Raw genomic sequence first — 57,671 nt, 5'->3', positions numbered from 1 at the left:
CAAGCAGACCGGGTGTGACTTCAAGCGCTTGGAAGCTTTTACGGCTTTGACTTTTCCTTCGAGCAGCGATGCCATATAGTCGAACAGCTCTTTGTTGTTCTCGTTTTCTGCTTCGGCTGCTTTTTCTTCTTCGCCCGGCTCGATTCCCAAATCGCCGCTCGATACGGATTTGAATTCCTTTTCCTTGTAGTTCATCATCATTTTGATCGCGAACTCATCGACGTCATCTGTGAAGTACAGGATTTCGTAACCTTTCTCGGATACGAGCTCTGTTTGCGGCAGCTTTTCGATTCGCTCGATCGACTCGCCAGATGCGTAGTAGATGTACTTTTGATCTTCTGGCATTCTCTCAATGTACTCTTCTAGCGTCACCAGCTTTTTCTCTTTGGAAGAGTAGAACATCAACAGGTCTTGCAATGTTTCTTTATGCGTCCCGTAGTCGCTGTACATGCCGTATTTCAGCTGTCTGCCAAATGAATTGTAGAACAGCTCGTATTTCTCACGCTCTGTTTTCAGCAAGCTTTGCAGCTGGCTTTTGATTTTGCTCGTGATGTTTTTCGCAATCAGCTTCAATTGACGGTCATGCTGCAGCATCTCACGGGAAATGTTGAGCGACAGGCTCTCGGAGTCAACCATCCCTTTGACAAAGCTGAAGTAATCTGGAAGCAGGTCCGCGCATTTGTTCATGATCAGTACACCGTTTGCATACAGCTCCAGACCTTTTTCGTACTCCTTCGAGTAGTAATCAAATGGCATGCTCTCCGGGATGTACAAAATCGCCTGATAAACGACGGCTCCATCTGCACTGATGTGGATGTGCTTGAGTGGCTTGTCGAAGCCATAATGCTTGCTCGCATAAAACTGCTCGTAATCCTCAGTCACAAGCTCGCTTTTATTTTTTCGCCAAATCGGAACCATGCTGTTCACGATTTGCTCTTCCGTCACTTGTTCGTACTCGTTTTCGTTGCCCTCTTTTGGCTTTTGCTGCGTAACGTCCATTTTGATCGGGTAACGAATGAAGTCAGAGTACTTTTTGATAATCGCTTTTAAACGGTACTCTTCCAAAAACTCGTCGTAATTCTCTTCCTCTGTATTCTCCTTGATTTCGAGAATGATTTCGGTCCCGACGGAATCTTTGTGATAAGGCTCGATCGTGTAGCCATCCGCACCGCTAGACTCCCATTTGTACCCAGTATCGCTGCCCAGAGCTTTACTGATGACTGTAACCTTGTCGGCAACCATGAAAGCCGAGTAGAAACCTACGCCGAATTGACCGATGATGTTGTAGCCATCCTTCGCATCGTTTTCTTTTTTGAACGCCAAAGAGCCGCTCTTCGCAATGACACCCAGATTATTTTCCAGTTCATCCTGCGTCATGCCGATCCCGGTATCTGTCAGAGTCAAAGTTCTGGTGTCTTTGTTAACCGCTATTTTGATGAAATAGTTCTCTTTATCAAACACCAATTGATCATCGACGAGCGATTTGTAGTAAATTTTGTCAATCGCGTCACTCGAATTGGAAATCAACTCGCGCAAAAAGATTTCCTTTTGTGTGTAAATAGAATGGATCATCATTTCCAACAGACGTGTAGATTCTGCTTGAAACTGCTTTTTTTCCATGAAATACCCACCCTTTCGGACTTCTTATGTATTCCTTTTTCAATGTTAGCACTCTCACCTCACGAGTGCTATTCACTATTTTTATAACAGTCTTAGATTTTTCTGTCAATATGAACCAGCTGTTCAAGGATAATAAAGTATTAGACTAACGTACCTTTTTCACTCATTCAGCACCGGAATTGCGTAACGCATTAGAAAAAATGGACTTACTTATTTTGATTTTTTGCTCCCCACTCACATAACTCTTCCAAAACGGGTAATAGTGTTTTCGCTTTAACCGTGAGACTGTACTCGACTTTAGGAGGAACTTGAGGATACTCTTTCCGTTTAACCAATCCATCCGCTTCCAATTCTTTTAGTTGTGAACTTAATGTTTTATAAGTAATAGCTCCTATTTGTCTTTTCAGATCATTAAAGCGAACCGGTTGGTTTTCTGCTAGAAGATAAATAATAACCATTTTCCATTTACCACCGATAACTGACAATGTATAACCAAAAGGTGTATCTTGAATATTTTTAACTTTCCCTTTATATTCAACCATGCTCATAGTAACACTATCCTTTCCGGTAGTAGCTATCAATAAAGTGCGTACTGCTTTTTTATTTTTGGTCCGTTTATACTAGCCTTACTTTGAAGCAAAGGAGAGACAAACGTGACTAAAAAAACAATACGCCTGTTAATGCCGCAATGGCAAGGGGGAAATAACCCTAACTACTCTCTTGGAGCCGAGTTGCTTGCGTGGCTAGCTCCGGACAATGATCAACCCCTTATTCATATACCAGTTCGAGCTTATGATGGAACTCCGCTTGAAAACGAGAACGGTACTTACGGGAGAAAACAACTACTTGAACAAGTAGAGGCTGCTCATCATATCATTGATGCTCATAAGCCAGATCGGATTGTGATGTTTGGCGGTGACTGCTTGGTAGAGCAAGCTCCATTTGCGTATTTAAACAAACGATACGGTGGTGAATTAGGTTTAATATGGATCGATGCTCACAGTGATTTGGTCAGGATTGTTGGGTATGACTACGGACATACATTACCCCTTGGGAATCTTTTGGGAGAAGGAGATGAAGAGTTCGCAAAACATGTGGAAATCCCTCTAAAGCCTGAAAATATCTTTATGGCGGGATTAGAAGCTCCTACAGAGCAAGATTCAGAAATCATTCAAAGGCTAGGTATTAAAACAGCGGGAACGAAAGAGTTGATGAAAAGTACTGAATCTGTAAAAGAGTGGATAAAAGAAAGTGGCATTAAGCACCTAGCTATTCACCTTGATTTAGATGTCCTTGACCCAAAGGCATTCCGCTCTTTATTATTCGCCAACCCTGAAGCACCTTATAATCTTTCTGCTGCGGGAACAATGCAAATCCCTCAACTACTTCATCTGATTAAAGAACTATCTGAAGAAACAGATGTAGTTGGATTAGGTATTACTGAGCATATCCCGTGGGATTCTATTAACTTGAAGAAACTGCTTGGAGAAATACCTATTTTAAGTAAGTAAAGTTCAAGAGCTTGAGAATGAAGATGGATAGAAACAGAAACCCTCGGGTCAATTGCCCAAGGGTCTCCTTTGCTTGCTACTTATTATTTCACCGGGACATAGCCCGTTTTTTCTACTAATTCTTGTCCCTGTGGAGACAAAATCCATTCGATCAGTTTCTCTGCATTCGGGTTGTCTGTCCCAGCTGTCACTGCGTAAAACTCGGCCGCAAACGGATACGCTCTGTTTTTTATCGTTTCCTTATCAGGCAGTACCCCATCAATTGCGAGTAGACGAATGTTACCGTTTCGCACCATCTCCGTGGCATAAAACAAGAACGAGTAACCGATGGCATTCGAATAATTTTTGTAGTTGGCTGTTTGCTCGATGATTCCGCCCATCCCTGTTACCACATCTTCTTGTGGCGCGGTCATGAGCTCTTTATCTCCCATGATCTTCTGCAGCATCGTCTGACTCCCGCTATTTTCTGGCCGCTGAAAGGCACGAATAAGCTCATAGCCGCCCCCAACTTCATCCCAGGAAATGATATCTCCCGCATAGATGTCCCGAATCTGCTGGGTAGTGAGCCCTTGAACAGGATTTTCTGCATGGACAAAAAAGACAAAGGCTTCCCTTCCGATTGGTGTCAGTTTCAACTCCACACCTTTTTCTTTTGCGGCTAGGAGCTGTTCTTCAGAAGGACCTGCTGCAAAGATGACATCGACTTTGCCTTCCAGCAAGTTTTCGTACGCATTTGGCGTCTTGCTTACCATGACTTCGCTGGCGTAAAGGTCGTAATCTTTCTCGGGATAAACAGCCTGCACAAAGGAAGCGTAAAGAGGATACAAGGCGGTCGCCCCATCTATTTTGGGCAGATCAGACTGTAACGACAGTGTCGCTGGTTGATCAAGCTTTTGAATTTTGGAGTCTGCACCAAACGGTTTATACTGTTCCAGATTGACCTCCGCCTCACTGACCACAGGAATGCTGTTATGGTAATAGCTGCTGATCTCATATCCTGCAACTGGCAGCGTACAAAAGAGAAAATACACAAAGAGGGCTCGGTTCCATAACCGACTCTTTTGAGGGGCGAACATTTGGCCGATGATGTAGATGATAAAAACAACCGTTGTGACAGCCACAAGAAGAGAATAAACTCTTCCCTGTGCGTTCAGGGCAGTCATCACCACCGCCACGACTCCGATCACAGTGATGATCGCACCCAAAACGATACAGCCGAAGATTTTCCCTACCAATTCCTTGTTCATTCCTTCTCCTCCCAGTTCTCCTACCGTTATTATAAATGATTGGAAGAGATTAGGAAGGAGAAGCATACCAAACGAGCCAATTCACTCAACACCTAACCATTCCTTGTAATCTTTTGCCCATTTTTGCAAGTCATTGATGAACAGGCTAGCGTGATATCCATCACAAACCGCATGGTGGACTTGTAAAGAAACAGGCAAAAGCGTTTTGCCTTCTTGCTCGAAATACTTTCCACTCGTAATGATCGGCAGCAAATATCGCCCATCTCCCGAAATATTCAGATTAAACCCACTGAAGCTAACCCAGGGAATACACGAGACAGGGAAAGTATAAGGCGGTTCCAGTTCTTTCGCCACAAGACCTTTGTTGTCCCCGTACTGTTTCATATCCGCTACGTAATTTTGATAAAACACATGGAACTCGTCAGCGAATTCCGTCCACATCGTAGAAAAAGTTTGATCGTCCTGATGAAAAAAAGTATAGCTGGGTATCATACTCTCCCAATAGCCCAACTCGCCATCTGTATGAAAGGAAGTCCGAAATTCGCGATGCGCATTGACAACGTTCGTCACCATATATAGAAAAGCCGGGTACAGCTTCATCCCCTTTTGCCGTAGAGCGGGGAGCAATTCCGTTATATCAATGTTGGCAGTCATACTGAAGGTGCAATTTACTCGGTTCAGATAATGCTCGAAATAAGACTTTCTGCTCCAATTTTCTAGATCGATTCGCTGAAATTTCATTGGGTATCCCTCCTAAAATCGAAAACATCGTGATTTTAGGAGGTGATTTTGCGTGTCCTTTTCATAACACCATCCCCTTCTCCAATCCTGCCTTACCCCTCCAGCATACCATTTGCATCTCTTACTGGCATCAGTCTGTGTATAGCTGCAATGTTTAAGCAGAAATAGAGAAGGGAAAAGGAAAGGGATGGTAAAGGAGGAACATGATGAAAAATATCATTTTATGCTTAGCTCTTTTCGTTTCTATTCTTTTTTCGACTCCCGCGCCTGTACAAGCCAGTCAGTTCAGCGATATCCCGGACGGACATTGGGCTCGGGAATCAGTTGATTTCATGGTAAAAAAAGGTGTATTAAGCGGATATTCCAATGGAGCCTTCAGACCGAATGAGGCGATTGACAGAGCCGAGCTCACTGTTATGGTTCATAAGCTGTTTAATAAGCTTCGTCCGAATCTTAACCCAGAACTGAAAGTACTCAGGTTTAAAGATGTCCCAGAAAACCATTGGGCCTATCAACCATTGATGGAAATGTACGATGGAGACTCCTATGGGGTTGTACAAGAGAAAGAGGATATATTATTCATCTATCCCGAAAAAAAGGTAACACGTTGGGAAGCGATATACATCTTTTATACATTTTTCGAACAAGAAATGAATAAAATGTCTGACGATCAAATCTTTTTAACACTAACTAAAATTGACGACATTACCGTACAACCTTTTGAAGCAGATGATTATGATGATTACTCGATTTACTATGGTCACCAGGACACTGGTGAAATAACTTTTCCCGATGGCAACATCGACGGAATAAAAGCTCATTCGCTTGCATGGTTGGTGGGCAACGACATCATGAGTATGTGGGAAAACCAATTGGAAATACACGATCCACTCACACGTGCGGAGGCAGTGGTGATGCTGCACCGTACTTACAACGTCTTAGTAGCGAACGGTTCTCTCTCAACTTATACGAGTAAATAATCCGCGCCCACACTCTCATTTTGAAAAAGGAGCCCTCCTATTTGGAAGGCTCCTTTTTCAGCTATTTCTTCTTTACTCCAACTGCATTTTGCTCATATCCATATAGCACAGTCCAGCGATGACCATCCAAATCAGCGAACCCCGCCCCATACATTCCCGGACACTGCTCCCGAGGCTCACTAAAAACAAAGCACCCAACCTGTACCACCTAACGCACTAATAGATGATAAAAACGACCGTCGTGACAGCCAACCGCTCATTCAAGAGGCAAAGTTATTTTAAAAAGAGTCGTATACCGTTGATTTCTTTCCAAATGAATGGTCCCCTGATGTAACGTTATAATTTTTTTACAAATGGCTAGACCGAGTCCGGTGCTATCTTTCACAGGATTGCTCCCTTTTATGAACTCTTCAAAAATGTGTTCCCTAACATCCTTTTGAACACCTATACCGTTATCACCCAACCACAGAACAACGCCGGTCTCTATTTTCTCGCATGAAACGAATAGCTGCGTTCCCGGCGGATTATGTTTTAGCGAGTTACCGATCAAATTCGTAATAACGCGGTTCATATGCATTTTGTCGAACATGACAAACAGCGGCTCCTCTGGAATTTTCACTTCCAACTGAAATCCCCTATCTTCTATTTCCGGATAAAATTCCGCAACAAGCTGCATAAACCACTTACTAATATTGACCTTTTCTTGATCCAGTCTCACGTGCTGGTCTTCCAGCTTTGCCAGTTCGAACAAATTTTGAATCAAATGGGCCATATAAGACGATTTGTCGTTAATATATTGAACATACTGACGCCTTTGCTCTTCTTCTAGCTCCGGCCTATCCAGTAACAACTGAGAATACCCGAATACAGAGGTAATTGGCGTTTTCAGATCATGAGACAAATGCAACAGCATGTTTCTTTTGTTGTTCGCTACCGCTTCTTTCTCTGCAGAGGTCTGCTGTAGTCGTTCTGCCATTCCGTTAAATGCTTCTCGGATTTCTGCAAATTCCATTTCAGCCGAAAATGTAAGCCTCTTCTGATAGTTGAAGCCTTCCATCTCTTTAATGCCCTCTACAATTTGCCGGAGAGGCGTCTTCATCTTAAAGACGGAGTACCGGGTGTAGAAATAAAGGGCGATGAACAACAGAACGACAAACAACGCTATTAAGATTTCAAACGTCAATGATATAATTTCCGACCGCTCAGGAAATTTCCATAACAGAACATAGTTTTCACCCTCTGGCCCTTGCGCTTGATAGGCATGGTAGAAAATTGAATCATCATTTCGCAGTATGTCCACTTTAGCGTACAGCATTCCATCGCTATATGTCATGATATTGTCTTCCTTGTTGCCTTTTACATAGATGACTGTCCCCGATTCATCCACGATCTCGAACCAGCCGCCGTACTCGTCTAACAACCGACCATCAATCTTTTCAAAAGGGTACTGGTATATTTTACTGACATCCACTTGGGTCAAATCGGGCGTTTTATTAAAAAAGTTGTCCATCAACAGGTCTGTCCCCAAAAGAGCAACCATAATCACACATGAGAACAAACCGCTTATCACAACATAATGCCGAAAAAACAGTTGTTTTAACGGCCGCTTGTCGGGGATGCTCTCATTTTTTTTCAAAACGGTAGCCTAACCCCCTGATCGTAATAAGATAAACTGGCTTTCTTGGGTTATCCTCAATCTTCTCCCTGAGTTTGCTGATATAGACCATGATGAGGTTTTCATCCCCTATGTATTCCTGCCCCCAAACATGCTCGTAAATGGATGCTTTTGTAAAAACTCTCCCCGCATGCTTCATCAGTAAAGACAAAATCTTGAACTCGTACGATGTCACTTCTTTCTGCTGTCCATTTTTGTACAGCTTACAGCTCACCAAATCGAGCATGACATCGCCAATTTGTATGATTTCATGGTTTTGCTTTTCACCTTTAGAAAATACATCCATTCTTCTGAATAACGCTTGAACTCTGCTGACGACTTCTATGGGGTTAAAAGGCTTCCCCACATAGTCGTCAGCGCCAAGCTGCAGTCCAATAATTTTATCCATATCGTCCGATTTCGCGGACAGGAACAAAAACGGAACTTCGGAAATATGTCGCATCTTTTTTAATAACTCGTATCCATCCATCATCGGCATCATAATATCAGCAATAACCAGATCGATTTGCACGTTTGAGAATACAGCCAGCGCATCAACCCCATTACCTGCTTCATAAGTAGCAAACCCGTAATTTTTCAAATAAATACTGAGTAGTTCACGAATTTGTGCTTCATCGTCGATGATCAATATCGTTTTGATTGTACTTCCCTCCATCGCCTCATGTCGCAACGAAGCACAAACAAGAAGTCACGGCTTGTTGTACACTAAAATAATTGGTCTGCAAACCGAGATAGTAACGCAGCCGCTTCTTTCCTTACCATCGGCTGCTCTGATTTATAATCGAGACTGCCATCTCCGCCTTTCACCACTTCTGGTCCGTATAATCCTTTTGCCACTACGAAATGGACTCCCTCTAAAGCCCAAGCATCTGTCCTACCACTCAAATTGGCTTTTTTCGGCTCTGCATGAAAATAGCCAAATGCCATGCGCCATACGATGTTTGCTGCTTCTTGACGCGTCAATGGCTCGTTCGGATAAAATTTGCCACCAGTAGATGCTCTTAGTAAACCTAACTCGTAAGCTGCTTGAATTTCCCGCGCATACTTGTTACCTGAAATATCCGTGTAAATCGGTTTATGCTTTGATGGGGCAACGCCACTCCACTTGATGAACCAGCCAACAAACTCTCCTTTTGTTATCTGTTGTTCAGGCGAAAAGAGATTGTCTCCTTCCATATCAGCAAAGACACCGATCTGTCTCAGGTGATAAATATAGGACGCATATGGATGGTCATTCTCCACATCCTGATAACGTTGCGGCTCAGGCATTTTTTCTGCCCAACTATCTGTTTTTAACTCGTAATAGAAAGCCTGCACATCTCCGTGATCGTTCAGCTTAAAAGCAGCTTTACTACCTTGTTCATCCTGGAATAAGAGTGGCTCCACCTCATATAGGACATGTTCTCCCAGCGAGTCTTTTACAATGAGTTTGCCGCCTTCAGCACGTATACGAGTCGTCCACATCCGGTTTCGCAAATCGCTGTATGTCCCTTCAAACTTCGTGAGTTCTTGTTTCGCTAACTCAAACGCTTCCTTTTTCTTCTCATTTTTCGGGTAGTAATGATCCATAAACGCTTTAATCAAAGGTATACGAATTTCGTAGTCCTTATTGACTGTAACGAATACTCCCACTTTTTCTTCCGGGATCAACCACATCCCGGTATGGTATCCTTGTAAATCCCCTCCTTTTTCAATAACATATTGTCCATTGTAATTTTGCTGGTTGCCATATTCGAAACCAAGCGCCATGTTATTCAGCTTTGGATGCACGGAAAGATGAGGTCTGTGCATTTCTGCCGCCGTTTCTTCTTCCATAATCGTCGCATTCCCAAGCTTTCCTTTATTGAGATGAGCAATCATGAATTTAGCCATATCAGAACCAGTTGAGAGCATTCCACCATCAGGAAGCTCAGTTGGTACCATTGCATAAGTCGGGATCGGCTGTCCGATAATATTATAAGGCACAGCCAACCCTTTGACTATTGATGGCGTCAGTCGAAAATCACTATTTTTCATGCCAAGCGGCTTAAAGATGCGTTCCTTCACGTATTTACCAAATGGTTTTCCTGCTACTTGTTCCACAACATAACCTTGAATGATGAAGCCGAGATTGTCATATCTGTAAAACTCTCCTGGCTTGCGAATGACATTTGGGAGATTGTCCATAACGTATTACTTTAAAGAAACCTCCCGTTTCAAGTCGGTTGTTGAACCGTCAGAAGTGTCTCCAAAGTCAAATCCAGTGGAGTTCGTTAACAGATGTTTCATAGTAAGAGGAGCGCCTGTCTTATTCGGAATCCGGGCACCCCCCATATATGCGGATACATCTTTGTTCAAATCTATTTTTCCTTGCTCCGCCAATTGCATAACGGCTGTAGCTGTAATAACCTTGGATACTGACGCTACACGGAATACAGTTCGATCAGGATCGACCGGAATCTTCTTCTCTACATCCGCATATCCATACCCTTTTTTAAAAAGGACCTTGTCTCCTTTTACAACTACAAACGTAGCTCCTGCCATGTTGTTCTTAATTTCTGACTGGTTAAAAAATTCATCTGCAAATTGCTCTACCTCTCTCGGATCATCCGGCCCAGATACAGAAGATGCGAACACTTTGGTTGGAGAAACAACTCCGCTTACAAGGCTGACACTCATAGTAGTTACAATTACAGTCGCCATTAATGTCTGTAACTTCGAAAACATTTTCATAAGATTGCTCCTCTCCTTTACCCTTATTTCCTTCTCTAGAAGAATACACAATCAGTCTTAATCGTATTTCTATACAACCTTAATAGAACATGAATTTTTTGCTTGTTCATGCAAAAACCCCTGATTTCTCAGGGGCACGATTCTCTATTCTGTCGATATCAGTCTCATCTCCATATACAGCACATTCCACCGATGACCATCCAAATCAGCGAAGCTTGCCCCATACATCCCCGGACCATGCTCCCGAGGCTCACTGAAAACAGTGCCCCCAGCCTCTTTCACCTGATTCACCAATTCATCCCCTTCTCCATTCCTGCCTTACCCCTCCAACATACTATTTGCATCTCTTCCTGACTTCAGCCTGTGTATAGCTGCAATGTTTAAGCAGAAATAGGGAAGGGAAAAGGAAAGGGATGGTAAAGGAGGAACATGATGAAAAATATCATTTTATGCTTAGCTCTTTTCGTTTCTATTCTTTTTTCGACTCCCGCGCCTGTACAAGCCAGTCAGTTCAGCGATATCCCGGACGGACATTGGGCTCGGGAATCGGTTGATTTCATGGTGAAAAAAGGAGTATTAAGTGGCTATTCTAATGGAGCCTTCAGACCGAATGAGGCGATTGATAGAGCCGAGTTAACTGTTATGGTTCATAAGCTGTTTACTAAGCTTCGTCCGAATCTTAACAAAGAATTCTCCGAGCAGAAAATACAGAAGTTTGAAGATGTCCCCAAAAACCATTGGGCCTATCAGCCATTGATGGAAATGTACAACGCAAACTCATTTGGTGTTGTACATTGGGACTGGGACAAAGTTTACATCTATCCCGAAAAAAAAGTAACACGTTGGGAAGCTATATACTTTTTCCAAACATTTTTCTATCAAAAGATGTATGAAATACCCGACGATCAAGTTTTGCAAATCCTTGCTCGAATTGACGACATTACCGTACAGTCGGTCGATTCACCTAACTATCGATCACCTTATCCTGGTTCAGCTCCTTTTCCTGACGACGAATACACAATTAGCTACGGTCACCTCGACACTGGAGAAATAACTTTCGCCAACGGTGACATTGACGCATTAAAAGCTTATGCACTCGCATGGCTGGTGGGCAACGACATCATGAGTACGTGGAAAAACAAATTGGAAGTTCACGATCCACTCACACGAGCGGAGGCAGTGGTGATGCTGCACCGTACTTACAACGTCTTATTAGCGAACGGTTCTCTCTCAACTTATACGAGTAAATAACCCTTGCACAAACTCTCATTTGGAAAAAGGAGCCCTCCCATTTGGAAGGCTCCTTTTTCAACCATTTCATCTTTACTCCATCTACATTTTGCTCATCTCCATATACAGCACATTCCACCGATGACCATCCAAATCAGCGAAGCCTGCCCCGTACATCCCCGGACCATGTTCCCGAGGTTCACTATAAATCGTGCCCCCAGCCTCTTTCACCTGATTCACCAATTCATCCACTTCTTCCCTGCTCTCGGCATCGATCGAAAACAACACTTCCGTTCCGCGCTTCGTATCTGCCAGCTCATTTTGCGTAAACGATTGGAAGGTAGCTTCCGGGAAAAGCATCACCAGGAGGTTTTTCTCACCAATCACCAAGCCCGCTACATCTTTGCTGTTCTCATGGCGAGGATGAAAAGAGAATCCGAGTGCGGCAAAAAACGATTTGGACTTTTCGAGGTCCTTGACAGGCAAATTGATCCAAAGCTCTTTTGTCATGGGAATTTCTCCTTTGTGTTTTGGTTGGATGATGCTTGTTATTCTCCTTTAAGAATAGCAGAATCATGCTCGAAGGCTTCTTCCCGATTGCTATTTTTCCTTAAACCATTCATTCATATTATGTCGATATTGACACTCGGAATTAGAACCGATAAAGTATTGGATAAACTCGGTTGTACTAGCGCGAAAATTCTAAAAATAATAACGAGGTGGGCACATGGCAAACGATTTGATTCAAGCAATTACCCTGTTAAAACAAAAAGAATGGGTAGATCTCACGCACACATTCGGTCCAGAATCTCCGCACTTCCACGCCTTTGACGCCGCCGAATTCCAAACGCTGTTCACGCATGACGACGGCTTCTTTGCCCAGCGCTTCTCTTTTCCTGGACAGTACGGTACGCACTTGGATGCACCGATTCACTTCGTGCGCAACAAGCGTTACTTGGACGAGATCGAGCTGAAGGAACTCGTATTGCCGCTCGTCGTCATCGACAAATCAAAAGAAGCCGAAGCCAACAACGACTATTCACTTTCCGTGGAAGACATTTTGCATTTTGAAACCGAGCATGGTCAAATCGAGAGCGGTTCCTTTGTCGCCTTGCGCACAGATTGGAGCAAGCGCTGGCCAGATGTGGAGGCCTTCAACAATAAGGATGCAGATGGCAACAACCACGCTCCTGGCTGGTCTTTGGAGGCTTTAAAATTTTTGTTCGAAGAAAGACAAATAAAAGCAGTCGGTCACGAAACCTTCGATACGGATGCGACTATCGATTACCGAAAAAACGGAGCACTTTTGGGTGAATATTTCGTGCTCGATCAAGACACCTATCAAGTAGAGCTGCTCAACAATCTCGATAAACTCCCGGCCAAAGGTGCTGTCATTGTAAACATTACACCAAAGCCTGAAAAAGCCTCCGGGTTTCCGGTTCGCTCGTTTGCCATATTGCCTTAAAGTCAAAGCCGAGTAAACGCCAGGTATCATCACCGATCGCCTGTCTTTCACTCGGCTTTTCTTCTGAAAATGCTCTACGTATCCAACGAGGATTTACGGATAACCGCCACACTGGACTCCCTTACAATTAGCCGTGGCTCGAACTGCACACGTTCGTACGCGCCTGCCCCTTGCTCTCGAATCCGTTTCAGCAAAAGCTCAGTCGCCAGCCGTGCCACCTCTTCCCCCATGATCGAAACAGAACTGATCTGCGGAGTCGTAATCGTCGTCCACACATTGTTGTCAATTCCCACGACCGCGACATCTTCTGGCACCCGGACTCCCAGCTCCTTGAACCGATTCACGATCCCGATTGCCACCATGTCATTGACCGCATAGATGGCATCCGGCATGTTTTTCAGGCTAAAAAAGTAATCAGCAGCACGAAGGCCCGTCTCAAACGAGAAGTCCTCACCAAAATACACCAGCGAAGGATCGACGTGCTGAAGCGACGCTTCATAGGCAAAATACCGCTCCTCGATCTTGTCTTTCGGCGCACCTGCGTAAGCGATTCGCGTACGGCCAATTTTGATCAGATGTTCCATGACGAGTCGCCCTTCTTGACGGGCCATGCTGACCACATCTGCTTTTACATTGTCTTCGAGCTTTTTTCCATAGTTAATAATCGAAACCGGAACGCTCGCTTTGTTAATCATCTGGACCAACGTCTTTGGATAGGCGAGCGGCATGATAATCAACCCGTCTACATGCAGCTTTTTGACCTCACGCACAGTCTCAAGCTCCATTCGGGCATTTCCTGCTGTATTAATTTGTACGACACGGTAGCCATGCTGCTTGGCCGCTTGCTCGACTGACCAGGCGATATCTGGAATAATTGCATTTCGAATGTCAGGAACAGCCAGTGCGATTTGATAGGTTTGGCGCACCTTTAGACTTTGCGCTGAAGTGTTCGGAATAAAGCCCAGCTCGTCGATCACCTGCAAAATCAACGCTTTCGTCTTCGGACTGATTCCCGCGCTGTCATTGATGGCTCTCGATACTGTTGCAATTCCTACGCCCGCCTTCTTGGCTACGTCTTCTATTGTCACTTTATTTTTTGTATCCAACGCCTTGCTTTCCTTTCCATATCGGAATCGTTTTCTATATTTCCGAGCTAATATATATTTTCCTACCGTTATTATAGCATACACAAAACCAATGGTAACGAGGCGTGAACAAAACATAGCAGACAACTCCGCACCTGTTGCACACCACCCCCAACCCTTGCCTAGGAAATCAAATTGACAAGACACCAAACCTATGGCATATTATTTTCGGAAACGTTTCCTATTTTTCTTGCTGAATTTCATATAGAATCCAAATCGAACGAGGAGATGGCAGATATGAAAGCATTACGTTGGCACGGTTTGAAAGACCTCCGTTTGGAAACCATTTCGGAACCGATTGCGTCCAAAGGTAAAGTGAAAATCAGAGTCGAGTGGTGCGGTATTTGCGGAAGCGACTTGCACGAATACGTTGCTGGCCCGATCTTCATCCCACAGGGAGCTGAACATCCACTTACAGGCGAAAAAGCCCCGATCGTAATGGGGCATGAATTTTCCGGACAAGTGGTGGAAATCGGGGAAGGCGTGAACACCATCAAGGTTGGGGATCGCGTCGTTGTCGAGCCCGTTTTCGCTTGCGGAACATGCGCTGCGTGCAGACAAGGCAAATACAATCTTTGTGAAAAAATGGGCTTCCTCGGTTTGGCCGGCGGTGGCGGCGGCTTCTCGGAATACGTGGCTTGCGATGAACATATGGTCCACAAAATCCCAGACAGTCTCTCTTATGAACAAGGCGCTCTTGTCGAGCCATCTGCCGTAGCCCTTTACGCAGTACGTTCGAGTCAGTTGAAAGCCGGTGACAAAGCTGTCGTATTCGGCGCCGGTCCTATCGGCTTGCTTGTCATCGAAGCACTGAAAGCAGCAGGTGCGGCTGAGATTTATGCAGTGGAGCTGTCCCCTGAACGTAAAAACAAGGCAGCTGAGCTGGGCGCCATCGTCATCGATCCGAAAGAATACGACGTAGTTCAGGAAATTCACAACCGGACAAACGGCGGCGCAGATATCGCCTTTGAAGTCACAGGCGTGCCCCCTGTCCTTACGCAAGCCATCGAATCTACCAAAATCGCTGGACAAATCATGATCGTCAGCATCTTCGAAAGAGAAGCGTCAATCAAACCGAACCACATCGTCATGAAAGAGCGCAACATGACAGGCATCATCGGCTACCGCGACGTATTCCCTGCTGTCATCAGCCTGATGGAAAAGGGCTTCTTCCCGGCGGACAAGCTGGTCACCCAGCGCATCAAGCTCGACGACATTGTGGAGCATGGTTTTGAAGCACTGCTGAAAGAGAAAAACCAGGTGAAAATTCTCGTTAGCCCGAGAGCATAAGCGAAAACGATTCCATAAATATCGTGCTGCTTCCTTCCGCAGAAGGAAATACGCCATTCCGCTACAAAAAAACGGAGAGAAAGCAGGGTTACTTCCTGTTTTCCACTCCGTTTTTTCTCATTACTCTCTTCGATTTTTAACCTTGGGGTACCACCAACAAAACGCGGATCTCGTACGTTATCAAGACCTAAATTTTATAAAGTCATAAAAAATAAAGGATGTTACATATTAGTCATGTATAATATGTGACATCCTTTTACTTGTTGTTAAACAAACGCGGCCGATTTTTTAATGAAAATCTCGGAACTGTAATATTTGATTTACTTCACCAATTTGTGGGTTCTACCATTCTTCTCTATCATGATTTTCCATATAAAATTGTTCAACAACACTGACAATCATAGTTAGCTAATTATTTATACAACAATAAAGAAATTCCATCCTATTAATAATGCAAATAATAAAGTTAACAAAGTAATTGTAAGAAAATAAAATACTTTACGTTTTTTAGAACTTACTATTTTTCTCATATATTTGATAGAGAAGAAGGCTGCAATAACTGTACATACGAGTAAAGGATAATTCAGTAAAAGATGAGGTTTGACCTCCGCAAAGGTACGGAATTTATTCATCATAATTCTAGTAATACATATTAGATTGTTTAAAAAAGTTATTGTGCCACATAATATTAACATTGAATAGTAGAAATTAAATCTTTTATCTTCTAATTCTAATTGTTTCTTTCTATTTTTAAATTTAAGAATGAGTAAAAACAGTGGTGCAATTAAGAAATACAGAGTTGTACTTAATAATACTAAAACACTAGCAATTAAAACTGGGATTGTTCTATCAGGTGGTAGTTCAGATAAATCCATACCATGCCCTACAATTATCTGTTTCACTTTGCCTTCTTCCATTTTGAATTGTAAAATGGGATACGCATTTCTAAAAACAGGGAAATTTTCTTTAACAAGTTCATAATAATATGGTTTCGTCTGTACATAAGTACCTTTATATTGCCCTAAACTCATTGTGATTTCATTTTTGTTCGTTGCACTAACAGTATATAAATTTTGATAATTTGCAAATTCCAAAAAATTTCCCTCTTGCCGTTGAAATGGAACATATTTTCCATCTACTTCATTTGAAGAAGGTAGTTTTAGATAAGGAACTTTACTCTCTGTATGCTTTTTACCAATTAACAATTCTTGTACTCCAAATAGAATGTCCATTTCAGCACTTGCATTTGTAAGGATTACAATTCCAAATCTTTCTTCAGGTACTATCGTAAATTGACTTGAAAATGTTGCAGTATTACCTCCATGACCAATAGTACGGTATTCTCCCACATATTCAAAAAAACCATGTGCCGTTCCAACCATTTCTCCATCTAAACTGTAACTTGGTGAAAACATAGTTTCTAGTGTGTCTGAATTATCAAACATCGGTGACTTTTGACCTTTTTCTGGAGTTATTGCAATTGCATATTTTGCCAAATCTTCTACCGTACCGTTTATAGAACCTGCTGGATAATGAGAAACATATGACCAATTACCAAGTATGAAACCTCCTTCTGGATTTGGTAAATATCCCTTTGCTTTTGTTTCTAAAAGTTTTTTATTATCATCAAATGTTGTATTTCCCGTTGTATTATTCATCTCAAGTACATTAAATAAATGTTCCCGTTCATAATCATGAAATGGCTGTTTACTTATACATTCCACTACATAACCAGCAAGAGATGCTCCATAGTTACTATACGAACTAGCTGTTCCCACTTTATAATACTGTTTAGATTTATCAAGTAGTAATGCTTCTTCAAGAGGGAATAATCCATCCTTTGAAAAAGCAATTGTATTAAAGGCGTAGTCTCCAAATCCAGCAGCATGATTCATAAGATCTCTCATTGTAACAGTTTGTTGGAAATTAAGTTTTTTTGCAAAGTCAGAAGGTAGATATGTTTTAATATCCTCATCTAAATCAAGTTTACCTTGTTCAACTAATTGCATTGCAGATGTCCAAGTGAATAATTTACTTATGGATCCCCATTCAAAAACTGTCTTTGATGGATCAACTGAAATTTGCTTTTCAACATCCGCATATCCATAGCCTTTTGAGAGAATAATTTGACCATCTTTCACAACTGCAATTGCAGCCCCTGGTGTTGTTTTGTCTAAATACTTCGATACATATTGATCTATCTTTTCTTCCATCTCATTCAATGGAATACCCGAAGGTGTTTCCCCGTTAATTTTCTTTAATTCCGCTGCAAAAATAAGTTTTGTACTTAGTCCAAAAACAGTCAAAAACATAATAATACTAACTGTTAATATCAATTCTATTCTTTTTATCATTTTCGTATCCCCTCTCATAAAAGTATTAGTCTTAGATTAACGCCCTTAGAGAAAAGCTATAAAATCAATATCTTTAAGAGCATTTAACTCTGCATAACCAAACTTTATTATCGTTATCGATAATGATAAAATAAAAGTTGAATGATTGCAATAATTATTCTCATTATTTATAATAGGAATGAAAAATTGGATGAATAAGAGGGGATATTATGGTCAATAAAGTTGATGTTTTAATGCATCCCGTTAGAATGAAAATTTGCCAATCATTAATGAGAAATAAAGAAAATGGATTAACACCTTTAGAAATGGTCAAAATCATTAAAGATGTACCTCAAGCAACTCTATATAGACAGTTACAAATTATGATGGATTCTGGAATTATTCACGTTATTAAAGAAAAAAAAGTGAAATCAGTTTCTGAAAAATATTATGCTTTAAATGAAGATGAGGCTAGAATCGATGCGGAGGAATGGAAAAAAGCATCGCAACAGCAGAAACTTGATTATGTTACTTACTACCAATTATCTCTTTTGTATCAATATCAAAGTTATCTTAAAAAATTAGAAGAGCAAAACAATTCAGAGGATAGTGCTACTTTTTCTTTAGCCGCGTTAACGTTAGATGATGAAAAATTCAAGCAATTCCAAAATGAATTAAACGAATTAATTAATAAGTACTACCATAATACAAGTGAAAATAATGCAGAAGATACTCCAGTTCGAACAGTTGCTATCACAATTATTCCAGATGCTTAAGAGACAATAATGCCTCTTAAGCATCTAGCATTGCACCTTAGTATTCTACGTTCTTCTTCAGCTAACTTGCCCCGTTACTTTAAGTACAAAACTTCACAATCTCTTCTAAAATCTAACATAAATATCCAATTTTCATTAAAGTGTTATTCAATTAAATGGCCCTTTAGTTGAATAAGGAGGGAACGATGTTCCCTTAGATTTTTTTATAAACCTCTGCATGAGCAAATATCTTTATTATTCTCATCCATCTCACGTTTTATCTGCTTTGGAGTTGAAACTTGGGCTTGCTTCTCTCGTAACGATTCAATTCGTTCTCGTATTTTCTGGTACCCCACCTTGCTGTCTGGTTGGAGCCAGCGCGATCTCGCGAATGTTTTCTTACCCGCAATCGAGCTGATATTTATAATCGTACACGTCTTCCGCTCGTATGCTTCAAAATCGCTTCGATGACGACATCCCAATCCCCACGCGGAAGCTCATGCCCCGTCCCTTCCAACGTGAGCAAGACTGCTCCCGGAATGGTGTTCGCAAGATGTAAAGCATGCGCGAAAGGGATGAGCAAATCTTCTGTACCGTGAATCACGAGTGCTGGTACAGCGATTTCCCCTGTCCGCATCAGGTACGTTTCGCTGGTCGTTACAAAGGCGTGGTTGTTCTTACTCGCATAATGGTTGCTTCTGGCGATATCTATTTGGGCCAATTCACGAACGCGCGCCTCGTCAAAAGGATGCTTGGAACCGATCAAAACTTTCGAACTCGCAACTGCAGCTGCTAAAACCTCTTGTTCATCCTCCCAGTTGATCTCCCCCATATTACTGAAAAACTCCATCAGCTTCTCATCGATTGGTGGTAGATCAGGAGCAAAATTCGACGTTGCGTGCAATGTGATCGTGCGAACTCTTTCAGGATGTCTCAATGCAATGAATTGCGTCAACAGTCCGCCCATAGACATACCAACGATGTGCGACTGCTGTACGCCGAATGCATCTAGGATGTGAACAGCGTCATCCGCCATATCTTCAAACGCATAACCTGGTTGGCCAACCTCGTAGGTCGTGGAGCGTCCGACATCCCGATTATCAAAACGAATAACAAATCGTCCAGCGTCGGCTATTCGCTGACAAAATTCTTCCTCCCACCAAAGCATAGACATCTGGGCTCCCATAATCAGCAAAATCGCCGGATCTGTGGGTTTCCCAAAGCTTTCCGCACATATTTCCACACCGTTCACTTTTAAAATCTGTTCTGCCATTGTATGTTTTCCTCCTCAACGAACTGAAATAAAAAAACACAGGCTAGGCTGCCTGTGCTTACGTCATCGAAAAAGGAAGAAGAAACGAAACCTATGAACATCAGATACCAGCATCTGATTGTACAGGATTGGTTCCATTCTCTTCGCAGATCATGCAAATAGAGGAGGTCATCACGCTTGCCTTCCTCACTCCATTTGCCCATGATTCAATTGGGTTACCGTAGCGGCAATCCATTTTCCGATTCGTATGCACACAACATAGCCTTTTCACGCTATTTCATCGATTTTGTTGTGCGAATAAAGTATCGAAAAATTAATTTGCCACACGTAACCCTCCGTTCCTAATAAGTTGTGCCCATCCTACCACATGCTTTTTCATCTGTCAACGATTGGCAGTTTCAATGGTTGTTCGTATCCCTGGCTCCGCAAAAGTCGTCTCAACGTCTCGGGTAAGCCGCCGCAGCTCAACCACTTGATCACATGCCAGCTTGGAAAGAATCTGGTCATGCGTGATAATGACGACCGTTTTGCCTGCTTCGGCCAGCTTTTTCACCCATGCGGCCACCTTCAGCACTCCATCGCCGTCAAGTCCGCTTGTCGGTTCATCCAGCACGATCAGTTCTGCCTCGGAGCAATAAGCGGCTGCCATCGTGACCCGCTGCTTTTCTCCACCGGATAATGACGCAGGATGCCGATCGCGAAGCTCGCGCAAACCGAAAGCATCCATCGCCTCATACGCCTTTTCGCGGAGCTCTTCATTCAAGACTTTTCCCAACACGATTTCGTTTCCGACACTGTCTGCGTAGAGCTGGTAGTCCGCATCCTGCATCACCAAATAGCTTACAGCTCGTCTTTTGCTGGCGGACAGTGAACGACCTTGGCGGACAATCGTTCCTTTTCGCTCACGAAGAAGACCGCATAAAATTTTGCATAGTGTCGTCTTGCCCGTACCGTTTTCTCCAGTCAACGCTGTTACGCTCCCCTGCGGAAGCGAGATGTTGATATCGGTGATTCCGTCGTTTTTCTTTTTATAAAAATAGCTAAGCTCTCTTGCTTCCACCATGAATTCGGACATCTCTGGCTGCTCACGTTTCTTTGCTGTCTCGGGAAACGTCATGTCAGGATGACGCAAACCGTACATACGCACGTCATCATGAGATAGCTGGCAGAATTCGTCCTTCGTCCACGTATGTGCGATTTTGCCATTTTCCATGCAGACAAACAAATCGACAACGGGTAGAAAAGGAACTAGCCGATGCTCGCTGATTAGCAAGGTGGTACCGTTTTGCTTGAGCTTGCTTAAGATTTCAATCAGGTTTTGCGTAGAGGAAGTGTCCAGATTCGCAGTAGGCTCATCCAGCAAGAGAAGTGGCGGTGTCAAAACGGATGCAGCCGCTATAGCCACCCGTTGCTTTTGCCCGCTGGACAGCTTATGTAAAGAGCTATCGAGCAAGTGGGAAATCCCGAGCTGGCTCGCCTGCCTATCCATCCGGCTTCGAATCTCGTCTGGTGCCATACCGATGTTTTCTGCGGAAAACGCCAGCTCATCCCGGACGGTTTCCATAAAAAATTGGCTGCGGGGGTCTTGAAATACGACGCCCATTAGCCGGGTACGTTCCTCTGGCAGCATGCTCGCAGGACTTTTGCCACCCACGCTTACTTCACCCGTGAGACGTCCGGCATAAAAATTCGGTGCGAGACCATTGACCAGCCTCATAATCGTACTCTTGCCGCAGCCAGACCGCCCACATAGCACGACACACTGTCCGGCTTTTACAGATAAGCTGATCTTTTTCACGCCAGTCTCAGTGTCATGTCCCCCATCATCCTGTCCATAATGAAACGTGACATCGTTCAGCTCAATCACGAAATCATCCCTCCCGTCCAGTAAATTGCCGAGCCTATCAGTGCATACACCCCGACGACGATGCCATCCGTGATCTTGAAGCCAACCGGGTAGATAGAGGTCCGCGCATTTGTGCACTCGATACCGCGGAGCTCAGCAGACGATGCCAGCTCTGACGACAGCTTCAGGCAACGGACGACCAACGGCATAAAAAAACATTCGTAGGCCATGGCCGGATGCTTCAGTACGCTGTACCAATGTGGAAAAATCCCTCTAGCGCGGATACCGTCACGAATTGCTTTCATTTCCAAAATGACTACGGGGAAAAAACGGATCAAAATGCAAATCATCACCAAAATCGTTTTGGGGACTGACATCTTCTCAAACGCACTCATGATACTGCCAGGTGGCGTATAGATCAGAACCGTGCCGATCATGATGACAGGCATCATTCTCACCATCGTGTAGATAATGAGCTTCATCGTTCCTAATGCCAACGCATTCGGCATGAAAAACACAAAAGCCATGCACACGCAATAGAACACGACCAGCTGAAACGCCTTTCTGGACAGGTGATTCCATACCAAGTACACTACACTTAGTGCCACCAGTAAGTACACCTGTATATCATCACGAACGGTCATGGCCAAGATACTGGCTATAACCAGCACCAACAGATGTGTTCTGGGGCCGAGCCGTCTCGTACGAGTTGTTTCTTTTTCATATGCTTCTTCCTTCATTCGACAGACACCCCTACAACCGAGATCACACACAACTTTATTAAGGGAAACAGCCTCCCTTACAAATCGTAATGATAATGATGATCATAACCTCTAGCAATACGACAGGCAGACATACGTCTTTTCATGGTATGTTTTCGTCCGATCACGGCATGGGTGGTGACTATAATGAAAGATATTTTGACGGAACTACATACGCCGTGTCTAATGCAATGCGGCTTTTATCCTGACGACGACCACGGCCCATACAATCGCGAGGGTGTTTGCTTTTCTGTTTTGCCAGAGAAAGGGCAGGGACGCTACTGGACTTATACGCGCGACAACCTGTTTTCGATTTCGATCCAAGATTTCGTCTTTTACGAGGATTTGTTTCTGGAATTCCAGCAGCCCAAGTACCTGAGCTTCAATTATTACGATTCCGTCTCTGGAGAAGAATTCAACCCATATAAACGATTGTCATGCGGCTGCATCCGCGTCCATATCGGCTATAACAATGTGTATCGGGCCAGCTATCGCAAAAACATTCCCATTCGCTCGACGGCTATTGAAATCATGCCGGAGTATTACGAGGATTATTTGAAAAGCAAATATCCAGTAGAGTATAAAGACCTGCGCTCGTCCTTTATTACTGTAGACGGGATGACGAATTTTGCGGAGCTTGTTTTCTTGCTCCGACAGATACGCAATTTTCGGGGAACGGGAATTGCCGCAAAGCTATACTACGAGGGGAAAGTCGCAGAAGCAGTATCGCTGATTGTGGAGAAGGCCAAAGCACATAAAAAAACGCATCCATCCAAAAGCATATCCCGACAGGATATGGACGGCCTGACAGCTGTGACCGCCTACATTGACGATCACTTCTCCTCCGAAATACACTTGGAGCACCTCGCCCGTATTGCCTGCATGGGACTCACCAAGCTAAAATACACCTTTAAGCAAGCGAACCAATGCACCATTACCGAATATATCCAAAACAAGCGAATGAATCACGCCGAGCAACTGCTTACAAGCACCGATTTACACATTAATCAGATTGCGTATATCGTAGGCTACCACAACTCCAGTCGCTTCTCCCAGCTGTTTCGCAAAAGCACCGGGCTGTTGCCCAACGAATACCGGAGATTCACGGTTACAACCAAATAGGATCATGAAAGAAGCTGTAGCCGATGATGTGGCTACAGCTTCTTTATGTGTTTATCATTTTTCTTCTTTGGCAGCGAAAAGTAATTTTCGCACACGATCATCTCGCAGCCACAACCCGCCCCACATCAAAATCGCGAGGTAGACAGCAAACAGCGTATGGGAAAAGAGTGGCGCATCTACACGGATCTGGGTAGCGATGACCCCACCGAAAAATCCAGTCAACAGAAGCGCACCCAAAACTGCTGTCCGGGGAATAGCATACAGCACCGTTGATACAAGGGCGAGAATTCCAATCAAGCCAATGTGATGCTCCGCATAACCAAGTACGAGGGTTCCCTCTACGACAGGAGCAGGCTGGATGAGTTTAAATACACCGTCAAAAAGCATAAAAAGAATGACAAGTCCGCTCATAATCCGTGCAATCCACAGACGTGTTTTGGAAATTTGACTCCGCATGGTGGTCCCACCTTTCATTTTTTTCCTAAGCAGATCGTAGCACAATCAAAGCGGCGACATTTCTTTTGTATTGCTCTTTTGTAGATCTGTCTTTTTCTAAAAACGAAAAAACCTTCTCAAATGAGAAGGTTCTGAATTCGTATAAAAAATTAAACAGGAAGCGTAACTCTGTAACCTGGTTGGTTCTTTGGATGGTTTTGATTCACGAACACACCACGGTCATTTTTCAACACGATTACTTCAAAGAATGGACGGAATCGATCTTCCGAAATTCCAAATGCAGTCAAGAACTTGCCAAACAGCTCTTGCTCTTCGCGCTCAGGTTGGCCATCTGCCAGGGAGGAATCGATCAGGTTAACCAGGATGCACATTTTTTGAGCATCTGTGAGCAATGGAGTTACTTCGTTCAGGAATTTCTCGATGGAGTTATTGCGTGTATATTTCATTGCGTTATCGAGCAACTGTCTGTTATTAGCACCTACACCAATCACGCCGTTGCTTTCTTCGCCGCCCAATACAGCGAGCAATTGACCGATTTCCTCGTGGTCCATTTCTCCATCCGATTTCATCATGTAGAGCAAGGAACATGCGAATCCAAAATGAGGGGTCATTTCTTCCCCTTTGTCTGTCTTAAACATATCAAACAAGCCCACGCAAAATACCTCCTATGTATGCCAAGATAGTATAATTTTACTATCAACTGGAGAATGTTAGCAACAGTTGTCCGGGTAAGCATTTTTTCGGTAAACAATGAAAGGAAGTGCCAGCCGGCGCCGACACTTCCTTTTCTCTCTCTTATTTCAATTGCTGCACGTCATAACCTTTTGCCCTCAAGTGATCGATAACCATGCCTTTCATCGAGAAGTGGGCAGCACCGACCACGACAAAAGAAGTAGTTTCCCCTTCTTTCTCCAACACTTCTGCGAGTTTAATAGCCATGTTTTTGTCTCGCTCACCGAGCAGACGCTGATTCACTTCGCCTTCACCGAAATCGCCATGCGTCGTCATGATCTGGGTAAAGCCATCCAGATCGCCTTCTACCCATTCTGTCTGCATGTCTTTTAGTAGTTTTGTACTTTCATCCAGTCCTTTTTCAGCCATAACGCTATCTAACATGATGTTCAATTCTTTCTCCTGCTGCTCTGCTGGTACACCGGACAGCAAGTCCGCTTGGAGCTTAATGCCTTCCAACTCGTTGATCGGCTTCTCATCCAGCATCGCCTTCGTCAAGAAGTACCTGTCGATGCCGGATAGCATCGCGAACTGAACATCCGTTTCGCCGTCCACGTAACCAAGCGTTGGCACAGACAAGGAAACAGCAAACGGCTTGTAGGCGTCCAAAGTATTGGCTGGCAGTTGCAGCTTTGCAAGCAATTTTTGCACCTTTTGATACGTCTCAGCGGATACATGATCCTTCAGTGTCGTGCCATCAGTGTATACCATTTGTTGTGTCATATAATCAGTGTCACCGTTGATAATATCGGCTTCGACCCACAGTTCGTCCGACTCTTCATACGCGTCCCGGATGTCTTTTTGCATTGGGTACATATCTGCGATCCCCATGTGAATCGAGCCAAGCAAGTACATGGTGTTTTTGCCGTTGGTCACTTTCCACATGAGACCTTCGGCACCTCCGCCCACCGTATCGTATGCGAACTCGACCAGTCGGCTCGCCATCACCGTCGCTTGTTCAACCGTACTTGGCTGTTTCAGCTCGAGACCTGCGCTTGTTCCTTTGACCAAGCCTTTTTTCTTCATGTAGTCAATCGGGGTATCCCCGATCATTTCGAATGCTGCTGGCAGCTCGTAGTTCGCCAAAAGTTTGTACATAGAAGTAATGACTGCTTCTCTCGTAATGACCTTATCAGTCGGAAAGGACAAGGAAGCGTTCTTTTTCTTCAGTCCCAGGAGATCCAGCTTTTTCGCTGTTCCTTCCATCAAGGTAATAAACTTGTCAGCAGGAATCGATTGCTGAAAAGAACTCTCTTGATACCACCCCAATGGAAAAATCCCGTATTTCTCCCCTTCGTTCAACGTTGTTACCGACCAAGGGCTGATTGGGAGAGCTTCGGGTGTCTGCCCGTGGACAGGAAGCACATACCCTAGCAAAAGCGCCAAACTGAGTGCACCTGTACCCGCCCAGCGAGTCAGCTTGCTCCAGCGTTTGTTTAGTTTCATCAAACTTTCTCCTCTCGATTCTAAGCTGTTTCTTTCACAATGGTAGATTATACCACAACAATTTGGAAGAGATAACCGAATGATAGAAAAGAATAGAAAAAACAACCTTTTTCACTATACATAAAAAGCATCGACATTGATCGTCGACGCTTTCCCTATGAATCCGCAATTTATCGATTGGGTTTGGCCAAATACAGACGCATCGTCAACGGAGCAAATATGACAATCAGCAGCACACATAATCCGATCCCGACCATCACATCAAACAGATTTGCTGTTCCCCCCATCAATCCTCGAACCGTCCCTACTGCGATACTTATCGGATTTAGATTGACGATTGTCCCCATCCATTTGGGCATAGTGGAAGAATCTACGAAGATCGTGCTCGCAAAAAGCAACAGGTATACAAAAAACATACTTGAACCCGATACCGTCTCCGGTCGCTTTGCCAAAATACCGATCATAGAAAAAATCCAACTCACACTAAAGGCGAAGAAAATGATATACAAAACAGCGAGTGTCGCGCCGACTATGCCGCCTTCTGGACGAAACCCAAGCAGCATTCCTGTGCCAAAGGCGACGAGTATCGCAATCGTATAACGTAGGCCATCTGTTAATAATGGGCCTATGACAGACGCTGGCTGCCAAAAGGGCATGGTACGAAAACGGTTATACACGCCCTTCGCTATATCCTGGCAGATGGTCGTCCCGCTATAAACCGTCATTGGAATGATCGTCAACACAAGAACACCTGGCAGAAAAAACTGGAGATACGCTGCCGTAGAACCAGCGATGGCTCCACCAAACAAATTAGTAAAAATAAGCAACATCATCACAGGTGAGAGGATAGAGTCCATACAAAATGTGAAAAGGTTGTTCTTTGTGTTTTGCCATGTGCGCCACATAAAGATGCGGATCGCCGCAAAGGTACTGGGCATATGACTTGCGTTCATGAAAAGGCCTCCTTCTTTTCGCCATGAGTCAGGACCAAAAACACCTCTTCCAGACTCGGATCACTCAGGGAAAAATGCTCGATGGAAACATCATTAGCCAGAAGTAACCCGATTGCTTGGTTTGCCAGATTCGCTTCTTTTACCGGGATTCTTATAAAATGTGGGTCATCTTGATCTGGATAAATCGGCAACCGAAGATGTTCTTCCAAAAGACGGCTTATCCGTTCCTTGTTCAGATGTTCGGTCAATCGAACCGTCAACGTCTTTCCTCCCACCGAGGCTTTTAACTGCTCAGATGTCCCTTCTGCAATCATCGTTCCTTTATCGATCACCGCGATCCGGTCTGCTAATTGATCGGCTTCTTCGAGATATTGGGTCGTTAATAGCACAGTGGTGCCTGATTTCAAAAGCGTACGGACGACTTCCCATACTTGTTGCCGACTTTGCGGGTCGAGACCCGTGGTAGGCTCATCCAGAAAAATAAGCTCCGGCTGTGTGAGGACGCTAGCGGCGATATCTAATCGTCGCCGCATCCCGCCAGAATAGTTTTCTACCGTACGATCCATGGCATCTGCAAGCCCAAAGGTATGAAGCAGCTCGCTTGCTTTTGTACGGGCCTCCCTCGCAGAGTAGCCAAACAATCTGCCAATCAGGATCAAGTTCTGCAATCCGGTTAATCCTTCATCCAGGGCAGCAAACTGTCCCGTCAGGCTTATTTTCTTGCGCACAGCCTGCGCGTTTTTCACGGTATCGCAGCCAGCTATCAACGCTGTTCCTCCATCTGGCGCAAGGAGCGTGGAAAGTATATGGATGGTTGTCGTTTTTCCAGCGCCATTCGGGCCGAGCAAAGCGAACAGCTCCCCTTTTTTTACATGCAGGTCAATTCCTTTGACCACCTCATGATCCCCAAACGATTTCGTGAGCTTCGTAACTTCAATGGCGTATGACATGGCGGCCACTCCTTATCCAAAATAGCTTTTATGTTCGGATGCCCATTCGGCAAACGTTCTTGCAGGCTTTCCCGTCACTTGCTCCACCGTGGACAAGACTGTGTAGCCCACTTCAGGTGGATTTTTGCCCATGGCTACGAAAAAGTCGATATCTCCCTCTTCGTACCCCTGATCTCTCCAATTCTGTCGCGCCTGCTCCTCCGTAAGCTCTTCAAACCGAATTTCTCTCTCTGATATTTTCGAAATTATCTGAACTGACTCAATGCGCGTAATCGCCTCTGGACCCGTAAGATAATAACTTTGCCCATGGTGTCCCGGTTCAAGCAATGCCACCACAGAAACACTCGCGATATCTGCTTCGTGTACTTTCGCGCTCAAAGCATTGCCAAAAGGCTCCCGCACGACTCCCTCCAAACGAATCGATTCCTGCCAATCGATAATCGCATTGGACATGAATTCCACAGGCTTTAGGAGAGTCCATTCCATCCCACTGTTTGCCAGTGCTTCTTCCACAGGTCCTTCCGTGTCGCTCACCAATACGGATACGCGCTTCACACCAGCTCTTTCCGCCATTTCGACTACCTTCGGATCGGTTTGAAAGGTGTAGCTAGAAGCAATTAAGTGCAGAGCCGTTACACCTTGCAGCGCCGCTTCCAAGCTCTCCGGTATAGCTAGGTCCCCTGCCACAACCTCTACTCCCGCTGGCTGGTCGGCTTTTTCCGGATTACGCGAAATGGCACGCACCTTGACTCCTTTTTTTAAAAGCTGATCCACCACATGTCTCCCTACCGTACCTGTTGCACCCGTTACTAAAATCGTCATGTTGTACATCCTCCTCAAATTATTGGTAGCGTTGCTGAATCTCTTTGATTTCTTTCAATACGTCTTCCTTTAAGTCGTCAGGGGAAATAATCTCCACCTTTGCTCCATAACTTAATACGACTGAAATCGCGTAGTCTCGTTTATAAAAAACTTTGTGCAAATCGATATGCGTACCGTGATGCGTACATTCTCCCGGGAATTGCTCCAACACACGCAGCCCAACGGACGGATCAAAACGGAGATGCGCTAGTGTCCCTTCAAAGTCTCGCGTTTCTTCTTCATCCTGGCTTGTCTGGTCTTTTCTTGGGTGAAAAATGACTTCTGTCACCTCAAGCGCGGTAATCCTGGAAAGGCGAAAGATTCGATTCGCCTGACGCGATAAGCAATACGCCTGAAGATACCACGCTCCACGCTCCCAAAATAGACGGAGCGGCTCTACTCGTCTCTCTGAGACCGTACCTGATGCACTCATATAAGAGAAAGTCGTGACCCGATTTTGCTGGATCGCCTCTGAAAGCGGGTGAATGGCGGCCTTTTCATCTTCTACCGTACTCAGGTTAAAAATGATCGATTCGTTATTTCCCCCATTCAGTAGAGCAGGCTGCAGGCTGCCCACCTTCTGAACAAGTGTCGTATATTTTCCTCCGATAGCTCCTTCCGTACTTTTTAAAAGATTGTATATGACCGAAAAGTCTTTCACAGAGAAGTGCTGCTTCGTTAGGAAGAAACCTTCCATCAGCTCGAATCCACCATCTGCTCCCGTAAATGAAACGACGGGAATGCCAGCTTGATTAATTAACTCAACATCACGATAAATCGTTCGAACAGAGACCTCAAATCTGGCTGCAAGCTCTGTTGCTGTCACCCGTTTTTTCGTCATCAACTCTATCGTGATGGCAAGTAATCGATCCAGCTTCATCTGTTTACACTCCTCATATTCATCACCTATTCGGTAACTGTCATCATCATAGTGCACGAATCCTGACATCATGTGTGTCAGGATAAAAAAAACTCACCCTCATATTTTACAGGAGGGTGAGTCCTTTTTCGAAATCGTTACTTAATGGATGCTTCTTCAATTTCTTTATACGCCCAATGACCAGGTACGACGTCCGGCCATCTTTGCGGGCCAGCCTGGTTCTCTGGCACGCGATTCAGCACGCGATTGAGAATCGTTACAGCTTCGGCACGAGTCAACGCTTTCTCCGGCTGGAAGGTGCCGTCAGGATAACCTGTCATGTAGCCTTTTGCAACAACCGCTGCAATGATTGGAGATGACCAGTGATCTCCCCTTACATCAAAAAAGGCAGTGCCCCCTCCCGCACCTTGCAAGGCCTTGTACTTGTAGATGACCGCGGCTATTTCCGCTCGGGTAATGTTGGCCGATGGGCGGAATGTCCCATCTGGGTAACCGCTCATCATACCCGCTGCACTTGCTTGATGAATCGGATTTACTGCCCAGTAGTTGTCGGCTACATCGAAGAACCTTCCTTTATTCACAGAAGACTGGCTCACCATTTCAGCGTTCAGTAAAATGGCAGCCATCTCCGCACGTGTCACCGTGCGATCCGGTTGAAACGTTCCGTCAGGATAGCCATTGATATAGCCACGTTGGCTCTTACTTTTCTTATTGGTTGCAGGACGTTCTTCTTTCTTATCTGTAGAGCTGCCTCCAGTGAAAAAGCTGTTAGTCGGTGTGGTATAGGAATCTTTTTTACGGTCTTTGTCCCGATCCCGGTCTCTGTCCCGATCATCGTCATCCTCTAGATCTCTCCATGCTTTCTTCAAATCGTACAGAGCGTCGTCTACCTCCGACTGTCTGGCATGTGGATCGTTGATGACATCCCATGCATGTTCGAGTGCATCTTCTAAGTCACGCCAGCTTGATCTGGTGTAGTCGTCTTCATCTAAGTCTTTGTCCTCGATCTCTTCCACTTTGGCTCTCAATTCTCTTTTATAGACCGCGTCATCTTGTCTCTTCAAATCTTGTCTCGCTTTGATCAGTTTCTCAAGGGCAACATCTACGACAATCTGGCTCGCATGCGGATCATCCAGCACAAAGTAAGCATTCCCTAGTCGAGTCTGCAGCTCTTTCCAACTGGCCCTCGTGTAATCTTTTTCTTGCAGCTTTTCCACTGCAATTTCCTCTACTTTTGTTTGCAGTTTACTCTTGTCGACTGTACCTTCCTGCTTCTTCAGCCCTTCTCTTGCTATGACTAACACGGACAAGGCACCATCGATTTCTGCTTGGGTGACGTTTGGCTTAGTCAGTACGGCTTTTGCAGCATCCAAAGCATACACAAGCTTGCTCCAACTGTCGGGCGTATATTTTTCCTGGATTAAATTCTCGGCGTTAATGTCATTGACTTTTCCTTGTAAGTGACGAAGATCTACAGTGGATTCTACCGCGGCAGGTGTTTCCTCTTCACTTGCTGCTTGGCTTACAGGCACGAATATGGATGCTTGGAAGATCAAGCAAAAGAGGCTAAAGAAAACAAGACTCATTACGGCTCTTGGAAAACGTCCCAATTCCCATCCTCCGTTCTTTACGATGACCCATCTGATCATCTTTTTCCAATCATTAACATCATATGATGGAAACCGATAAGAGGATTCATATTTTTAGAAGCCAAGAAAAACAAAAAACCAAGTAGCCAATAGAGCAGCTGCTTGGTTTTTATTTTCTGGTGCTAAGCAGAAATAGGTTTTTCTGGGCGTTGCTTTGTCTTACCGGAGAGCGAAAAATTCGTCCACATACGCAAAAGTCGTTCCACTGGACCATAACGGAACCGTTTGAGATACAGCGGGCTTAAGAAAAGCTGTCCCACATAAATCACGATCGCTAATCCGCAACCAGCCAATACCCCGATTTTTCCGAACCATCCGAGTCCATAGCCATAGAAGATCGTCGTACACATGACGGTTTGCAAAAGGTAATTCGTTAAGGAGAGTTTCCCCACGGCCTGAAACCTTGGCAGCCAAGTTGATTCCGTGCTTCTGGAAAAGAACCAAACAAAGGCGAAAATGTAACCGATGGCAAGTATGGTTCCCCCCGATATCTCACCGACACCACTCCACCAAGTTCCCGGCAGATACACATGTAACGCTTTTAACAAAAGTCCCACTGGCAAGAAGATCAGAATGTTTCGGAGATACGAGGTTCGTTCTTCCTCTGGCTTCTCGAACCACCTGCGCTTCGCAGCATACATCCCAAAAAGAAACATGGGTGCGCTCATAAGCGGCGCCATTAACAATAAAACAAACATCACGTATTCTGGCAAACCAAGCGGATCTTCACTGCTTCTGTGATGCACGATCTCGTCGTATGTTCCCGTGCCATACACGGTCATGGTTTTGACCACATAAGCTTCCATACGGGCTGGATCGGTAATACTCGCAGGATCATTCGGATCTTCTGGAGCAAGCCCCATTAAGCTGATGAGGCAGAGTAAGACAATCCCCCAAATGAGCAGTGTTTTCGGTTTTCGGTTTATGAACAGCAACAGAAAAAAGCCCATCAGACCATAAAACCCTAAGATATCCCCTTCCCACAGGAAGTACGAATGAAGGAAACCAAGTCCGATCAGCATCAAAAACCTGCGGGCAAGGTAACGTTTTTGCCTCAAGCCTTTTGCAGCCAAGCTTTGCTGCATCTTGATCATGCCGAAACCAAACATGAAGGTAAAAATCGGCATAAAGCTGCCTTCCACAAATATTTTCACAAGCTTATAAGCAGTCATTTCATAATCGGGGAGGGCGTATAAATCCATTTCTTGGCTTCCCCAAATCCCATACTGGAAAATCAGCATATTTGCCATCAAAATCCCTACTAAACTAAATCCCCGCAAGCCATCGATGATGCGAACGCGGTTCTGCTTTAGCTCCATGACAATCACCTCAAGCCTGATTGTAACGAGCTAAGCTTAATGGCTTCTAAAGAGCACCTTATCGTTTCCTTAATTTTACATCCATCATTACTTGTTACATTAACAACCGATATTGATCTCGTCTGCACCCGATATTGATTTCTCTATTCTATGATATGGCTATCTTGTAAGAAGGAGTTATTGCGCATGAAAATGGTACAACGATGGGTAAGTATTTTTCTGTCAGCGGCGATACTATCGACCCTCGTCGCCTGTGGTGCGGCCGACGACAAGGGGCAGACTCAGCTCGCTACGACGCAGGTGCCTGCAGGCAGCGTCCAGGAATTGTTCGGCAGCAGCTTGTTCGTAGGTGATTCCATTATCGGAGGACTTACGAACGATGACCTGCTGCCTGAAGCGAACGTTATGGGGGGATTGGGCGCAACGGTCCAATCTACGCTGGACAACGTCGAAGAGATCACGAGCCGCAAGCCATCGCATGTGTTCCTGTCAATGGGGCAGAACGATCTCGGGGAACCGCTAGAGGAAGCGAAGAAGACGTTCATACAGAAATACACTCGGCTGGTCGATCGTGTAAGAGAACTCCTGCCGGCGGCCCACGTCTACATGCTGTCGATTACGCCGGTAGATGCCGCATCACCGTTCGGTGCGTCCATGAACCCGCAGATTGAAACATTCAACGCAGCCCTGCAAAAGATGGCGAAGGAGAAGTATATAGACTACATTGACCTTGCCCCCATTTTCCGGCAGCACAACATTCAATACGATGAAGACGGCTCTCATTTCACGAACGCATTCTACCCAATCCTGTTGGGCTATTTGAAGGAGCGAACGGATCTGGCCAATCAGTCGCGCGGTCCGGCGGTCACCGATACGAACGAAGCCTACAAAGCAGCGTTCAGGCACAGTGTTTTCCTGGGGGATTCCATCTTGGGGGCGTTGTCCTATCTGAACAAAGTGGATACGGCGAATGTCATCGCCCCGAGCGGCGCGACGCTCTCTCTCGCCCTCATGAATGTCGAGAAACTCGCCAGCCGGGCACCGGAACATGTATTCATTCTGCTGGGCAGCAATGACATTCGATTGTCGGACAAGCAGGAATTCGTCGAGCGCTATCGGCAGCTGATCGGCAGCATCCGGAACAAGCTGCCAAAGGCCACGCTCCACATCCTGTCGATCCCGCCAGTCGCCGAGGAAACCCTGAAGCAAGTGCCGCTGTATGCGAACATTACGGACTTCAACCAAGCACTTGAACAAGTGGCCGATGAAGTCAAAGTCGATTACGTGGACTTGTCACCGCTCTTCGCCGCTAACAAAATCCAATACGCAGACAACGGCGTTCACTTCAAACCCCATTTCTATCCACTGCTCCTGGACTACTTGAAGGGAATTGTAAAGTAGGGAAATGGTCGTTTAGTTGGCAAGCGTCAAACAGCCCCCACCTTTTAACTAGGGTAGGGGCTGTGTATTTTAGCATTTTACAAAGTGGTTCCTGTATCCTTCCGTATTGATTTCCAACGCATTTAGTTGTCCACCAGAATAGCCACACCCGCCATCTATTCCTATTTTATCACCTTCTGTTGAATACCAAATTTGATTGGGTTCTGGATTCGATTTTATTCTAGAAGTTGGGGTATGTCCAAATATCACAACTTTGTCAATGCCTGTTGGACTTTCGATAAAATCCTCACCTATCCAGACAAAATCAGAAGGCGTTGTTTCTCGCCAATTCCTTGGACGAACTCCTGCGTGTACAAAAATATGTCCTTCATCTTCAAAGTAATAAGGTAAATGATTTATAAAATCAATTTCTTCTTTGCGCTCTACTTTGAGTGTTCTTTTAACAAGCTCTATATCGTTAAAAACTGAATCATCAACACCTTGAAGAAAACTTTCTATTGCGTTCATACCACCCATTTTATGTAGAAAAAATAAATCAAAGGAAGGATTCCGAGAGTCTAAAAATTCAATCAAAGAATATTCGTGATTACCCATTAACGCAATTGCATCTTCCTCCTCCACCATTCTTTTTATCTCTGAAACAACTTTTAGAGATTCAGGTCCTCGACTTATATAATCTCCAATAAAAATAACTTGGTCCTGTATAGGCTTATAATTTATTTTTTCCAGTAGCTGCTTAAGTATATGAAAATATCCATGGATATCACCAATTATAAGTTTCCGTTTCATAGTTACCACCTTCCTGCTTACTCTTATTATCTCAGATTCATAAAAAAGGAAAACAACTACACGGACTAGCAAAAGGTTTGCCTCGACGCCATCTGAATCAGATTCTTTTTCCGAAAACTAGCAACAATTTTGTCGATCAAACGTACAACTCTTATAAGATACATAATTTAACAATGTAATCGAGGTGTTAACAAGCATGGAAGCATCAATCTCAATGGTCACCTACCGCCCTGAGCTGGCCGCAGCGGTCGCAGATATGTGGAATGCCAGCCGAGATAGCTGGGGAGGCGGAAATTCGATTACGACAGCCGAACAAATCAGACAAGAAGAAGCAGCTTCTGACGCTATCACTGTCTATCTCGCAATGGAAGGTGAAACGGTCGTTGGTTATTGCAGCCTGGCCGAATATCGGGAAGATACCGGTGCCCTCTACATCCCGTTGCTCAATGTACGTCCCGACTATCACGGAAAAAAAGTCGGCCGGATGCTGCTTTCATGTGCACTGGAGAAAACGATTGAGCTCGGCTGGCCGCGACTTGATCTGTATACGTGGGCAGGAAATACGAAGGCTGTTCCGTTGTATAAGAAGTTCGGGTTTTTCTGGGAAGACCGGGACGACGCCACCCATCTGATGAACATGATTCCTTCTGTGCTCCGTACCGAAGCGATCGCCCACTATTTTGAGGAGCTTGACTGGTATCAGGACTCTACACGGGAGATCGTCGTTGAGCCGGATGGACGCAAGGAAAACGGCTTTGATTACTTCACATACTCCTGGGCAAAAGCAGAAAAGAGCTTGCGCGTGGAGTTTGAGCGGCGGGGTCGAGGCATGCGCCTCATCGAAACGGAAGATTATCTCGTGTCTGCCGAAGTGGAAAAGCTGGAGCTGGTCTTTGGACGGGAATATCAAATTCACTACCGGATCGTCAACAAATCAGGCAAGCCGTTACAGATTTCGTTAAACGGGCAACCGAGCGACACGATCCGCTTTGATTATCAGCACGAGCTAGCTGTGACAGGTGAAACGACGCTGTCAGCAAACTTTTTTGTCGATCCAATCACAGAAGAGCAAAGCATCTGGCGCACGCATCCGCGTGTTTGTACCCACCTATCGATCAACGGCAAGGCAGCTCTGTTTGAGGTAGGAATCCTTCCCAAGTTTCCTGCTAGCCTTTCCTTGCATGTACCTGGCCTCTCCTATCCGGGACAAACAAAGCTATTTTATTTGGACGTGGAAAACAACTTTGCGGAAGAAGCCGAATTTTCATTCGAGTTGCCCGCTTGCCCATTTTTCAACTTACAAGAGCACCATCACATACTGAAACTGTCTGGCAAAGAGCGCATTTCGCTTCCGCTTAACGCTGCCCTGTATGAACATGGCTTTTACGAAGCCAACGTACAGGTGGAGGCAAAGCTCGCAGATGGCAGATCGGTTTCTTTTGCCAAAAACATCGGAGCTGCCTTTACAGGGCTTGGTGCGATGGTGTCGGGAGAAACAGAACAGGCTTGGCAAGTTCACCATGGACGCCATTCGCTCTACTTGAACAAAGAAGATAATGAGATGACCGTTGTTGGCGGGACAGGCGGGGAGCCAACCAACCTCCTCTATCCCAAGCTCGGCAAACCGTTTTCCAGCGAGTTCTCGAAGAAACGTGCCGAGAAAGTTGAGTTTATCGCAGAAAAGGGAGCAATCGGCATCCGTGCAGCGTATCGCTCCGGGGCATACCCGCAAATTGCACTGATTAGCAAAACGCTCCTGTTCGGAGATGGCACCGTAGAACACGGATTGGAGATAGAAAACCACTCTGCTGACAAGCTGGCTGCTGAGCTCTGGCTTAACCAAGGCTTTAGTCACAGTTTTTATCGCCCCATTGTGCCGTATCAAGGCCGTTATGTTGAGACACCATCCTCCTATGGCAGCGATATGGATTATTGGGATGCTGAGTTCGTCAGTGAAAACTGGCTGTTTACACAGGATGAAACGACCCCATGGGGAATGTGCTGGCCTCCTGAATACCGTTTTGACATTCAAGGCTGGTACGTCACACTTGAAACCAATCTCGGTATGCTTACTCCACATGAAAAAAAATCGTTCGGCCCCTTCCACTTCTCGCATGGGGGCTATGCTGACTGGAAAGAGTTCCGTGCCTTTGCCCGTAAAGAACCTATGCCAGCAGACCTGATCTTGACCTCTCACCTGGAATTGAGTGCCAATGAGCAAAATCCGTTTGTCACAAGCAAGGACCTAGATGTACAGGTGAAAGAGTACAAGCAGCAGTACTTGGACGGAGAACTGATGGCATCCCTTTTGAGCGAGTCAGCTTCCGGACAAACGCAGAACTTTACAGAAGATGAGGAAGAGACGGAATCTGGCTTCTCCTTCAAGACGCCAGAAAAACCATATGACCTCGTGCAAGTAGAGGGACGTTTTGCCACGCATGTGTCGCATTTGCAGAGCGCGATTTTCCCAATTGGGCAAGGCAAGGTCATACAGGAGCAAACAGTGGAAGAGGGACAGCAGGTCTATATCGCCGACAATGGACGATTGCGGATCAAAGCTGCTCCAGATTTTGCTCCGACGCTCTACTCGCTTACAAGCAATGGGCAGGAGTGGCTGGACAGCGCCTTCCCTGAACGGAAGCCGAAATCTTGGTGGAATCCGTGGACAGGTGGAATCGGCAACTATATGGAGGAGTTAAGCGCGTTTTCACTGGTTAAAGAAGAGCGTACTGCTTCCTTTGTCGAGCTAATCGACAACAAGCAAAATGCGTGGCAGGGAATCAAGGTGAGCTATCATGTGAAAAAGCAGGAGAAGTATCGCGGGTTGACTTGCCACCAGTATTACTTGCTGCTGCCAGGAGTACCTGTCCTCTGTCATACCGTAGAGATCGAGCAGAATACTGGAACCTACTTTGCTGGCAAGGAATTAGCCACTGACATCTTTTTGCAGCCAGGAACCGAAGACGAGGCGCTATGGTTGAAAACCGTCGGTACGAATGGCGAGGAGCTCAACTACAAGCTGGCACAAGGTGAATTGGATGTCCTTGAAGTATCCGATTATGTCTTCGGGCGAGAAAACAGCAAGGATCAGATGCATATCGTTACTGACCTCGATACTGCGGACCTCCAAGTATACGCAAACAAAGAAGTGGCCGTAGCTTCTGTCATACGCGAACTGAATCTGCCAAACAACAGCACTACCTTTACTCCGCCTGTCTTTTTCCTGTTTGCCGAGAACACGCTTCCTTCCAATGCCTTATCTGACTTACGGGCGATACGCTTTGCCAAATAAAGGGGGGCTTCACAATGAAAATCATTGATGCGCACATGCATTTATCCCATATCGAGGAATTCAAGCGGACGGCGGCAGAAAAGTCGTTTGTCGATTACTCCGTCGCTGGTCTCTTGCAAGAATATGCCGAGAATGGCGTGGTCCTTGGGATAGGCATGGGCTTGACAGAGACTCAGCCAGACGGCTTTCCCGATGTGGAAGCTGTCACTCCCATGGGACTTGACCTGACAGACGAGTTGCCGCCACCGTTCGTCTATTGCCTGGGAATCAACCCGTTCAAGCTGGATGAAGAGGCAGTGGCACGCTTGGAAGCTGACCTGCAAAAGCCCAACGTAGTCGGGTTGAAAATCTATCTGGGCTACTATCCCTTCTACGCCTACGATAGCGTCTACGATCCCGTCTATGCGCTCGCAGCCAAATACCAGGTGCCTGTCGTCTTTCACACCGGCGATACGTACTCCGAGCGCGGGCTATTAAAATACTCTCACCCTCTCACACTGGACGAGGTGGCGGTAAAGCATCGAGACGTCAATTTCATGATGGCCCATTTTGGAGATCCGTGGGTACTCGATGGGGCAGAAGTCGTTTATAAAAACCGCAATATGTTTGCAGATCTCTCCGGCTTAATGGTCGGTGACGCAGCCAATTGCAAGCGACTCGCGGACTCCCCGCTCTTCTTCTCCCATCTGCGCCACGCGATCACCTATTGTGATCATTACGACAAGTTTTTGTTCGGAACGGACTGGCCGTTGGCACCAGTGAAGCCGTATATCCAGTTTGTACAGGAGCTGATCCCAGCGGAGTATCACGAGGATGTGTTTTACAAGACAGCATTGAAGGTGTTTCCCAAAATCAAGCCGTTGGTTGAGTAAACGATACAAATCCCATGTCTCTTCCTCTCGAAGAAACATGGGATTTTTCTTGTCTGTGCCCCCCTTTACAGGAGTCCCCTCTCATTTGTTCAATAAAACTTCTTCTATTTACGACAAAAAACGACAGTTTCCGTATTATGATAGTATATGCGAGTTTGCTTATACATCGTCAGTATCGGACAACCATGACCCAAAGCTTTCGCTAGTACAGATAGAGCAAGACTAGGTTTCTACTATAATGGGGGAGGACATGTTTCCTTGAAGAAAAAAATCGCTTGGGTTACAGACAGTACCGCACTCATCCCTGATCACATCATGGAAGAGCATGACATCTACGTCGTTCCACTGGAGATAATCTTTGAAGATGGCACTTTTGAAGACGGCATTGATTTAGCGCCTGAACAGCTTTATCAAAAAATTGTGCAGGCCAGTTATGCTCCCAAAACGTCGCAGCCTTCCTTAGGAAAATTTGTGACACTCTACGAACGATTAAAGGAAGAGTATGAATGCGCGATTGCTGTCCACCTCTCCTCTGATCTGAGTGGGACCTACAATTCAAGTGCAACAGCCGCCAAGATGGTAGACTTCCCTGTCGAGCCGGTAGATTCCAAGCTGATGTCGTACCCGATTACCTCGATTATCTTAACCGGAATCGAGCAAGCCAAAGAAGGAACAGGCTATCAGGAGATTGCGGCCTCCTTGCGCGAGGAATACAAAAAGTATGAGAACTATATTCTGGTTGGCAGTCTCGACCAGTTTTACAAGGGCGGCCGAATGACCGGTTTGCAATATTTCATCGGCAATCTGCTTCAGATCAAGCCGATTTTCCAAATTAAAGATGGGCTGTTTGAAGTATATGAAAAGGTTCGTACTGAAGGGAAAGCGGTCAAGCGCATGCTGGAACAGCTGGAGAAAGCCAAGCAGAATTACTCCGTGAAGCACGTGCAGATTTTGCATGGCAACGTCTTGGACAAAGCGCTGGAACTGAAAGAGAAAATTCAGAGTAAGTACGCCGATGTCGAGGTGTTGGTTGGACCCATCAGTTCCACGATTGGGGCACATGCTGGGATGGGGACGCTGGCGTTGGCTTGGCGGAATGAGTAGGAGTTAAATGGGGCAGTCTCACCTGCCGATTTTTTCGGCAAAGAGCTGCCCCCTTTGTCTTTCATTTTGGGACTATTTCATCATGTTCCAACCTTGATCACGACATTCCCCTTCTTCCGCCCTGTCTCCACATACCTATGTGCCTCCGGTACTTGTTCCAACGAATAACGTCTATCAATAACCGCTTTTATCTGCCCCGCCTCCATCAGCTCTTTAAGAAAATCCAAATCCTCCGTTCGCACCTTTGCAATCCCTTGCCCATCCACTGTCAGGAATAACCCGTTCGGCGCCAGTGCTTTTATGCACTGGGACTTCGTTACTTTCCCAACCGCATCAAATACAATGTCATACCGCTCTTCTTTTTTCGTAAAATCCTCTTTCGTGTAATCGATGACGTTATCGGCTCCCAACGATTTCACCAAATCTAAATTGGCAGAGCTACATACCGCTGTTACCTCAGCGCCAAAATACTTGGCAAGCTGTACCGCGGATGTCCCTACCGATCCAGAAGCACCGTAGATCAGCACTTTCTGTCCCTTTTGGAGCTTTCCTTTTCGAAAAAAATGCAAGGCGGTCGTTCCCCCAAAAGGAATCACGGCAGCTTCTTCGTGTGTTACATTTGTCGGTTTTAACTCCACGATTGCGTTTTCATGCAGACAGATGTACTCTGCATGCGCACCGCATCGCATCCCACTTAATGCATAGACTTGGTCGCCTGTTTTAAATCGCTTTACATGTTTTCCGATCGCTTCGACTTCCCCAGATAGCTCTACACCGAGAATAGGATTTCTCGGTTTGGTGAGACCGAGCACGAGGCACATGGGAATCCAGAGCAAGAACGGACTTTTGAAGGCTCGTATTCTGCAGTCTCCAGATGTAACTGTTGTTGCATGAATTTTTATCAGGATTTCATTCTCCTTGAGAATAGGCTTCTCTATTTCTCTTAGCTCCAAAACATCTGGTGATCCGTATTTCGTGCATACCACTGCTCTCATTGACATCCTCCTATCCACTTTGCCATGAGTATAGCGGGAGCACGGTATTGGTATACAGATACTTAAGTATTGTTTTGGAATTTACAACAAGCCCAGCTGGCGAGCCCGTGCGACTGCTTCCGTACGCCGCTGTACCTGAAGCTTGTCAAAGATATTCCGGTTGTGCCCTTTCACCGTGCTAAGAGCGAGGAACAGCTGCTGGGCAATGTCACGATTCGATAATCCTTTTTCGATGAGCTGCAAAATTTCAAGTTCTCGCTCACTAAGTGGCTCGATCAGGGAATCAGCATGGTCCTCTGTCCATTCCGCAAGCAGCTTTTCTATATAGCTTGGCATCGTTCCATGAACTACCCCATCACACAATAACCTTTTCATCGGGATACCTTCGTCGACAAAAGTACGAATGAAGCCCCCCGGCTCTGCCATCACCAATGCGTCTTTCACCATTTGCGCAGCTTTTGCTTGTTCACCATGCGCATGCAATACAACCGCTAACAAAAGCATGGTCTTGAGTCGTTCATCTTCTAATTGTTTTGCCTCCGCCTGCTCGAGTAATGGTTCGAGCACCGCAAGTGCTGCGAACGTCTCTCCCTGAGTCAGAAGTACACGGGCTTGGAGAATGGGAAGGTCGTGCTTTTGTGCTAACCGGGCTGCCGCTGGCAGGTTGTCCTGCTGAAGTAATATAAGGACTTGTGCTTCGGCAATAGGGGGCATCTGCATGACAAAGCAATGCTTGCGAGCCACATACTCAGCATTTGCAATCATGGCAGCCGCTCCACTAACGTCTCCTTGTGCTAGCTTCAGTCTTGCCAGAAACACCTGCGTTGCCACGATTCTGTCCGTTTGTTCCAGTTGACGTGCTAATTGAATAGACTGTTGACCATGATGCTCGGCTGTATGCAAGTCGTTCCATTCATAAAAAATCCGGGCCAAGCCCAGATGAGCTTCACAAGCAGCTGGTAAGGGAGGGGAACCAGCCAATTTTCGTACATGCTGATAAGTCTCAGCCGCCATATGGAGCTGATTATCTGCCTCCTGTAGCTTCGCTAGTCCAAGCGTAGCCATCATGGTGATCACGAAATGGCCAATCTTCTCACTGTTCGATAATGCCTCATGGTAAGCCTTGCTGGCTGCGGAACGATTCCCTTGAAGGTGATAGGCATACCCCAGCGACCATGTAGTGGCTGTGCGGACAGGCAAGTTGTCAGGGTTCAAGTAATCCAACGCTCGCTTAGCCTCGACCATGATGTCGTCTAATTGGTGCTTGCTCACAGCCAATGTAGCGCGTATGGCAGCGATATGCCCAAGAGTATCTCTGGACTTGGCATCTGGCTCCAAACCTTGCATTGCTTTTTCGGCCGCTAGCAGTTTCGGTTCAACGCCAGTCATTTGACCAGTCATCAGTAAGGCTGAGGCGTACATCACCCACATCGCTGGCCTTGCATCCATCTCCTCGTGTGGTAACGACTCCAGCCAGTCCAGTACAGGGACTACCCCTCCACGAAAGAGCAGCGGCATCCTCTCTCCTTCCACCAGTCGCGCAGCTCGTGATGTATTATTGGCGGCCACTGCATGGTGAAAAGCTTCCATCTCCAGACCATTGTCTTCATACCAAATGCTTGCGCGGGTATGTAATTCTGCGACGATTCGCTCGCCCTCTCCTGTTGTCGATGAAAAATGCTGACGGAGCCTCTGCCGCAGTAAATCAGCAAAAAGATGGTGATAGCGGTACCAACGCCGCTCGCTGTCCAGCGGGACGATAAACAGATTGGCGCGTTCGAGGAATTCTAACGTTTCCTGGCCTGAACCTGAACAGATATCACTTTGGCCAAAAACGGCGTCACAAAGAGGACCGGACAATCGGTCGAGGATGGATGTATGCAGCAAGAATGCTTGAATGCTTGCAGATTGCTGGGTAAGCACTTCTTCTATTAGATAATCGAGGATAAAATGGTGACTGCCGGAAAAAGATTGAAGGAAGGTTGCGACATCTATTTGTTCTTTCATGGAAAGAGCCGCTAACTGTAAACCTGCAATCCAGCCTTCTGTACGGGCTTCGAGCAGGGCGATGTTTTCCGATGATAGCTCTATCCCCATCACCTTCCCCAGAAATTCAGTTGCTTCCGAATAGGTAAAGCGCAAATCGGATGCGCGTACTTCATTCAATTGGTTCCGCACACGTAACCGAGCGATAGGCAGACGTGGTTCCTCGCGGGTCGCAATTACCAAATGCATCTGTGGGGGCATCCGTTCAAGCAGGAGAGAGATGGCATCATGGAGTGGCCCCGTTTTCAAAACGTGGTAATCATCGAAGACAAGAACAAAAGGGTTAGGTATTGTAATTATTTCATGAAGCAGAGTCGTCATCATTAATTCGATTGGTAAGGGTTGAGGAGAATGGAGCAAAGGAACTATGCCCGATTCAATATTCGGGTCAATATTCGGGTCAATATTTCGCAGAGCTGTGTAGAGGTATGTAAGAAAACACGCAGGGTCATTATCCCCATCATCCATGGAAATCCAGGCGAAGGGTCGATCACCGCCGGCGAGCCATTCACTGACAAGCGTCGTTTTACCGGAGCCTGCTGGTGCTGAAATGACCGTCAGTTTACGGGTTAGGCCCTCGTTTAACTGCTCGATCAATCGCGGACGGCTAACGATCTTCAACCGTGGCGGAGGCATATACAATTTGGTGGTTACAATTAGAATCGTCATAAAGAAATTATAAGGATCGCCGTCTCTGAGCGTCAACTCTGCCGACTTTTTGATTTACTCGGTATTGGCGCCGCCTCCTTTATTATCTCCCAATCGTGCTGGCACAAAAAAACACGCCGAGCTGGCGTGTTTTCGTTTTGGTGGCAAGGATGCTATTTCGTTATACGTTTTCCAATAGCCTCCACGAGCTCCCTCGTTGTCTTGGGAAGATTGGATTTCAGAATGGAATTGATCATGGGGCCCTTCACACCATGGGCAGTGATATCCAGACACCCCGTCATTTTCGTCCGCGCCTCACCTATTGCCCTCGCTTTAAAGTAACCCTCTCCGGTAAAATTCCCACTGATCCCTGTCAGGTTAAACCTCACCTCAGTTGGCGGAGTCCATTCGGTGATATCCACTTGCAGGCTGATCGTTTTCTTCATGATGCCGATATCGCCTGTAAACGTCCAAGCGACACGTCGTTCATTGATTACCTCGTGGCTGATGTAGCCAGGTACCAGTGGAACCCAATTCTCCACTATACTCACAAACTGCCATACCGCCCCGATGGGCAGGTTCAGCTCCACATCATGTATTCCTTGAGGCATGATTTGCTCATTCCTTCCCCCAGTGTTCTTTGGTATCTTGTTATGTTTATTGTTGGAACACGGGAGATATTTCAGGAATATGGCGAGTTAATCCCACCAAAAATACCACACATCCTGTTTCATTAAATAATCGACGTAATGCCCTAATGATGGAAACTCATCCAAAACGTACTGACAAAAGATGAAATGTTCTTGTGCGAGCTTTAGGGCCTCCTGGTAGGTCTTCGGTCTTGAACCTGCTTGAAGAATCCAAGTATCCTCTGTCACAGCGAGAATCTTGATCCCATACGCCTCCTGCCAGTGCTTTACGATAACGGACTGATAAACGGGTAGTGGGCAGTCATTATAGCCGCCCATTGGGACCCACAACGGTGCTTCATAACCAGATGCTAACGGCAATTCCATAACAATCAAGGAATCATCTTCTAATCGATCCTGCACCCATTTTTCACTTATGAGAAAGGACTCCATCTCTGTTTCACTGAGTTGTTCATTGATTAGCTCATGACCTTCCCATATAAGGGAATATGCCTTATAGATTTCTTCAAAGTTCTTCCCATCCAAATTTTTCAACTCAGATGAAATGTCTGTATACAAAAGTCGAGATTTTACAATTTGCCGAAAAGCATCCTCCACAGATAAACGATGAACTTCCTCTAGTTGGTTATGTACATAATCAGAGAGTGCCCCCTCTTCGTCGACCGCTTCTTCTATCATCTCTAGTATATTATAGCTAGGCAGAACCAAGATGCTGTGCTTATCTACACTTGTAGCAGGTACCGAGAAATCTTCCGCAGCAACCACTTCTATGTCACATTCCTTTAGGTAATTCGACAACTCTTCTACCATCGTCACACCTCTTTTTTTGTTGTTTTGTTCAAATCATAGGATTACTCATCTATTTTACTTCAATTTCCATATACAGTGGAAATGAACAAAAAGCAAAAAGAAAAATGCTTGGCTTCCCAAGCATTTACGATTTGGTCAGAAACTGTTCCGTAAAGATTTTCAGCAAATATTCGAGTGTGATCGGATCACTGTACGTGGAAGCTTCCGTGTCAATCTCAATAATGCGATTTTGTTTGACAGCCGGAACGTTTTTCCATGTCGCGGATTGCAAAAAATCATTGGTACTACCATTTCTTCTGCTGAGGACGAGATAATCACCAGCATAGTCAGGAATCGCTTCCAACGATAGCTTATAGTACCCAGGACCGAGAACGTCCTTTTTTACTTTGTCCGACATGTTTAAGCCCATCGCTTGATAGAGGATTTCCGTACCACGCGCCCAGTTATTCCCGAAAACATAAAAATCTTTCGTGTCATACTCGAAGACAGATACCGTTGCGTTTTCACCGATTTTCGCTTTAATTTGTTCACCGGCTGTTTTTGCACGGCTCTTGAAATCATCCATCCACGTCTGGGCTTCCTTTTCCTTGTTCAACAGCTTGCCAATCTCCAACTGTTGAGACAAGTAATCCAGTTTGCCCCACGAAAATACGACAGTCGGCGCAATTTTGCTAAACTGATCAAGATTTTTCATTTCTGATCCCGCCACAATCAGGTCAGGTTTCAGGGCAAGGATTTTCTCCAAATCTGCATCCGATACGACTTCCACATCTTTTAATTTTTCTGTAAAAAGCGGATTTTGCTTCGTCCATTGATCGACTCCGACAAGTGTACCTTCCATCGATACAATATTCGGGGCATTTGTAAGTCCAATGATTCGTTTCGGTTGTGCAGGAACCTCGACAGGTCCTTTTTCCGATTGGTAAATCACTGTTGCCTCTTTCGTTTCGTTGCCTGCCGCTGGTGTCTCTGGCTGTGCAGGTTGAGCTTGTTGAGACCCACAAGCGCTAAGCAAGAGCATGAACATGAGAATGACAGGGATGACTGCTTTTTTCATGGTGAGCGATCTCCTTAACTCCTGATCCTATTTTTGTGATAGTGATTATCGATCTCAATTACTCACCTACTATATTCATTTCTCTTCTACTTGTCAATATTGGAAACGTCACGAGGTTTTGCCTTCGCTATTTTTGCGCAGCACATGAAAAAAGAGATAGTTCATCCCTTTTGCGTGAACGGAAGAAAACGCATCCGCATGAGTCCATAGCCATAGTCCATACCGATCCGCATGTTGTTCCACTGGTGCATGATCTCGAGCGTTTCTCTTTTGATCATCTGATTGTGGACGAGTGCTTTCATGAAACGCAGCTGATCTTCCATTGTACTTACGGTTTGCCCTCCCGCGTAAAAACTGCTGAAGCTGCGGTAGTTCTCTACGTTTATTTTTCTCCCCTCCAAATAGAGATTTGCTACAGGATGCTCGCTTTTGATGACGGGCTTGGAATACTGAGATAAATAAGAGTGATTCATTTGAAGGGGGTTAAAAATGTAGTCATGGAGAACTTCGTGGTAGGGTTTGGCAGTCACCTTTTCAATCACGAGCCCTAACAGATTGTACCCTGTATCTGTATAATCGACGCGTTTCCCGGGCTCAAAGCGCGGCTGTAAGTGCTTTTTCGACCATTGTATGGTTTCTTGCGCCGTCCAATAGCGTGAGGAATCCTCCAGAATCTCTTCTAGGAATCCTTTCCCCCGCTTCGGCTTTTCTTCAAAGAAATCTGGTAATCCAGAAGTATTGTTGAGTAGATGCTTGATCTGAATTTCGAATCTCTGTGGGTAAATAGTTGGCAATGGGGTCGTCAAACGTTGTGGATCAGAAGCAACTTTGGCCTTCAGGTTGCTCTCTATTTCCCTCTTTATCATTTCATTGCTCATTTGTCTCCCCCACTTCATTCACCTGCAAGGGCTTATGCACCCGCTACTGATAAGCTATGTGCATTCTCTTGCCAATTATGAACATAGGAAGCTTTCCAGCTTTAATGAAAGGAATAGGCCTGTGGCAATAGGGATAACTCCATGCTTTTTAAAAATCACATTCTGAACGAAATTGCTTTATCACGCAAAAAAACTGCACCCCATTGTGAAACACATCAACAGGAGGCGCAGTTTATAAGCTTGTTCCCTCTACATCGTGGAGACATTTTGCCTGATTTCATTCAGAACTTCTTCCCAATGAAGCTTCATTTGCTCCCTTGTGTTACTGTGATCCAAATTCTCTTGATGAAAACTAATTGTCGTTCGGTCAGGCTTGTCGGATATCAGCCGGATTTGCAATGTGGACGGCTTTTCCCAATCCTTCATCGACCACTTCAAACGAAACTGCTGGAACGGCTTTACAACACGAAATTGACCCGATATTCCTTCGCTGGAAGTAAAGGTCTCCCCCTCGCTAAAGGTAAGGCTCGATACATGTCCAAGCCATAATTTCACCCCTTCGGACGAGGTTAAAAACGCCCATGCCTGTTCTGGGGTAATGGGCATCGTCCTACGTACACCTACTTGGAAGCCTGTCGCTGCCGTTTGGCCAACAATTTTGCTAGATTCGGTATTTGGATTCTTCATCGGGACACCTCGCCAATCATGTTTGTTAGGACGAGCTTTTCACGAATACCATGTAAATTGTAAACAATCGCCCATAAAATGTCACTCTTAAACAGAAGACCAACTCGTCGATAGTGTCGCGATTGGGCGTTGATGGTTTGTTCTCCTATTGTTATTAGAGGAGAACAGCTGCATCCGAACGAATCCTAAGGAATACTCGCGATTGATTTGCCAAACGGACTTAAGGCTGGAGATACGCTCCAATTAAAAGGGAAATCGCTATTTATGATGAAAGAAGGAAAAGTCTCCCTGATTGAAGATTACAGTTAAGAAGAACGCAAAAGAAATACATCGCCCTCTTGATATCGACACAGGAATGACCCGAATTTGTTCACTTTCTTCATCAAAAAAAATGTTAGGATAGAGGCATCACTTCATAAAAAATGAGGAGAGTCACAAGTGCGGGTACATCCAATTTACTTTTTACGTCTTACAGGCCTATTTGATGGCCTTTCCTTATTAGTATTGATGGGCATCGCAATGCCCTTGAAATACGTGTGGGGCTTAGACAAAGCCGTAACCATCATAGGAAGTATTCACGGCGGGATATTTTGCTTGTATGCTCTGGCGATACTCTATGCGGCCATTCGCGTGAGATGGAGCTTGCTCTGGTCTCTTGCTGCGTTACTCGCCGCTTTTGTACCGTTTGGGAACTTCTTTCTGGATCGCAGACTGAAAACGGCACAGGATGTGTATCCTCTGAAGCCGTTTAATAATGCCCTGCTCGTATACGGCATCGTTTTTTTCTCGTTCTTTGATTTGTTCTCGCAACTGCCGGTCATGAGTACATTTGCTGCTTCCGTAGGTGCCAGTTCATTTGTTATAGGCTTTGTCATCGGTCTGTATTCGTTAGCCAATACCTTTGGCAATATTATCTCTGGCATACTGACAGATAAGGTTGGTCCATCCAAACCACTCTTGATCGGATTGGTTTTATCAAGCTGTGCCTTGCTGCTGTATCACATCGTCGATCAGCCGTTTCTATTGATTATCGTGCGACTCATTCACGGATTTGTTGCCGGTTTGATAGTTCCTGCTGCTTTTACTTTCTCTGCGAATAACACTACACATGAGCAGCAAGGACGAAAGGTTGCTTTCACCGGTACCTTTGTGGGACTCGCAGCGATTATCGGACCTGCATTCAGCGGCATTATGGCAAGCAAAACCTCCGTGCCTTTTGTCTTTACATGTGTAGCTGTAATGGGCTTTTTCCTAGCCATCCTGTCCGTCATTTTTCTGCGATCCACTCAGGCCTGCAAGAAAGAGAAGCTTAAGAAGGACGTTCCAACCTCAGCCCTGATCTTCAATACTGGGATAATCAAGGCTTACGGCGGTGCCTTTTTGCTCATGTTTTCACAAGGCGTCATCGCTTACCTTTTGCCCTTGCATGTCCAATCGCTTGGATACGATTCGAAATTAAGCGGTACGTTATTGAGCACGTTTGGGATGATTGCTGTTCTGATTTTCGTGCTTCCGACCAATCGGATTTTCGATCGTGTGGCCCCTTCCAAAACGATGGCCATCGGAATTGGTTTCATGGGCGTGAGTCAGCTGCTTATTGGTCAGTCCAACACGACATTGGCACTGTACTGCATGTTAGGACTATATGGGATAGGCTTTGCTCTCTTGTTTCCCTCTGTCAATACGATGCTTATTCAATCGACGCCGCAAGAATTGCGGGGGAAAGCACACGGTTATTTATACGCCTTCTTCTCTCTCGGTGTGGTCGTCGGCTCAGGCCTTTTAGGTTGGCTGCCCTTCTCCATCGAGGAAGGGTTTCTGTTCACAGGAAGCCTTCTGCTCGTGTTTGCCGCTTTCATAGCCATGCATAAGCAGCGAGAACGCTTGCTGAATCAACAAAATAATCGATAGTAGCCGTCGTTTGTAACAACAAAACCTCCTCAACCACTAAGCTAGTGGTGAAGGAGGTTTTGTGCTACTGCTTTCAACCGCGGAATCACTACGAATCAGGCATGCAGCCAACAGCCCAATGCCAAGTACGATTGCAAGCAGTACAAAAGTAAGTTTATAGCTGCCAACATTCATCAAACGGATAGACAATATCGGCCCAAGACTTGTTCCCGAAAACAGGATAAACGTATAAACCGAAACCGCAATTCCCCGCGATTTGCCCCCTAGCTGTCCAATAAGCGTGATCAGGGAAGGAACAGATAACGCAATTCCGGCAACGAAAAGCACACTCGTACCGATCAAAAGAGACAAATTAGATATCATACCGAGGGAAGCCATACTGACCACTGCTAGACCTAACCCGCAGCGTAGCACGGAACGTAAGCCAAACCGTTTTGCCAGCCCGCCCGCCAGCGGAGAAATGAGCATACCCACTACACCAATCGTTCGAACAAGCAGAATATCCTTGTTGCTAAGCCCAAAATCGGGTCCCGCCAAATAACTCCCCAAGACCGTATACATATTAACGAATGACATAAGCAATACAAGAGCGATTATGTAACTCAAAACGATATTTTTTTGTTTGAACAGGGAGGGAATTCGCTTAATCGGCTCCCAAATATTCACGGTAGCAAGAGGACTCTCTTCTTTTGGCAGCCACCTCATCACCACGAGCAGCGTCACGAAATAAATAGCAGCAAGCATATAGAATACGGCGTGCCAACTGTATTGTTGACTCATGAAGCTACTGATCACTTGACCAATGATCCCAGCCGCCAAAAATCCTGTGCTGATAAATCCGATTGCCGTTACCCGTTTTGCCGCAGGGAACATTTCCACAGCATAGGCGAGTGCAACAGGCGAGAACGTAGCTGCGGCAGCACCTTGCAAGCTCCTGAGAACAATGATCCATGCGAAATGATTTGCGCTACCAAGCAACAAAGAAAATAGAGCCAGAGCAATCATCCCGAACACGATCACGCTCTTGCGGCCATACTTTTCGGACAACGGTCCATAAATCAGGCACCCTATGGCAAACCCAACCGAAAATGCGCTACCTACTGCTGCAGCCTGTGTCAATGTAATACTGAAAAGATCGGCAAATATAGTCATAAGGGGAATCGTAACGTATAAGCTCGACATGACGAAGATTCCTGACCAGCATAGGATGGCAGTCATGAGTGAGTAGTTTCGCTGTGACATCGTACACCTCTTTTTCAATTATTTACACACATTATAGTTAGATTATCTAATTATATTCATAAAAAAATATGATCTTATCTTCCCACCCCCAGTTTCTCTTCCATGCTACGATTCAACTTCATCAAGATTTTTTCCAGCAGCATCCGTTCTTCCTCTTCTAAGTCGCTTATAATGGAGGAGCAGGCAGCCCAGAAAACTGGCAGTGCTCTGGCTACTAATTCTCTGCCTTCCTTTGTTATTTTGACATGAATCTTGCGACCATCCAGCGTGCTTTGCTCTCTGATTATCCAGTGCCTTTTTTCCAGCCAGTCCAGCAAAGCTGTAACAGAAGCACGCCGAATGCCCAGCCTGTCTGCAAGCGAAGAGGGCGTGATAAGTTCTCTGTCTTCATGTAACGTCAGCAACAGCAATACGTCCCATTTACTCTCCGTTATGCCGAATGACTCCAAATTCAAATCAATGGTGTCTATGGCGTTATCCCCCAGCCATAGCATCAATAACCCCAAATGAGCCAATTTGCGATCCGTATTTTGCAGAGCTGTTTTTTCCATCAGATCCAAATACGGCTGAATACCTAGTTTTGGCAATTGATCAGATGTATGCTCTCTCTTGTTTTTTCTGCTCATAATCCACCTTGAATATAATTAGATTATCTAACTAAAATCAATATAACGGATTCATTTGGAATTTGCAACCCCCCTGGCAAGACGAAAGCCGAGATCATCAATACGAAACGTGGGGTGACTGCGTCTGCGGCACGTCGCCCCACAGCCTCTGGCCTCTTCCGCCCAGCTGCCACCGCGAAAAATTCGGTAGGTGCCGTAGACGTTCACATCGTAAAGGTCCCAACACCACTCCCAAACATTTCCCAGCATGTCATAGAGCCCCCACGCATTCGGCAGCTTTTGTCCTACCGCATGTGCTGTACCCTCAGCGTTCTCTTGGTACCATGCGATCTCATCCAGCTCGCCGTACCGATAACCACCCGTCCCTGCTTTGCACGCGTACTGCCATTCCGCCTCTGTCGGCAGACGATAGCCATCCGCTTCCTCGTTCCATACGACACGCTCACCGTCTTCACTTATCGAATAGCATTCTGTGAGACCCGCTTGCTGAGATAGCAGATTGCTAAACGAAATCGCATCGTTCCACGAGACATTTACAACGGGAGCCTCTGGGTGGTCATTCGGTCCAGCTGCTTTCTGTACCACCGAGAAGTACAACGCATTCGTAACAGGAATCGGTGCGAGTAAAAAAGCGTTCACCTCGGTTGTCCATGTGGCCTTGATTCGATCGTCCCGTAATTCGATTTGCCCTGCTGGGATGTTCACCATGGTGTACGCCCGTTCCATCTCTATTTCACCTGGCTTAACTTCTCGATCGCCTGCTCTTCGGTCGGCAAGAAAAAGATGTCCTTTCCGTTGTTGGATTCATAGATGAAGTCTTTTAGACTTTTACTTGTGTACACCGAAAAATCTCCTACAATTGCCACTTTCACCCGATAATTGATGAACTTTTGCAGGATCTCGCCAGCAAGGCGTGTTTTCAAATCGAAAAAGCTTTCGTTAATCAATGATTTGTTAATAATGATACGATTACTGTCTGCCTCATAGTGTACGGTTGCAATCAGATCCAGAGCTGACTGCACATCAATAATCAATACCTCGCTACCACTCACTATCGCAATGTTTCCCACGGCTGCTTCTACCTTTGTAATATTCATGTGTATCCTCCTCACCTTCTATTGATGATCTGCCTCACATAATCCTCACAAATATATCGGTTGTCTTCGCCGTTTGCTGGCTGAACGCTCGCCACTCGAAAGAAGCTCAAGCCCACAACCATCGCCATGAGTCCGTAGGCAGCGCTTTGTGAATCCTCTACAGACATAAGCCCGGTTTGCTTGCCGTAATCAATAATCTTTGTGATGCCCTGCAAATCTCTCGTATAACTCTTCGCAACTACTTCTTGGAGATTGGAGTCCAATGCGGCTTTGGAGAAGAATTGTACAAAGAGTCTTGCTTGATCTTCATGCGGGATGTACATGTTAGCGATGCCATCCAGCTGCGAAACATTGATCCCTTTTTCCTTGTCGTTCACGTATGGCGGCAAGATATGCGTAAGCGTAACATCCATCATTTCCTGGGCTGTCATGGTGTTCTCAATGTCAGATTCGATTTTCAAGCCATAATAGGCCAAGAATGCCTGAAAGGCTTCACTCGTCAAATTGTCCTTATTCTTAAAATAATACGTGACGACACCTTTTGAGCAGTCTGCATACTCCGCCACCTTATCTAGCGTCATGCCATCAATCCCGTGATTGCTAATACAAGTGAGGGTCGCATTGATGACATCTGCTCGGCGCTTTGGTTCCATTCCTAATTTGGGCATGATCTTACCTCGTTTATTTATACTGTACGGTCGGAATAAAAAAAGTGTACACAATTATTTTCCAGTTTGTCAAACAAATGGGTTCGACAACAAAAAAAAACACGCTTACGCAGCGTGTTCCATCAAGACGTTACATGGCAAGTGCTTGACGATTGATCCGATATTGCCCTGGTGTCAGCCCCGTCCATTTCTTGAAAGCATTTTGAAAGGCGCTTGGATCTGAAAAATGCAGCAGGTACGCAATCTCCCCAATGGAATGCTCCGCTTGCTGTAAATACCCCATCGCTATTTCTTTGCGGACATTCGTGGACAATTCATGATAAGAAGTGTCCTCTGCCTTTAGTTTCGCTTGCAGGGATCTCGTACTCATATGAAAAGCAGCGGCAGTCTGCTGTAAGGTCGGAAAAGCCGCAGGCATACATCCCATCATCCATTGAAACACGCGGTCCGAAAATTCCCGCCCTCTGATCAGCTTCTCTCTAATTTCTTCCGCGATTGGTTCAAAAGCTTTACGCAGCCGAACATCTGAATACAGGATCGGATATTGCAAAACTTCTTTGCCTATCAAGAGCCCATTTTCTTTTCCACTAAAATAAGGCTTCATTCCGAACAAATTCAAATACGGAGCGATATCGGCCGTAGCGTCGTGTGTGAATTGTATCGCCTGTAACGGAATAGACCGGTGACTCATATGGACAATCAAGTGGTACAAGGAGCTGACCATATCCTCCATACAATGTCGAGAAACGCTCCCAGGGCTTTGTCTATGAAAGCGCAGGAAAACATCGTTCCCCCGCTCTTCCCAATCCAGGTCGTACCCGCTGCAAAGGATCACGTGATACCGCTGATAAGCCTTCAATGCATCGACGATTTTTTCGGAATGCATCATGACATAGCCAAGAATGCCCAGATCGGCAATATCGGTTAACTGTCCTTGATGCAGCCCAAAATGATCATCCTGCGTATAAATGGCCGCTTCCTTCATCAAACGCTCGAGCTCCGCTTCATCAATGCGCGCCTCTACATCTTTTAGCAAGCTACTGTCGAAAGAAATATGGTCACAAAAACGCTCAAAATCAAGCTTCTTGTGAGTAATTGTCTTCATAATCGGATACACCATCGAAATCGCAAAGCCATGCGCATTTTCCAAGTACGGAACCTCCTTTGCGTGAATCCACAACATTTATGCGCTTTCGATCATTCATCTGTTCCACTCCACACGATATGCTGAATACAGTTCAGTTTACCACGATCTGTCGGTAATGGAATCAACTCTACAGGGGGATATGAAAATGAACATTCTCGTTATCATCGGACATCCAGATCCCGAGAGCTATTGCTCTGCGTTGGCGCACGCCTATATGAAAGGAGCTAAAGGCAAAGCAGCACAGATTCGCACCATTGATTTGAGCCAAATCTCTTTCGACCCAAATTTGAAATACGGATATCGGAAAAGAACGGAGCTGGAGGATGACTTAAAAGAAGCGCAGGACCTCATCCGTTGGGCGGATCATCTGGTCATTGTCTATCCGACCTGGTGGGGCACGATGCCCGCTATCTTGAAGGGATTTTTCGATCGTGTCCTATTACCCGGATTCGCCTATAAATATCGGGAAGGCTCTTCTCTATGGGATAAGCTGTTAACGGGCAAAACCGCCCATGTGATTGTGACCATGGATACTCCGTCTTGGTACAACCGATTGATCTACTGGCAAGCCGGACATCTCGTGATGAAACGCAACATTTTGAAGTTTTGCGGGATTAAGCCTGTGAAGGTTACGGAGATCAGTGGGGTGAATGCCTCAGCCGAGGAAAAGCGCAAAAAGTGGCTGGAGAAAGTTAAGCAGTTAGGAGAGAGGCTAGCCTAGTCGTACGGTGAAAAAACCGAAACAGAGTGACAAAAAAACTCAAGCCTATTTCAGCTTGAGTTTTTCCTGTATCCTTACTTATCAAGGTGCTTTTGCACACTTTCCAAAAACTTGATGTGGCTATATGCGGGGCCGCCTTCCAGCAGTGGATCAGCTAGTTTATCCAAATCTTTCACTGTCCTGCACCTGCTTCCTAGCCTTCCCCCAGCGCATCTCTTTCATTGGAATGATTTACCTAGGCAAATAAATCGTGCAAAGTGTATTTATTATGTAGCTGATTGTGAGTATGATAATAGTAAAAATAATAAGAAAGAGGCTATCATATGGATTCTACTTTTTCATCAAGAAAAGCAACAAAGACGAAAACCCTCGTTATCAATGCACTTTTTATCGCTTTTACACTCGCAGCCACCATGTTTATCAATTTACGACTCCCGATCATGGGGAACGGTGGACTCATCCATCTCGGTAACGTGCCTCTTTTAATCGCAGCTTTTGTGTATGGCAGAAAAACAGGAGCTATCGCTGGAGCTTTTGGTATGGGCCTCTTTGACCTTATCTCCGGTTGGACAGCATGGGCACCATTTACCTTCGTAATCGTAGGTGCAATGGGCTATGTAGCTGGCCTCATCGCCGAAAAGGTGCCTGGCAATCGGCTATTTGTGTACGCACTCGCAGTTGCCGCTGCATTGGTGATTAAGATTGTGGGCTACTACTTTGTTGAGGTTATTCTTTACGGTAACTGGATTCAGCCTTTTGGCTCCATTCCTGGGAACGTTTTGCAGGTGGTTGTAGCCGCGGTTATTGTCATCCCACTGGTGGGACGCTTGAAGAAGATTGTAGGGCAAGGGTAAAAAAGGAAGGATGGGGCAGATCCCCATCTGGTATTATCCCCTTATGGTAGACAGTAAATAAAGAGTTCATGATACCATGTACTCAATACTGTTGACCGGAGGGGTTTTTTCATGCCACCCAAAAAAGGACAAGTCTTTTTGCGTTATAGCGATGAACTCAAGAAAGAAGCTGTTCGATTACGACTTGAAGAGCGGCTGACCTATGCGCAAATTCGAGGAAGATTAGGGATTAAGGGTGATGCCCAAATCATCGAATGGGTTCGTAGACAGCAAAACGGAGAGTCGTTTGAGGATTACCGGGGGAGCTGGGGAAGGAAGTTGGATAAGCAAGCCCGGTTTCGTACCATTGAAAAAATGAGTCATATGTATCCCATCATGATGCTGTGCAGGATTGCGGAAGTGTCGCGATCAGGTTACTACAAGTGGAAGAAGATCTTGAAACCACGTGCTACTCATCGTGTTGAACGAGATACCAACCTGAAGGAACAAATTCTTGCCATTCATCGAGTTCTAAAACGATTTCTGTCATGCACGAACCTCTCCTTTACAAATCGATTATTTTGTTAATCCCTCATCACTTGGATCCATCATGTTGAAATCAAAATCTGTAAATATTGACATATTTGTAGTACGCTTATTTTGCCCGTTGTAAAAATCCTTCTTATCCGTTGATGGAACGCCGTGTGCGATGAAAGTCGCCCGCACGGTGTAGGCTCGAACGAAAACCCTCACGAAGAGAAGGGAATAAGTCGAGAATAGCTATACTGATCCAATATTCACTTTACAAGACAATCTAAATGGTCAATATCCCTACCATTTCGTTGAAGGCTCCTCCCAATACCTTATGCCAAAATTTCTCGCCACCCAGCCATTAAGAAACGCGACTCTAACTTTTGATTTGAATGATGTTTTCACTCCAGATGCATCCGATTTGTATTACATTGCTTCTGATCGCAATGAAATTGGTGCTGATAAAATTAATGGCTCCGTAATTACGATTCATAATGTTACTCTTGATAAAGGACAGTTAATCATTTTTGACTTAGGATCTTACACAATGCCTTCTGCAGGAACGTATAAATTTTTCATTTCTGTCGATTCAAAACACACGCAAGAAATGGTATTGGATATTTCTAAAAATTAATTATCCATCAACAGCCCTCGGGATGACCCGGGGGGATATTTTTTCGTCTAGACTGAAGGCTCGCCCCCCCCCCCCGCTGC

52 protein-coding genes and 1 pseudogene (1 of these 53 running past the window's edge) are annotated in these 57,671 nt (G+C 45.4%); 16 read left to right on the top strand and 37 right to left on the bottom strand.

Annotated features, from left to right (window positions below; translation table 11 throughout):
* On the bottom strand, positions 1 to 1,620 hold the 5' portion of the coding sequence (htpG, locus tag PMI05_RS16535) for a molecular chaperone HtpG (protein WP_007723852.1). It extends 261 nt beyond the left edge of the window; 1,620 of the gene's 1,881 nt are visible here — the first part of the coding sequence; its start codon is at positions 1,618 to 1,620; the stop codon falls past the left edge of the window.
* A gap of 206 nt (positions 1,621 to 1,826) precedes the next feature.
* Positions 1,827 to 2,168: a helix-turn-helix domain-containing protein gene (locus PMI05_RS16530; RefSeq protein ID WP_007723850.1), complete on the bottom strand. Its 342-nt coding sequence runs from the start codon at positions 2,166 to 2,168 to the stop codon at positions 1,827 to 1,829.
* Positions 2,169 to 2,273: 105 nt separating this feature from the next.
* Between PMI05_RS16530 and PMI05_RS16525 the strand changes: the two genes are divergently transcribed.
* Positions 2,274 to 3,131 (top strand): arginase family protein, encoded by an 858-nt coding sequence (locus PMI05_RS16525; RefSeq protein WP_007723848.1) that lies wholly within the window; start codon positions 2,274 to 2,276, stop codon positions 3,129 to 3,131.
* 83 nt (positions 3,132 to 3,214) lie between these two features.
* Here the strand turns inward: PMI05_RS16525 and PMI05_RS16520 are convergent, their stop codons facing one another.
* Both PMI05_RS16520 and catA read right to left on the bottom strand, forming a co-directional pair.
* Positions 3,215 to 4,378: a PstS family phosphate ABC transporter substrate-binding protein gene (locus tag PMI05_RS16520; RefSeq protein ID WP_007723844.1), complete on the bottom strand. Its 1,164-nt coding sequence runs from the start codon at positions 4,376 to 4,378 to the stop codon at positions 3,215 to 3,217.
* An 81-nt stretch (positions 4,379 to 4,459) separates the two neighbouring features.
* The gene (gene catA, locus PMI05_RS16515) at positions 4,460 to 5,119 is read right to left on the bottom strand and encodes a type A chloramphenicol O-acetyltransferase (RefSeq protein WP_007723840.1); all 660 of its coding nucleotides are present in this window, start codon (positions 5,117 to 5,119) and stop codon (positions 4,460 to 4,462) included.
* Positions 5,120 to 5,325: 206 nt separating this feature from the next.
* Between catA and PMI05_RS16510 the strand changes: the two genes are divergently transcribed.
* Complete coding sequence (locus PMI05_RS16510) at positions 5,326 to 6,099, top strand: S-layer homology domain-containing protein (RefSeq protein ID WP_007723838.1); 774 nt, start codon at positions 5,326 to 5,328, stop codon at positions 6,097 to 6,099.
* A 256-nt stretch (positions 6,100 to 6,355) separates the two neighbouring features.
* Here PMI05_RS16510 and PMI05_RS16505 read toward each other — a convergent pair whose 3' ends face one another.
* The 4 genes and pseudogenes from PMI05_RS16505 to PMI05_RS16490 form a co-directional block, all read right to left on the bottom strand.
* Positions 6,356 to 7,735 (bottom strand): HAMP domain-containing sensor histidine kinase, encoded by a 1,380-nt coding sequence (locus PMI05_RS16505; RefSeq protein WP_007723836.1) that lies wholly within the window; start codon positions 7,733 to 7,735, stop codon positions 6,356 to 6,358.
* Positions 7,722 to 8,429 (bottom strand): response regulator transcription factor, encoded by a 708-nt coding sequence (locus PMI05_RS16500; protein WP_007723834.1) that lies wholly within the window; start codon positions 8,427 to 8,429, stop codon positions 7,722 to 7,724. Before PMI05_RS16500 ends, PMI05_RS16505 begins: the two co-directional genes overlap by 14 nt.
* A 50-nt stretch (positions 8,430 to 8,479) precedes the next feature.
* A pseudogene (locus PMI05_RS31795) lies at positions 8,480 to 10,486 on the bottom strand (serine hydrolase).
* Between the two features lie 144 nt (positions 10,487 to 10,630).
* Positions 10,631 to 10,777 carry a VOC family protein gene (locus PMI05_RS16490; protein WP_007723826.1) on the bottom strand — a complete coding sequence of 49 codons (147 nt, stop codon included), beginning with the start codon at positions 10,775 to 10,777 and terminating at the stop codon, positions 10,631 to 10,633.
* 141 nt (positions 10,778 to 10,918) lie between these two features.
* On the opposite strand from PMI05_RS16490, the gene PMI05_RS16485 reads away from it, so the two are divergent.
* Positions 10,919 to 11,737 carry an S-layer homology domain-containing protein gene (locus tag PMI05_RS16485; protein ID WP_007723823.1) on the top strand — a complete coding sequence of 273 codons (819 nt, stop codon included), beginning with the start codon at positions 10,919 to 10,921 and terminating at the stop codon, positions 11,735 to 11,737.
* A gap of 81 nt (positions 11,738 to 11,818) precedes the next feature.
* On the opposite strand, the gene PMI05_RS16480 is transcribed toward PMI05_RS16485, so the two are convergent.
* Positions 11,819 to 12,226: a VOC family protein gene (locus PMI05_RS16480; RefSeq protein WP_007723821.1), complete on the bottom strand. Its 408-nt coding sequence runs from the start codon at positions 12,224 to 12,226 to the stop codon at positions 11,819 to 11,821.
* Between the two features lie 217 nt (positions 12,227 to 12,443).
* Between PMI05_RS16480 and PMI05_RS16475 the strand changes: the two genes are divergently transcribed.
* Entirely contained in the window at positions 12,444 to 13,181 is a 738-nt protein-coding gene (locus PMI05_RS16475) for a cyclase family protein (RefSeq protein ID WP_007723818.1), read from the top strand.
* A gap of 74 nt (positions 13,182 to 13,255) precedes the next feature.
* Here the strand turns inward: PMI05_RS16475 and PMI05_RS16470 are convergent, their stop codons facing one another.
* Positions 13,256 to 14,287: a LacI family DNA-binding transcriptional regulator gene (locus PMI05_RS16470; protein ID WP_039960918.1), complete on the bottom strand. Its 1,032-nt coding sequence runs from the start codon at positions 14,285 to 14,287 to the stop codon at positions 13,256 to 13,258.
* A 276-nt stretch (positions 14,288 to 14,563) separates the two neighbouring features.
* On the opposite strand from PMI05_RS16470, the gene PMI05_RS16465 reads away from it, so the two are divergent.
* Positions 14,564 to 15,616: a 2,3-butanediol dehydrogenase gene (locus tag PMI05_RS16465; RefSeq protein WP_007723812.1), complete on the top strand. Its 1,053-nt coding sequence runs from the start codon at positions 14,564 to 14,566 to the stop codon at positions 15,614 to 15,616.
* 416 nt (positions 15,617 to 16,032) lie between these two features.
* Here PMI05_RS16465 and PMI05_RS29645 read toward each other — a convergent pair whose 3' ends face one another.
* Complete coding sequence (locus tag PMI05_RS29645) at positions 16,033 to 17,970, bottom strand: serine hydrolase (RefSeq protein ID WP_007723809.1); 1,938 nt, start codon at positions 17,968 to 17,970, stop codon at positions 16,033 to 16,035.
* Between the two features lie 209 nt (positions 17,971 to 18,179).
* Here PMI05_RS29645 and PMI05_RS16455 point away from each other — a divergent pair, with 209 nt between their 5' ends.
* A complete protein-coding gene (locus PMI05_RS16455; protein ID WP_007723806.1) occupies positions 18,180 to 18,725 on the top strand; it encodes a helix-turn-helix domain-containing protein in 546 nt (181 codons plus the stop codon).
* 400 nt (positions 18,726 to 19,125) lie between these two features.
* On the opposite strand, the gene PMI05_RS16450 is transcribed toward PMI05_RS16455, so the two are convergent.
* The 3 genes from PMI05_RS16450 to PMI05_RS16440 form a co-directional block, all read right to left on the bottom strand.
* On the bottom strand, positions 19,126 to 19,977 hold the full coding sequence (locus tag PMI05_RS16450) for an alpha/beta fold hydrolase (RefSeq protein WP_007723804.1): 852 nt from the start codon (positions 19,975 to 19,977) through the stop codon (positions 19,126 to 19,128).
* Positions 19,978 to 20,359: 382 nt separating this feature from the next.
* Positions 20,360 to 21,844 (bottom strand): ABC transporter ATP-binding protein, encoded by a 1,485-nt coding sequence (locus tag PMI05_RS16445; RefSeq protein ID WP_007723801.1) that lies wholly within the window; start codon positions 21,842 to 21,844, stop codon positions 20,360 to 20,362.
* Entirely contained in the window at positions 21,841 to 22,563 is a 723-nt protein-coding gene (locus tag PMI05_RS16440; RefSeq protein ID WP_007723798.1) for an energy-coupling factor transporter transmembrane component T, read from the bottom strand. Before PMI05_RS16440 ends, PMI05_RS16445 begins: the two co-directional genes overlap by 4 nt.
* A gap of 168 nt (positions 22,564 to 22,731) precedes the next feature.
* Here PMI05_RS16440 and PMI05_RS16435 point away from each other — a divergent pair, with 168 nt between their 5' ends.
* On the top strand, positions 22,732 to 23,706 hold the full coding sequence (locus PMI05_RS16435; RefSeq protein ID WP_007723795.1) for an AraC family transcriptional regulator: 975 nt from the start codon (positions 22,732 to 22,734) through the stop codon (positions 23,704 to 23,706).
* A 54-nt stretch (positions 23,707 to 23,760) separates the two neighbouring features.
* Here the strand turns inward: PMI05_RS16435 and PMI05_RS16430 are convergent, their stop codons facing one another.
* The 9 genes from PMI05_RS16430 to PMI05_RS16390 form a co-directional block, all read right to left on the bottom strand.
* On the bottom strand, positions 23,761 to 24,162 hold the full coding sequence (locus PMI05_RS16430) for a DoxX family protein (RefSeq protein ID WP_007723791.1): 402 nt from the start codon (positions 24,160 to 24,162) through the stop codon (positions 23,761 to 23,763).
* 149 nt (positions 24,163 to 24,311) lie between these two features.
* Positions 24,312 to 24,815 carry a TerB family tellurite resistance protein gene (locus PMI05_RS16425; protein ID WP_007723788.1) on the bottom strand — a complete coding sequence of 168 codons (504 nt, stop codon included), beginning with the start codon at positions 24,813 to 24,815 and terminating at the stop codon, positions 24,312 to 24,314.
* Positions 24,816 to 24,957: 142 nt separating this feature from the next.
* Positions 24,958 to 26,340, bottom strand: coding sequence for a TraB/GumN family protein (locus PMI05_RS16420; protein WP_007723786.1), 1,383 nt, complete (start codon positions 26,338 to 26,340; stop codon positions 24,958 to 24,960).
* A 170-nt stretch (positions 26,341 to 26,510) separates the two neighbouring features.
* On the bottom strand, positions 26,511 to 27,293 hold the full coding sequence (locus tag PMI05_RS16415) for an ABC transporter permease (protein ID WP_007723782.1): 783 nt from the start codon (positions 27,291 to 27,293) through the stop codon (positions 26,511 to 26,513).
* Positions 27,290 to 28,243 carry a daunorubicin resistance protein DrrA family ABC transporter ATP-binding protein gene (locus PMI05_RS16410; RefSeq protein ID WP_007723779.1) on the bottom strand — a complete coding sequence of 318 codons (954 nt, stop codon included), beginning with the start codon at positions 28,241 to 28,243 and terminating at the stop codon, positions 27,290 to 27,292. Before PMI05_RS16410 ends, PMI05_RS16415 begins: the two co-directional genes overlap by 4 nt.
* A 12-nt stretch (positions 28,244 to 28,255) precedes the next feature.
* Positions 28,256 to 29,065: an SDR family NAD(P)-dependent oxidoreductase gene (locus PMI05_RS16405; RefSeq protein ID WP_007723778.1), complete on the bottom strand. Its 810-nt coding sequence runs from the start codon at positions 29,063 to 29,065 to the stop codon at positions 28,256 to 28,258.
* Positions 29,066 to 29,084: 19 nt separating this feature from the next.
* Positions 29,085 to 29,984, bottom strand: coding sequence for a YafY family protein (locus tag PMI05_RS16400; RefSeq protein WP_007723775.1), 900 nt, complete (start codon positions 29,982 to 29,984; stop codon positions 29,085 to 29,087).
* A gap of 137 nt (positions 29,985 to 30,121) precedes the next feature.
* A complete protein-coding gene (locus PMI05_RS16395; RefSeq protein ID WP_007723772.1) occupies positions 30,122 to 31,594 on the bottom strand; it encodes an S-layer homology domain-containing protein in 1,473 nt (490 codons plus the stop codon).
* 161 nt (positions 31,595 to 31,755) lie between these two features.
* Complete coding sequence (locus tag PMI05_RS16390) at positions 31,756 to 32,952, bottom strand: DUF418 domain-containing protein (protein WP_007723756.1); 1,197 nt, start codon at positions 32,950 to 32,952, stop codon at positions 31,756 to 31,758.
* A 186-nt stretch (positions 32,953 to 33,138) separates the two neighbouring features.
* Between PMI05_RS16390 and PMI05_RS16385 the strand changes: the two genes are divergently transcribed.
* On the top strand, positions 33,139 to 34,353 hold the full coding sequence (locus tag PMI05_RS16385) for a GDSL-type esterase/lipase family protein (protein ID WP_007723750.1): 1,215 nt from the start codon (positions 33,139 to 33,141) through the stop codon (positions 34,351 to 34,353).
* Positions 34,354 to 34,422: 69 nt separating this feature from the next.
* Here PMI05_RS16385 and PMI05_RS16380 read toward each other — a convergent pair whose 3' ends face one another.
* Positions 34,423 to 35,142: a metallophosphoesterase family protein gene (locus tag PMI05_RS16380; protein WP_007723745.1), complete on the bottom strand. Its 720-nt coding sequence runs from the start codon at positions 35,140 to 35,142 to the stop codon at positions 34,423 to 34,425.
* 196 nt (positions 35,143 to 35,338) lie between these two features.
* Here PMI05_RS16380 and PMI05_RS16375 point away from each other — a divergent pair, with 196 nt between their 5' ends.
* From PMI05_RS16375 to PMI05_RS16365, 3 genes are all read left to right on the top strand, one after another.
* Positions 35,339 to 38,434, top strand: coding sequence for a GNAT family N-acetyltransferase (locus tag PMI05_RS16375; protein WP_007723741.1), 3,096 nt, complete (start codon positions 35,339 to 35,341; stop codon positions 38,432 to 38,434).
* 14 nt (positions 38,435 to 38,448) lie between these two features.
* Entirely contained in the window at positions 38,449 to 39,306 is an 858-nt protein-coding gene (locus PMI05_RS16370; RefSeq protein WP_007723739.1) for an amidohydrolase family protein, read from the top strand.
* Between the two features lie 258 nt (positions 39,307 to 39,564).
* Positions 39,565 to 40,410 carry a DegV family protein gene (locus tag PMI05_RS16365; RefSeq protein ID WP_007723737.1) on the top strand — a complete coding sequence of 282 codons (846 nt, stop codon included), beginning with the start codon at positions 39,565 to 39,567 and terminating at the stop codon, positions 40,408 to 40,410.
* Positions 40,411 to 40,490: 80 nt separating this feature from the next.
* On the opposite strand, the gene PMI05_RS16360 is transcribed toward PMI05_RS16365, so the two are convergent.
* The 7 genes from PMI05_RS16360 to PMI05_RS16330 form a co-directional block, all read right to left on the bottom strand.
* Positions 40,491 to 41,405, bottom strand: coding sequence for an NAD(P)-dependent alcohol dehydrogenase (locus PMI05_RS16360; protein WP_007723734.1), 915 nt, complete (start codon positions 41,403 to 41,405; stop codon positions 40,491 to 40,493).
* An 81-nt stretch (positions 41,406 to 41,486) separates the two neighbouring features.
* A complete protein-coding gene (locus PMI05_RS16355; RefSeq protein ID WP_007723732.1) occupies positions 41,487 to 44,120 on the bottom strand; it encodes a LuxR C-terminal-related transcriptional regulator in 2,634 nt (877 codons plus the stop codon).
* Positions 44,121 to 44,272: 152 nt separating this feature from the next.
* On the bottom strand, positions 44,273 to 44,710 hold the full coding sequence (locus tag PMI05_RS16350) for a CoxG family protein (RefSeq protein ID WP_007723728.1): 438 nt from the start codon (positions 44,708 to 44,710) through the stop codon (positions 44,273 to 44,275).
* A gap of 87 nt (positions 44,711 to 44,797) precedes the next feature.
* Entirely contained in the window at positions 44,798 to 45,559 is a 762-nt protein-coding gene (locus PMI05_RS16345; RefSeq protein WP_007723725.1) for a DUF4253 domain-containing protein, read from the bottom strand.
* A 124-nt stretch (positions 45,560 to 45,683) separates the two neighbouring features.
* The gene (locus PMI05_RS16340) at positions 45,684 to 46,616 is read right to left on the bottom strand and encodes an iron-hydroxamate ABC transporter substrate-binding protein (RefSeq protein ID WP_007723711.1); all 933 of its coding nucleotides are present in this window, start codon (positions 46,614 to 46,616) and stop codon (positions 45,684 to 45,686) included.
* 161 nt (positions 46,617 to 46,777) lie between these two features.
* Positions 46,778 to 47,494: a serine hydrolase gene (locus PMI05_RS16335; protein ID WP_007723709.1), complete on the bottom strand. Its 717-nt coding sequence runs from the start codon at positions 47,492 to 47,494 to the stop codon at positions 46,778 to 46,780.
* A 249-nt stretch (positions 47,495 to 47,743) separates the two neighbouring features.
* Entirely contained in the window at positions 47,744 to 48,181 is a 438-nt protein-coding gene (locus PMI05_RS16330) for an SRPBCC domain-containing protein (RefSeq protein ID WP_007723707.1), read from the bottom strand.
* Positions 48,182 to 48,619: 438 nt separating this feature from the next.
* Here PMI05_RS16330 and PMI05_RS16325 point away from each other — a divergent pair, with 438 nt between their 5' ends.
* Positions 48,620 to 50,092 (top strand): MFS transporter, encoded by a 1,473-nt coding sequence (locus PMI05_RS16325; RefSeq protein WP_007723705.1) that lies wholly within the window; start codon positions 48,620 to 48,622, stop codon positions 50,090 to 50,092.
* A gap of 36 nt (positions 50,093 to 50,128) precedes the next feature.
* Here the strand turns inward: PMI05_RS16325 and PMI05_RS16320 are convergent, their stop codons facing one another.
* From PMI05_RS16320 to PMI05_RS16295, 6 genes are all read right to left on the bottom strand, one after another.
* Positions 50,129 to 51,334, bottom strand: coding sequence for an MFS transporter (locus PMI05_RS16320; RefSeq protein ID WP_007723704.1), 1,206 nt, complete (start codon positions 51,332 to 51,334; stop codon positions 50,129 to 50,131).
* 74 nt (positions 51,335 to 51,408) lie between these two features.
* Positions 51,409 to 51,960 (bottom strand): MarR family winged helix-turn-helix transcriptional regulator, encoded by a 552-nt coding sequence (locus PMI05_RS16315; RefSeq protein WP_007723702.1) that lies wholly within the window; start codon positions 51,958 to 51,960, stop codon positions 51,409 to 51,411.
* Between the two features lie 51 nt (positions 51,961 to 52,011).
* The gene (locus PMI05_RS16310) at positions 52,012 to 52,686 is read right to left on the bottom strand and encodes an SUMF1/EgtB/PvdO family nonheme iron enzyme (RefSeq protein ID WP_007723700.1); all 675 of its coding nucleotides are present in this window, start codon (positions 52,684 to 52,686) and stop codon (positions 52,012 to 52,014) included.
* A 2-nt stretch (positions 52,687 to 52,688) separates the two neighbouring features.
* Positions 52,689 to 53,057 (bottom strand): DUF4180 domain-containing protein, encoded by a 369-nt coding sequence (locus tag PMI05_RS16305; protein WP_007723697.1) that lies wholly within the window; start codon positions 53,055 to 53,057, stop codon positions 52,689 to 52,691.
* Positions 53,058 to 53,068: 11 nt separating this feature from the next.
* Positions 53,069 to 53,725: a TetR/AcrR family transcriptional regulator gene (locus tag PMI05_RS16300; protein ID WP_007723693.1), complete on the bottom strand. Its 657-nt coding sequence runs from the start codon at positions 53,723 to 53,725 to the stop codon at positions 53,069 to 53,071.
* Between the two features lie 130 nt (positions 53,726 to 53,855).
* Entirely contained in the window at positions 53,856 to 54,875 is a 1,020-nt protein-coding gene (locus PMI05_RS16295) for an AraC family transcriptional regulator (protein WP_007723690.1), read from the bottom strand.
* Positions 54,876 to 55,017: 142 nt separating this feature from the next.
* On the opposite strand from PMI05_RS16295, the gene PMI05_RS16290 reads away from it, so the two are divergent.
* From PMI05_RS16290 to PMI05_RS16275, 4 genes are all read left to right on the top strand, one after another.
* Positions 55,018 to 55,593, top strand: a complete 576-nt coding sequence (locus tag PMI05_RS16290; protein WP_007723686.1) for an NAD(P)H-dependent oxidoreductase — start codon at positions 55,018 to 55,020, stop codon at positions 55,591 to 55,593.
* Between the two features lie 323 nt (positions 55,594 to 55,916).
* Positions 55,917 to 56,447, top strand: coding sequence for an ECF transporter S component (locus PMI05_RS16285; RefSeq protein WP_007723683.1), 531 nt, complete (start codon positions 55,917 to 55,919; stop codon positions 56,445 to 56,447).
* 111 nt (positions 56,448 to 56,558) lie between these two features.
* Positions 56,559 to 57,014 (top strand): transposase, encoded by a 456-nt coding sequence (locus PMI05_RS30080; RefSeq protein ID WP_007723680.1) that lies wholly within the window; start codon positions 56,559 to 56,561, stop codon positions 57,012 to 57,014.
* 277 nt (positions 57,015 to 57,291) lie between these two features.
* Positions 57,292 to 57,591, top strand: coding sequence for a hypothetical protein (locus PMI05_RS16275; RefSeq protein ID WP_007723678.1), 300 nt, complete (start codon positions 57,292 to 57,294; stop codon positions 57,589 to 57,591).
* Positions 57,592 to 57,671 lie beyond the last annotated feature (80 nt).

Source organism: Brevibacillus sp. BC25 (assembly GCF_000282075.1).
Lineage (GTDB): Bacteria > Bacillota > Bacilli > Brevibacillales > Brevibacillaceae > Brevibacillus.
This window is presented reverse-complemented; position numbering and strand designations above follow the sequence as displayed.

What these genes read in the sequence shown, in the direction of transcription:
- PMI05_RS16340 (WP_007723711.1), bottom strand. Translation starts at nt 46,616, where the DNA reads ATGAAAAAAGCAGTCATCCCTGTCATTCTCATGTTCATGCTCTTGCTT.
- PMI05_RS16375 (WP_007723741.1), top strand. Translation starts at nt 35,339, where the DNA reads ATGGAAGCATCAATCTCAATGGTCACCTACCGCCCTGAGCTGGCCGCA.
- PMI05_RS16300 (WP_007723693.1), bottom strand. Translation starts at nt 53,725, where the DNA reads ATGCCCAAATTAGGAATGGAACCAAAGCGCCGAGCAGATGTCATCAAT.
- PMI05_RS16500 (WP_007723834.1), bottom strand. Translation starts at nt 8,429, where the DNA reads ATGGAGGGAAGTACAATCAAAACGATATTGATCATCGACGATGAAGCA.
- PMI05_RS16455 (WP_007723806.1), top strand. Translation starts at nt 18,180, where the DNA reads ATGGTCAATAAAGTTGATGTTTTAATGCATCCCGTTAGAATGAAAATT.
- PMI05_RS16360 (WP_007723734.1), bottom strand. Translation starts at nt 41,405, where the DNA reads ATGAGAGCAGTGGTATGCACGAAATACGGATCACCAGATGTTTTGGAG.
- PMI05_RS16285 (WP_007723683.1), top strand. Translation starts at nt 55,917, where the DNA reads ATGGATTCTACTTTTTCATCAAGAAAAGCAACAAAGACGAAAACCCTC.
- PMI05_RS16400 (WP_007723775.1), bottom strand. Translation starts at nt 29,984, where the DNA reads ATGAAGCTGGATCGATTACTTGCCATCACGATAGAGTTGATGACGAAA.
- PMI05_RS16370 (WP_007723739.1), top strand. Translation starts at nt 38,449, where the DNA reads ATGAAAATCATTGATGCGCACATGCATTTATCCCATATCGAGGAATTC.
- PMI05_RS16465 (WP_007723812.1), top strand. Translation starts at nt 14,564, where the DNA reads ATGAAAGCATTACGTTGGCACGGTTTGAAAGACCTCCGTTTGGAAACC.
- PMI05_RS16420 (WP_007723786.1), bottom strand. Translation starts at nt 26,340, where the DNA reads ATGAAACTAAACAAACGCTGGAGCAAGCTGACTCGCTGGGCGGGTACA.
- PMI05_RS16345 (WP_007723725.1), bottom strand. Translation starts at nt 45,559, where the DNA reads ATGGTAGAAGAGTTGTCGAATTACCTAAAGGAATGTGACATAGAAGTG.
- PMI05_RS16380 (WP_007723745.1), bottom strand. Translation starts at nt 35,142, where the DNA reads ATGAAACGGAAACTTATAATTGGTGATATCCATGGATATTTTCATATA.
- PMI05_RS16330 (WP_007723707.1), bottom strand. Translation starts at nt 48,181, where the DNA reads ATGAAGAATCCAAATACCGAATCTAGCAAAATTGTTGGCCAAACGGCA.
- PMI05_RS30080 (WP_007723680.1), top strand. Translation starts at nt 56,559, where the DNA reads ATGCCACCCAAAAAAGGACAAGTCTTTTTGCGTTATAGCGATGAACTC.
- PMI05_RS29645 (WP_007723809.1), bottom strand. Translation starts at nt 17,970, where the DNA reads ATGATAAAAAGAATAGAATTGATATTAACAGTTAGTATTATTATGTTT.
- PMI05_RS16305 (WP_007723697.1), bottom strand. Translation starts at nt 53,057, where the DNA reads ATGAATATTACAAAGGTAGAAGCAGCCGTGGGAAACATTGCGATAGTG.
- PMI05_RS16275 (WP_007723678.1), top strand. Translation starts at nt 57,292, where the DNA reads ATGCCAAAATTTCTCGCCACCCAGCCATTAAGAAACGCGACTCTAACT.
- PMI05_RS16385 (WP_007723750.1), top strand. Translation starts at nt 33,139, where the DNA reads ATGAAAATGGTACAACGATGGGTAAGTATTTTTCTGTCAGCGGCGATA.
- PMI05_RS16390 (WP_007723756.1), bottom strand. Translation starts at nt 32,952, where the DNA reads ATGGAGCTAAAGCAGAACCGCGTTCGCATCATCGATGGCTTGCGGGGA.
- PMI05_RS16440 (WP_007723798.1), bottom strand. Translation starts at nt 22,563, where the DNA reads ATGAAGGAAGAAGCATATGAAAAAGAAACAACTCGTACGAGACGGCTC.
- PMI05_RS16480 (WP_007723821.1), bottom strand. Translation starts at nt 12,226, where the DNA reads ATGACAAAAGAGCTTTGGATCAATTTGCCTGTCAAGGACCTCGAAAAG.
- PMI05_RS16320 (WP_007723704.1), bottom strand. Translation starts at nt 51,334, where the DNA reads ATGTCACAGCGAAACTACTCACTCATGACTGCCATCCTATGCTGGTCA.
- PMI05_RS16475 (WP_007723818.1), top strand. Translation starts at nt 12,444, where the DNA reads ATGGCAAACGATTTGATTCAAGCAATTACCCTGTTAAAACAAAAAGAA.
- PMI05_RS16415 (WP_007723782.1), bottom strand. Translation starts at nt 27,293, where the DNA reads ATGAACGCAAGTCATATGCCCAGTACCTTTGCGGCGATCCGCATCTTT.
- PMI05_RS16530 (WP_007723850.1), bottom strand. Translation starts at nt 2,168, where the DNA reads ATGAGCATGGTTGAATATAAAGGGAAAGTTAAAAATATTCAAGATACA.
- PMI05_RS16315 (WP_007723702.1), bottom strand. Translation starts at nt 51,960, where the DNA reads ATGAGCAGAAAAAACAAGAGAGAGCATACATCTGATCAATTGCCAAAA.
- PMI05_RS16510 (WP_007723838.1), top strand. Translation starts at nt 5,326, where the DNA reads ATGAAAAATATCATTTTATGCTTAGCTCTTTTCGTTTCTATTCTTTTT.
- PMI05_RS16310 (WP_007723700.1), bottom strand. Translation starts at nt 52,686, where the DNA reads ATGGAACGGGCGTACACCATGGTGAACATCCCAGCAGGGCAAATCGAA.
- PMI05_RS16410 (WP_007723779.1), bottom strand. Translation starts at nt 28,243, where the DNA reads ATGTCATACGCCATTGAAGTTACGAAGCTCACGAAATCGTTTGGGGAT.
- PMI05_RS16350 (WP_007723728.1), bottom strand. Translation starts at nt 44,710, where the DNA reads ATGCCTCAAGGAATACATGATGTGGAGCTGAACCTGCCCATCGGGGCG.
- PMI05_RS16335 (WP_007723709.1), bottom strand. Translation starts at nt 47,494, where the DNA reads ATGAGCAATGAAATGATAAAGAGGGAAATAGAGAGCAACCTGAAGGCC.
- PMI05_RS16435 (WP_007723795.1), top strand. Translation starts at nt 22,732, where the DNA reads ATGAAAGATATTTTGACGGAACTACATACGCCGTGTCTAATGCAATGC.
- PMI05_RS16520 (WP_007723844.1), bottom strand. Translation starts at nt 4,378, where the DNA reads ATGAACAAGGAATTGGTAGGGAAAATCTTCGGCTGTATCGTTTTGGGT.
- PMI05_RS16430 (WP_007723791.1), bottom strand. Translation starts at nt 24,162, where the DNA reads ATGCGGAGTCAAATTTCCAAAACACGTCTGTGGATTGCACGGATTATG.
- PMI05_RS16355 (WP_007723732.1), bottom strand. Translation starts at nt 44,120, where the DNA reads ATGACGATTCTAATTGTAACCACCAAATTGTATATGCCTCCGCCACGG.
- PMI05_RS16450 (WP_007723804.1), bottom strand. Translation starts at nt 19,977, where the DNA reads ATGGCAGAACAGATTTTAAAAGTGAACGGTGTGGAAATATGTGCGGAA.
- catA (WP_007723840.1), bottom strand. Translation starts at nt 5,119, where the DNA reads ATGAAATTTCAGCGAATCGATCTAGAAAATTGGAGCAGAAAGTCTTAT.
- PMI05_RS16405 (WP_007723778.1), bottom strand. Translation starts at nt 29,065, where the DNA reads ATGACGATTTTAGTAACGGGTGCAACAGGTACGGTAGGGAGACATGTG.
- PMI05_RS16290 (WP_007723686.1), top strand. Translation starts at nt 55,018, where the DNA reads ATGAACATTCTCGTTATCATCGGACATCCAGATCCCGAGAGCTATTGC.
- PMI05_RS16485 (WP_007723823.1), top strand. Translation starts at nt 10,919, where the DNA reads ATGAAAAATATCATTTTATGCTTAGCTCTTTTCGTTTCTATTCTTTTT.